This window comes from Enterobacter sp. 200527-13, from assembly GCF_027924865.1.
GTDB lineage: Bacteria > Pseudomonadota > Gammaproteobacteria > Enterobacterales > Enterobacteriaceae > Enterobacter > Enterobacter ludwigii.
Map to the genome: position 1 here is coordinate 57672 of NZ_BSCM01000006.1, position 57671 is coordinate 115342.

Genomic DNA, 57671 nt, shown 5'->3' on the forward strand with positions numbered 1-57671 from the left:
GCATCCGAATTCCCGGATCTTTCGCTACTGCACGGGCAAATACCAATGGTACGGCAGCGCCAGTCATTACACCGGTCAGGATGTCGCGGAAATTTCCGGTGTGCTGGCGGTTTATGCAGAACGCCGTCGTGACAACCACGGTCCGTATACACGCCTGATGTGCATAACCACCAACTGACATTTAATAAGGATTAGAAAAATGCAAAATTCATGGGGACTGAAGCGCGACATCTCGCCGTGCTTCGGTGCAAGGCTTGTGCAGGAAGGCTGTCGCCTGCATTTTCTGGCAGACCGTGCAGGTATTAGCGGTGCGTTTAACAAGGGGGAGGCGCTTCGTCTGGATCAGGTATTTCCGCTAGTGATGAAACAGCTTGAATTGATGCTGACAACCGGTGAACTGAATCCGCGCCATCAGCATTGCGTCACGTTGCATCATAACGGACTCACCTGCGAGGCCGATACTCTCGGCTCTCACGGCTATGTTTACATCGTTATTTATCCTCAGGCATCTGCAACCAGGTAACACCTTCTCTTCTTTTATCAGGACTCAATTCATGCACATTGCATCTGTACCGGCCACGGTGCCGGTTTCGTCACGCCTGTCGCCCGTACAGGTCTGGCAGAAACTGTTAACGTATCTGCTGGAGCACCATTACGGCCTGACACTTAGCGACACGCCATTTCATGACGAAGCAGCCATTGAGGAGCATATCGATGTAGGAATAACGCTTGCCGATGCTGTTAATTTCCTGGTCGAAAAGTACGAACTGGTTCGTATCGATCGGAAGGGATTTTCATGGCAAGAACAGACCCCCTTTATTACCGCAACGGATATTCTACGTGCCAAAAAGAGCATCGGGCTGTTGCCCAGATCTTAAATTATTCTAAGTACATGCTGCTCATGTGTTGCTATTTCCGCTACAGTAGCGGAAATAGCAACGGCATCGCATCTGACATTTGAAAAAATCGAATTAGTATTGATAATAATTCTCATTTCACCGCAAACTAAGATCGAATCTTTATGAGCCCCTAAGTGTTGCAAACCAATCTCTCATTTCTCACAAAAAGAAGACGGTAAAAATTTTAGGCACCTTCTTAGGCACCATCGGAAAATTGAATTAGAAGTTAATATAATAAATTCATTGAATTACAAACCCAATTCAGACTCCGCCAGCCCACCAAAATTCTCCATCGGTGATTACCAGAGTCATCCGATGAAGTCCTAAGAGCCCGCACGGCGCAAGCCCTGCGGGCTTTTTTGTGTCTGTCGTTGTCCGAGGGCAACCAGCTTAATCCAGAAAAATTGATGTAGCTCTCGCGTTTAGGAAAAGGGCTCGTCGTGCCCTCGATTGCAATTTCTGTTTACGAAATTTATACCGCTGAGAATAAGGTCTCAGAATCGGGGCGGCAAATAGCGATTAACGCCGCAGACTGCGTAATGGCGGGATTGATGTGTGGGCCAGATGCACCTGTTTGTGTACTTATTGGTGGTTTTGTCAGCGGTGCTCTTGCAGTATGGGAGATGGGTAGTGTGTGGAATTGATTATGCAACAGGTTAATTCAATATCTCTGGTAAAGGGTCAGGAAGCGACAGATTTATCCCAGGCGCAGCCTAACGTAGTGATCAATGGCAATAGCACAGACATTATTGTACCAGGGCAAATACTGGAAGCAGCTGTTCAGGTTAATGATCATCGCTATATCTTTTTTTAACGGATGACATTATTTTCGAGGAGTCACTGACAATTGCTCTTATCGATGTTAAGGATGGCGTTAAAGAAATCGTCCGTTTGGGTAATGAGTATTCGACGGGAAGTTTTGAGGTATTATCCGTTACAGTAGCTAGTATCAATTTCAGATTCATTGGTAATTTTCTCTGGACAGTGAACAACGTCGACTCCCCGCGCTTAAGGCTTCCTTTTGGTTCAGACCCCAAGGTGTAAAACGAGAGGCTGGCCTGAAAAAATACATGACGATTTCAGCCACTCCTGCGCCAGAGAAAGTTCGTTGATGCGACTTTCTGCAAAGCGCAACGTCAGTACGTTAACATTGTAAAGGCAACGACAAGACCTCTTTTTATGTAGCTCGTAAAGCTACATTCTCCTGGAGGTGCCAGTGTCTATTCACATGCTCAATTTATCCAGGCATAAGTCTGGAAAAACTCAGTAAATCAACACCCTTAACAGAATCTATAGTTCCGAAATTACGCCCCCCGCGTATACTGCATTCACGCCACCGAAAAACACCTGAACGCAAAAGGATTCGCCCCCATGACAGCGTCCTCAAACCGCATCGCAAGCCAGGCTATCGTGGCTCTCACGTTTTTGCTCAGCGGCTGCGTTTACCATGATTATCCCTCCCCTCGTATTGAGGGCACATTGAATAACGCAGGGAAACCGCTGCCCCGGGTAACCGTTTCGTTAGTAGAATTCGACCGACAAATAGCCACGACACAAACGGATAATAATGGGTATTTTTCTTTCGTACCGCAGGGTGACTGGCATGTTTTTATACCCGTCGGACCGCAAGATCGCCTGAGTAGCTGGACACTGACAACAATCGACCATCTGGGACAGAAACGCGATATTTACACCTCCCGACGCTTTGGCGGGCCTTTTTCAGGCTATTCCAGGAGCGACAGCGTGAAACTGTTCTGCGAACTCTCCCCAACAAGCGGCGAGAGTCAAAATATATTTTGCGAAGCTCAGTGAGTTAATTAACTTTACTCATGGCCAAAAGCCACCAGTAATAGGGATATACACGCCCCTGGTACACGGCATTCAACCTGAAAGTAATTAATTCCTCTGCGTAACTAAATACGCTTCACGGCATAACGCCAAAATAACATTACAGTTTTTTCCTAAAGCCACGCCGCTTCGTCTGTGCCATGCTGAATCACGCTCATAACCGATAACGTTAAATGAGGATATTATGAAAAAAACAATTATCGCATTATCTGCCGTTCTGCTGGCTTCCCCAGTATTTGCTGCGACCACACATGCAACTGACGATACCGTCGCTGCGGCGAAGGCAAACGCCAACGACGCGAAGCAAAAACTGCACGAAGAGCAGAATAAAGGCGAAGAGCTGAAGCTGAAACAGAAGCATGCTGCAGAGGGTAAAACTGAAAACTTAGGCAGCAAGGTCAGCGAAGATTCCCAGAAAGCCTGGCATAAAACCAAAGAAGGCACCGAGAAAGGGTGGGATGCCACCAAAGAAGGTGCTGAGAAAGGCTGGAATAAAACCAAAGAAGGTGCCAGCGAGCTGGAAAAGAAAGTCACTGAGTAATCCCTTCGAGAGGCCGCAGACGCGGCCTTTTTTATTCCCTCCTGCCCTGCTCCCTGCAGACTAAACTTGACTCAGGGGGACTCCATCATGAACAGCGAACACACCGCACCTGAAACCCAGGGCGTTACCGTTGAATTACTCTCCGTCGTCGATCTGGGTCCGGAAATAGCGGGCATGGCCGGGCGCCAGCTTCGCATGCGCAGGGTCACTCTCGCTCCCGGCGCGGTCTTTGGTCCGGTGCATAATCATATCGACAGACCCGGCACCGTATTTATCCTTGAAGGTACCATCACCGATCATCGTCACGGTATTGCGACTGATTACGGTCCCGGTGTCGGCTGGCCGGAAGATCACAACACGGTCCACTGGCTGGAAAACCGGGGTCCGGTAACCGCCGTCGAGATCTCGGTGGATATTATTAAGACGTCCTGACGCCTAAAAGCCGAATAGATCCCCGGGGTTGCGCGTTAACGCCTTGCCACCCCTAAAGAGATCCTGAGATGCTGCGACGCCTGGTTATTCTGTTCGTGTTGCTCTGTCCGCTGGCGCAGGCCGCCCCGCAGAGCTATACCATTGATACTGAAAACACCGCCATACGGTTATCCTGGCACGCCTTCGGGGGGATCCTCTCCTGGGCCAGATTCAGTGGCGTCACGGGTTCCGTAACGCTTAACCCGGATAAGGATATCGATGACCATATTCATGTCACCCTTCCCGTGGCCACCCTGGTTGCCTCAAACAGCCTGCTCACCTGGCAACTGAAAAGCGACATGTTTTTTGAATCTGAACGTTATCCTGTTATCGAATTTATCAGCTCACGCGTGGTCGCTCAGGGTTCAGGAACGTTCAGGGTGTTCGGAACATTGACCGTACGCGACATTGCCCGCCCGGTCATTCTGGACGCCGTCGTGAAAGATCCGCACGCGCCGGTCCTTACGCTGGATGCGACAACAACCATTTCGCGCGCGGCCTACGGCATGGATAAATTTGCGCTGGTCGTTGATGACAGGATTGCCATCACCATTGCGATTCAGGCTAACGGTATCCCGTCATCCTGAAATCAGGCTTTGCAGCTGCTCTGCACTGCCCCGCAACTGTGGGAGCGGGTTGCGGCCGATCAGCACAAACTGATATCCCGCTTTCTGCCACCACACCAGGTTCATGTCGTGCCGCTGTTCCTGTTGAGCGGCTGTCGTTGTCTGCTCTGCCGGGGAGATACACAGCGCCATTGGGCCGTAGTCGGCATTTATCCAGGCTATTTGCGCGATAGAGGTGGTTTCATAGCGCAGCATGCGGACCATTTTAAGCTCTGCTCCATGCAGGATAAGCTGTGACGCCTGAAGTTGCAGGCCGATATCCTGCGCTGCCCGTTCCAGCCCACGCTGCAGAACATGCGGCGCGCTGTCCATATCCAGCAATGTCTCGACGCTGTAAAGCGACATGTATTGCGCTTCGAGGTCACGAATATGGGCGTTTTCATCAGAAGGTGCGAAAGCGGGTCGCAACCCATATCCCACGCCGGAACCGACCACCAGGAAACTGACCGATGCGGCAATGAGTGCGCGCCGGCTTACGCCAGCCGGGGTAGCGGGCTTCGGATCGGGCAGTTCCGCCAGCCGGGCCTGCATCTTCTCCAGAGGAGCATCATCCAGCATAGCGGCAAACGCGCCGGGGTAATCCGCATTGCTTTTCATTAACTCGGCGGTCCGCCCGGAGAGGCGCTCGTCACGTCTCAACTCTTCTTCAAATTTTTGCGCGTCGGCATGACACATCTCGCCATCTATCCATGCCACGATAGCCTCATCGTTATAGGGCGCTGTAAAACGGTGCGCGTTCAAGAGCGTTTCTCCTTAACAGGGGGCATGGCATCGGCAGACGCTGCCAGCGTTGCCCGTGCCGTCGCCAGTCGGCTCATTACGGTACCGATCGGCACCGCCAGGGTGTTCGCGGCTTCCTGATAGGTAAAGCCTTCGACATACACCAAAAAAACCGTGTTGCGCTGGGCTTCCGGGAGCGCGTTGACGCGCTGCATCACCTTCAGGTAATGCAGGTGCGTCTCATCCTGTTCACGGGTATCCGGTGCCAGAAGCTCATCGCTGGCGACAAACCCCTGCCCCTGACGAACATGGCGTGCCCGAAGCTCAGAGATCCAGATGGAGTGCAATATCGCAAACAGCCACCTGTCGATACGTGTACCGGGCATGTACTGACTGCTTTTTTCAAGCGCGCGCACGCAGGTGGACTGAACCAGCTCTTCGGCGACATCCCTGTTTCGCGACAACACCAGCCCATAACGCCAGAGACGTGAGAGGTGTGCGGCTAACTGTTGGCGAACCTCACGGGTAGCGATGTGTTTTCCCTCCACGAGAAAATCAGGATTCCGGATGTCCGTTAATGGCAGCCTGCAGGTCACGGTACTCTTCACAGGACTGGCCGCAAATACCGGCAATCACTTTCAGTTGCTCTTTGGCCAGATCCGGACGTCCCTTGACCATCCACGCCTCGCCCAGATATTCACGGGCTTTGGCATAATCCGGGGCGATAGCCAGCGCACGCTGATAGTAACCGATACCTTCATCCGTACGACCCAGTTTGCGGGTGGCATACCCGCGATAGTTCCATGCTTCAGCCGTGTTGTTATTTTTTAGCGAATCAAGAAGGTTCAGCGCCGCCTGGTACTCGCCTTTTTTAGCAAGGTGATAGGCATAGTTGGTTTTGTCCTGATCGCTAAGGCTGCTGCTCTTATCGGGCACACATTTCTGAGTTGCACTGTCATACACCTGTCCGGACGGACAGTCGGGTGTTTTGCTCTCGGTACTATTATCGCCCATCGCCAGCGCGAGAGGAGACAACAGGGAAAAAATCAGCACCGGGATCAAACGCACAGAGGTGGTGTTCATAAAAGGCTCCAGGGTGAATGGGAATGACGTCAGTAAACGCGTGAGCGATGCATTTTATTCATTCCCGGGCCCCTCTTTTTTTCTCAGAATCATGTTGACGTCGTATCCCCATTAAATGTTGAGCGGGATATTTTATCTTTACTCCCTGTTAGTTATTATTTTTCTCTCAGTAGCAGAATCCCGGCACCGCACAAGAATATATTTTTAATTAATTACCAACATAATATATGTTATATCAAAAACGTTACCCTAACTTAAACGCACATTAAGCCGGCATAAACAATAGCGTTTAACGCCATCCTATAAAAAGTCCCCTGCTAAATATTTATTCATGGCAAATGATAAAACACCGCAATTTACAAACAAATAAAAATACAATAAATACAACAAGTTATATTTTGTAAATTATAATAGCCAGCTATGAATTAATGCCCCCTTCAACGCTTCACACAGTGTTTACAGATGCTTAATTTGCACATTCAGACTTTTCTGGCTATATCATTTTTATATCGTCAAAACCAATACCTATATTAATTACAGGGTTTTATACAACACAAAAATACAAATAAACGACATTCTCTCTCATGAGTAATTAGATTCGCTCTGATGTTGCCACTCTGGATTATGGCGGGCATCGTTCGCTCTAAAAAAATAACGGTGAGTGCTGCGTAAATAACAGCAACTCCGCCGGGGGCGTGCTTTACCTTCCGCAGAGATGGCGCATCTTGCACGCCGTTCACGACAACTCTGCTGGAGTAATACCTAAATGAGCCAAATCTCTGTTATATCGAAACTCACTGGCGTGGAAACTACCACGGAAGGCACACAGGTTACGCTGAGCCATTCCTCTATCGTTGAGCTTCATGTAGAGCGAGCCGATGTCTCCCACTTCGCCCGCAGTGGTAACGATCTGGTGGTCACGCTGCACTCTCGCGAGGTCATTACCCTGAAGAATTTCTACGTCACCGACGCGGAGGGAGTGAGTCAGCTGGTCCTGGAAGAGAGTGACGGTGCGCTGTGGTGGATTGAAGATCCTACCGGGGCTGCTACCTACGAATCTATCGCCTCCACGGACGTATTACTGGCGGCCTCAGGCGGTGATACCGGTGGCGCAGCCATCTGGCCATGGGTACTCGGTGGTCTTGCTGTCGCAGGCGGGATCGCTGTCGCGGCAAGCAGCGGCGGCGGAGGGGGTGGCGACGATGATGATGACAATACGAACCCCGGCACGCCGGGCAATCCTTCCGATCCGGATACCACACCGCCAAATGCGCCTTCCAACCTTCAATTCTCCTCAGATGGTAAAACTGTCACAGGTACTGCCGAACCCGGCAGTACGATTACGCTGAAAGACGCGGACGGCAACCTGGTCGGCACGGGTAAAACCGGTAGCGACGGCAAATTCACCATTGTTCTGGGCACGCCGCTGACGAATGGCGAGCAACTTACCGCCACAGCAACCGACTCATCAGGCAATACCAGCCAGGCCGGACATGTTACAGCACCGGATACCACCGCACCCGATGCGCCCGATATCGTAATAGTGAATGACGACGTTGGCGGAGAAACCGGACCGCTGACTAACGGTCAGCGTACCGATGATGCCCGCCCCACCTTCAGCGGCATCGGCGAAGCAGGCAGTACCATCACCCTGTACGATAATGGTCAGCCGATTGGCACGACCAAGGTTGATGCCAGCGGAAACTGGACCTTTACCCCGGGTACAAATCTCGCTAACGGAAGCCATTCCATTACCACCACCGCGACCGACGCGGCAGGTAACACCAGCCCAGCCTCCGGCGCCGTGACCTTTGTGGTGGATACCGTCGCCCCCACAGCGCCAGCCATCACGCTCGTGTCAGACGATACCAATCCGGTCACCGGCTCGGTCAGTAACGGTGGTAGCACCAACGATCAGCGACCACAGCTTACCGGCACCGCGGAAGCCGGATCTACGGTCACCATTTATGATGGCGGGATCGCGATTGGCACCGCTGTCGTTGCCAGCAACGGCACCTGGACGTTTACCCCTTCGATCAATCTCAGCGAAAGCCCGCATCAGCTCACCGTCCGGGCAACCGACGCTGCCGGTAACACCGGACCGGCTTCCCCGGTGTTCACCGTTACCATCGATCTCACCGCACCAACTGCGCCAACCGCCATCGTGCTGAACGATGAAACGGGTGCCATCAAAGGCGCAATTACCTCTGGCCTGTTCACTGATGCCGCTAAACCTGTTCTTGCAGGGAGAGGAGAGCCCGGTGGGACAATTACGATTTTTGATAACGGCGTGCCCATTGCGACCGTTAAAGTTCAGCCCAACGGCACCTGGAGCATCACACCGGACAAACCGCTTTCGGAGGGAGCTCACTCAATAACGGTGCAGGTCACCGACGCTGCCGGGAACCAGAGTGGGTTGTCGCAGCCAATCAACTTCATTGTCGATACCACGCCGCCGGAAACGCCCGACATCACGCTTAATCCGGCAGGCACGCAGATTACCGGCACTGCCGAGCCAAACAGCAGCATTGTCATCACCAGCAGCGACGGCACCATAATTGGGCGGACGACAACGGACGGCAACGGCAACTTCGTTGCCACGTTAACGCCGGCGCAAACTAACGGCCAGCAGATCTCCGTGGTGGCGTCTGATGCTGCTGGTAACCAGAGCACACCTGCGACCGTCACGGCTACGGACACAACCCCTCCTGTCGCCCCCGGCAACCTTCAGGTGGCAGAAAACGGCCAGAGCGTCAGCGGCACGGCGGAGCCAGGCAGCACCGTCACCATTAAAGATCCTAACGGCGCGGTCATCGGTGAAACCACCGCCAACAGCGATGGCACCTTTACGGCGGTTATTAGTCCTGCACAGACCAACGGTGAAGTGCTGACGGTCGTGGCAACCGACGGCAGCGGTAACGCCAGCCTGCCCGCTACAGCCGATGCACCAGATACCACGGCGCCACTGGCTCCGGATAACGTTGTTGTCTCAGATGACGGTACCAAAGTGACAGGTACCGCAGAGCCGGGCAGCACCGTGACCATCCGTGAAAATGGCGTCACGGTTGGCGAGGCGAAAGCCAATGACGACGGCAGCTTCACCGTCACGCTGACTCCACCAAAAGCCAACGGTGAAACCCTGACCGCAGATGCCACCGATCCCGCCGGCAATACCGGGCCAACAACCCCTGCCATTGCGCCGGATATTACCGCCGCGCAAACGCCGGTTATCGTTTCAGTGGACGACGATGCCTCTGCCACTACGGGCCCTGTCGCCCAGAACGGGCTCACTAATGACCGGACACCAACCATAAACGGAACGGGCGAACCTGGCACAACCATCACGCTCTCCAGCGGCGGCACGGTCATCGGCACGGTACTCGTTCCGGCATCTGGCGTATGGAGCATCACGCCATCCTCACCGCTTGCTGATGGCGGCCACGTGCTGACGGCAACGGCAGTTGACGCCGCCGGTAACCCAAGCGGGCCATCAAATGCCTGGAGTATCACTGTCGACGGTACTGCACCCGAAGTACCGGTAATTTCGCAAGTGGTGGACGATGTTCAGGGAAGCACAGGCGCGCTCACCGCAGGTGCCATTACGAACGATCCAACCCCGACACTCAACGGCACTGCCGAACCGGGCTCAACGGTCACCATTCGTCTGGACGGTGTTGATATCGGCACCGCGCTGGTCGGTAGCGGCGGCGCGTGGACATTTACGCCAGGCACACCGATTGGTAACGGTGAGCATACCCTGACCGCCGTCACCACCGACGCGGCAGGTAACATCAGCCTGCCGTCAGGCGGCTTCACCTTTACGGTCGATATCACCCCGCCACCGGCGGCGACCATCACAACCGTAACCGACGACGTCGGTGACGTTCAGGGCCCGCTCACCAGCGGCGACACCACGGATGACACGCAACCGTTGCTGCAGGGTAGCGCGCCGGCGGGTACGGTTATTACGCTTTATGATGGCAATACCCTGCTCGGTACCGCCACACTCGACGGTACCGGCGGCTGGAGCTTCACCCCTACCACCCCGCTCACCAACGGCTCGCACTCTCTGACGGTTCATGCGACCGATACCGCCGGGAATACGACCGTCTCCAGCCCGTTTGTGCTGGTGGTCGATACCGTGGCACCCGCCACGCCGGAGACGCCAGAGATCACCGTGAACCCTGACGGCGGCACAACAGAAACCCTGCTGAACCCGGGAGAGACCACCCGCGATACCACGCCGACGCTGAGCGGCACCGGCAATCCGGGCGATACCGTGACTATCTACAACGGCACCGACAAAATTGGTGACGCCGAGGTGGACAGCAACGGTAACTGGACATGGACACCGGATACCCCACTGGCCAACGGTACCTACGACATCACCCTGACCGTCACCAACAAGGACGGCGCGGGCAACGAAAGCGCCCCGTCCCAGCCGGTGACCATCACCATTGACACCGACCCGCCAGCTACGCCAGCAGCACCGGTGATTACGGACAGCGTCAGCCAGATAACCGGACCGGTTGCCGACGGGGAAACCACGAACGATCCGCGTCCGGTCCTGAGTGGCACCGGCACAGCGAACGATGTGGTTATTATTTATGACAGCATTAATGGTCAGCCTGCCACCGAAGTGGGTCGCGTCACCGTAGACAGCAACGGCAACTGGAGCTGGCGCCCTGACGCCAGCATTGATGAGGGAAGCCACGAATTTACCGCCACCGCCACCGACGAAGCCGGTAACGTTTCGGCGGCGTCACCGGGGATCACTATCACCGTTGATACCGTGGCACCTGATACGCCTGTCATTAGCGCCGTTGGTGGTAAGCCAGACGGTGGTGTTACCACGGATACTACCCCCGGTGTGGGCGGTACCGGCCCTGCGGGCGAAACGGTCATCGTTTATAACAATGGCGTTGAACTAGGACGCGTCGAAATCGGCAGCAATGGCGAGTGGTCTCTCGATCTTCCGACCCAGACTGATGGCCCACTCAACATCACCGTTGCGGCAGTCGATGCTGCGGGTAACGTCAGCGGCCTCAGCCCGGTCTTCACCGTCACCGTTGATACCACTGCGCCAGAAATCCCGCTGATTAACGCGGTGTCTGACAGCCAGCTCACAAGCAATGTGCTTTATACCCGTGACGGCACGCCGACCCTCACGGGCACCGGCGAACCGGGTACCACCGTTATCGTCTCTGTGGACGGTACAGCATCCACGGTGCCGGTAACGGTACAGCCGGACGGCAACTGGAGCTGGACCGCCGACAGCACGCTGGCGGAAGGCCCGCATACCTTCACCGTCTCCGCGGTCGATCCGGCCGGCAATACGTCCGGTAGCTCTGCACCGCTTAGTGTTAACGTCGATACTCTGGATCCGGCTGCTCCCGCAGTTACTGGCATAGCCGCTCAAGGTACTCCATTGACCGGCACCGCCGAAGCGGGGGCTACCATCACTGTAACCGATAACAATGGTAATGTTCTCGGTACAGGCGTAGCCACCGGTGGCACCTTCTCCATCGCGCTCAGCCCAGCCCAAACGGATGGCGCTGTGCTGACGGTGACCGCGACCGATGCCGCGGGCAACCCCAGTCCTGAGGCATCCTACACCGTCACCGGTACGCTGCCGAATCTTCCGGATGTGCCCATCATTACGGCGATTAACGATGATGAAACGCCTGTCACCGGCGACGTGAAAGACAAAACCACCAACGACATTACCCCGACACTCGTGGGTACGGCCGAAGCGGGCAGCATTATCACCATCTACCAGGACGGCATCGCGGTTCCGCTGATCAACGTGATTGCTGATGCGGACGGTAACTGGAGCTATACCCCACTGATTGCGCTGGGTGAAGGGCTGCACACCTTTGAAGTGACCGCGACGGTCGGGCTCTCGACCAGCGGCCGCTCGCCGGTTGTAACCGTCACCGTTGACCTCACTGCACCGGACACGCCGACCATTGGCTCAGTGATTGATGATGTCGGCCCTGGCACTGGTCAACTCACCAACGGGCAGACCACCAACGACAACCAGCCTACCCTTACCGGCTCCGGCACGGTGGGCGATATCATCTCCGTTTACAGCAACGGAAACCTGCTGGGTACCGCAGAGGTCGGCAATACGGGGACCTGGGTCTTCACACCGCCCGCGCTGGCGGAGGGCAATAACGTTCTGACCATCCGCGAGACCGATCCCGCGGGCAATGAAAGTGGTCTGTCGACAGGCTTCACCATAGTCGTTGATACGGTTTCCACCACGCCAGCGATCACCAACGTAACGGATAATGTGGGCAATGCTGCCACCACGATTGTGAGCGGCGATCCGACTAATGACGCGACGCCAACCCTTTCGGGGACGGCGGAAGCGAACAGCGTGGTGAAAATTTTCGACGGCGGTACCCAGATTGCCGTGGTCACGGCTGACGGCACCGGTGCCTGGACGTTCACCCCTGACACCGCGCTCAGCGAAGGACCTCACGCCTTCACCGTTACCGCCACCGACCCACAGGGCAACGTCAGCCAGGTGTCTAACGGCTGGAACGTCGTGGTTGACCTGACGGCGCCAACGGTTCCAACGCTGGATACGGTTAACGACAATGCCCCTGGCGGCGTGACCGGCAACCTCACCAGCGGGCAAGTCACCAACGACACCACCCCGACGATCGGCGGCACCGGACAACCGGGCAGTACAATCCATATCATGAATAACGGTACGCAAATTGGCCTTGCGACCGTCGACGGAAGTGGTAACTGGACCTTTACCCCGAGCACGCCGTTGGGTGACGGCAACTATCTCCTTCGCGCCTACGCCACCGATGCGACAGGCAATGCGTCAGCAAACTCGTCGGTCTTTGCCTTTACCGTGGATGCAGCAGGCCCTGCTGCGCCACTGGTCAGCAGTGTGATTGACGACGTCGGCCCGGTCACCGGTACGCTCACTACCGGCAACAGCACCAACGACGCGCGTCCGACCTTCAACGGTACGGGCGAAGTAGGTGCCACAGTGCATATCATTGTGGATGGCAACGAGATTGGCACCGCGGTGGTTAATGCCCAGGGGAACTGGACCTACACGCCTGACACCGCCCTGAGTGACGGGCCTCATGCCATCACCTTCAATGCCACCGATGCGGCGGGCAACACCGGCAGCACGACGGCACCGTTTAACCTGACAGTGGATACGGCACCACCGGCGGCACCGGCCATCACGACCGCGGGAGACAACGCAGGCAGCATACAGACGCCGCTGACTTCCGGGCAAAGTACCGACGACACCACGCCAACGTTGACGGGCACCGCGGCAGCCAACGCCACGGTGACCATCTATGAGAACGGACAGCCGGTCGGCACCGCGCTGGCGGATGGCACCGGAGCATGGAGCTTTACGCCGTCATCAGCGCTGAGCAATGGCAGCCATACCTGGACCGCGACCGCGACCGACACGGCGGGGAACGTCAGCCCGGCTTCGCCTGGCTTTACGCTGGTTGTTGATACCAGTGCACCTAATGCGCCGGTTATCAGCCAGGCCGTTGACGATGCGGGCAGCATCACCGGCCCGCTCAGTTCAGGACAGACGACCGACGACACCGTGCCACGGCTTGTCGGGACCAGTGAGCCGTTTGCGACTGTGAATATCTACGAAGGCACAACGCTTGTCGGAACGGGCACCGCGGATGCCAGTGGCAACTGGAGTATCTTGCTCACGACCACCTTAGCCACGGGCGCGCACAGCTTCACGGCGCAGGCCACGGATGCAGCGGGTAATACCAGCGTTTCGTCAGCGGCCTTTAGCCTGACTATCGACACGACGCCGCCAGCCCTGCCGGTGCTGAGCAGCATTGTGGATGATGTGGGCAATGCGGCTACGCCGATTGCCAATGGCGGATTGACTAACGACGCGCAGCCTACCCTCACGGGTACGGCGGAAGCGGGCGCCACGGTGAAAATTTTCGATAACGGCGTCCAGATTGGTAGCGCGGTCGCGACAGGCGGGGCATGGAGCTTTACCCCTTCTCCGGCGCTGAGCAACGGGTCGCACAGCCTGACCTTTACCGCCACCGATGCCGCGGGCAATACCAGCGCCCCGACCACCGCCTATGTGATCAACGTGGATGCCGCCGCGCCAGCTGCGCCGGTCATCAGTGCGGTTGTCGATGATGTCGGCAGCATCACCGGACCGGTAACCGGCAATAACCCGACCAATGACGCGCGTCCAGCGCTGAACGGGACCGCCGAAGCCAACGCGACGGTGCGCATCTATGACGGCACGACGCTTGTCGGCACGGTCACCGCCGATGCGAACGGCAACTGGACGCTACCGCAAACCACCACCACACTGACAGAAGGCACGCATAACTTCACCGCCACCGCCTCCGATGCCGCAGGCAACACCAGTACGCCATCGGCCACCACCACCATTACCGTGGATCTGACTGCACCGAACGTGCCGGCAAGCCTTGCCGTGATCACCAACGGTACGCACGTCACCGGGACCGCCGAAGCGGGTAGCACCGTTACCATCACCACCAGTACCGGAACAGTGCTCGGTACCGCGACGGCTGACGGCAGCGGAAACTTTAACGCGACAATCACGCCGGCCCAAACCAACGGTGAATCACTGCTGGTCTATGCCACCGATAAGGCGGGTAACGCCGGTGTCAGCACGTCGGTGATTGCCCCTGCGACGCCGGTGCCGAACGCACCGCTTATTACCACCATCAACGATAACGTCGGCACCGTCACCGGTAACCTGACCAACGGTAAAACCACTGACGACACCACGCCAACTCTGAGTGGTACGGCCCTGCCAGGCACCACCGTCACGCTGTATAACAACGGCGTGTCGATGGGAACGGCAGTGGCAGATAGTTCAGGCAACTGGACCTTCACCACCCCGGCGTTAAGCGAAGGCTCTCACGCCTTTACCGCCACGGCGACGAACAGTTCGGGCACCAGCCCGGTCTCTTCCGCCACCAGCGTGATTGTCGATCTGACGGCACCAACGGCCCCAACCGGAACCTTTAACGCTGACGGTAGCGTATTGACCGGTAACGCGGAGGCAGGCAGCACCGTCTCTATCCGTCTTGGCGATGGCAGCACGGTGACCACAATCGCGGGCAGCAACGGCACCTACAGCTATACCTTCCTCAATAAACAGACGGAAGGTCAGACGCTGCAGATCACCGCCACCGATGCCGCAGGTAATACGTCGCAGCCCGGCTCAGCCCTCGCACCGGTCGTCCCGCTCTCCGCCAGCAATAACGTCGAAGAGCTGGATATCAGCACCACGGCCACCGTCACCAACAGCCAGTACAGTGATTATGGCTTCCTGCTGGTGGGTGCCGTAGGCAACGTTCTCACGTTGCTGGGTAATGATACTGCCCAGGTGGACTTCACGGTGGGCAGCGGCGGCAATGCGGATATTGTGGTGAACGCCAATGCCACGGGTGCGGTGCTCTCCCTGCTCAATACCCTTGAGCTGGTGGTACAGCGCTGGGACAGCGTCAACGGTACCTGGACTACCGTCGTGGATACCGGACAACCCCAGTTTGCCGATTTGCTGACCCTCGGGGCCACCGGCGTATCGCTGAACCTGACCGGGCTGGCGAGCGGCGACTACCGGGTGCTGAGCTATAACACTAACCTGCTGGCGACCGGCTCCTACACCAGCCTCGATGTGGCGGTGAAAGAAACCAGCGCCGGTACCGTGACGGGCGACACCAGCCTGAACGGTAACGTAATTCTCGACGCCGACCCGACCGCGGGCAGCGACAACGCCCCGGCAGGCACTACTGTCTCTGCTGTCACCAACGCACTGGGTGTCACCACCAGCGTGAATGCCGACGGCACGGTTGTTCAGGGCCAGTACGGTACGCTGACCATTAACCGCGATGGCAGCTACACCTACAACCTGACCGACACCAGCGCCTCGGTCGTAGGCCGGACAGAGAGCTTCACCTACACCATCACCCATAACGGCGTCAGCGCGTCGGCGAACCTGGTACTGTCGCTGGGTGCCGGTACTACCGCTAACGGTATTGTGGCGGTGGATGACACGGCCTCGCTGACCTTTGACACCTCGGTCCATGAAATCAATAACGGCACCTCGTCGCAGGGCGGCTTTACCGTGGTGGGGATCAATCTCGGCAACACGCTGGGGCTGAACCTGCTGGACGATCTGAGCAATCCGATCATCTATAACGTGGAGGAAGGTACCACCCGCACCATGACCATTCAGGCTTCCGTGGGCGGTGTGGCGCTGGCGTCGGTATTCGACCTGTATGTCTACAAGTTCAATAACGCGACGCAGACCTTCGAGCAGATGCGCGTCGAACCGGGCTGGCTGCGTGCGCCGTTGCTGGGCGGTACCTCGTCTCAGCTGACGCTGAACCTGCCTGCCGGGGAGTACCTCTTCCTGCTGAATACGGCTGCAGGGATCACCGCCCTGACCGCCTACACGCTGAACGTGCTGGAAGATCATGTCTACAGCGTGTCGAGCGTGGGCGAGACCACCACCGGAGATGTGCTGGATAACGATGTCGCAACCGGCGCGGTGGTATCAGAAGTGAACGGCGTGGCGGTGAACAGCAGCGGCCTGACCGACATTCAGGGGGAATACGGCACGCTGAGCATCAATGCGTCCGGACAGTACACCTACACCCTGAAAGCCGGTGTGGGTGCTGACGCGATCAGTACGCCGGATACGTTCGTCTATACCATCACCGCACCAAATGGGGCGAAGGATACGGCATCGCTCAACATCACCCCAACCGCGCGGGCGATGGATGCGGTCAACGATGTCAGTACCGCGATGGACGTCACCTCAGTACATCACACGACGACCTACTCGGATACCACCGTCGGGACGGCCAGCTGGACAACCGCGCTGCTGTCATCAACCCAGGGCAGCGGGAGCGGAACCTTCGTGGTGGATCCGAACACCGCGCTGCATAACGTGTCGCTGCACTTTAACGTGGCATCGCTGCTGGCATTGGGCGGCCTGACGGTGAACTGGTCAATCAGTGACGGTTCGAATGTTGTTCGCAGCGGCTCCTTCAGCGGCGGTTCGCTGTTGGGCGGCAATATCGACATCGCGCTCTCCGGGCTGGACCTGAATGCCGGAACCTATACGCTGAGCTATACCGGTAGCGTACCGGGGCTCAGCGTGGGGAACATTACCATTACCCCAAGCGTGAACGGCACCACCTACTCGCTGACCCAGTTCGACTCTACCAGCGGCCACACCGTTGACGGCAACATCTTCGATGGCACCGACTCTGCCGGGGCTATGGATCAGTTGCACTCAGTGGATACCCGCCTCAGCGTGACCGGCTACAACGGCGTGACCACCACGCTGGACCCGTACACCGGCAGCGCAACGGTCAACGTCGTCGGCCATTACGGCACGCTGGCAATTGCTGCGGACGGCCACTACACCTACACCCTCAACACCGGGGTGTCGCTCTCAACCATCACCTCGAAGGAGACCTTCAACTACACCCTGACAGATGCCGACGGGAAAACAGACAGTGCCACGCTGACCATCAATATGGCGCCGCAGTTCATCAGCTCGGAACATAACGACGTCATTACCGGCACCGCCTACGGCGACACCCTGATTTACCAGGTGCTGAACGCCACCGCAGGCAACGCCACCGCGGGCAACGTCAGCAGCACTGCCGGCGATCACTGGACCAACTTCTCGCTCACGCAGGGGGACAAAATCGATATCGGCGATCTGCTGGTGGGCTGGAACGGGAGCAGCTCAACGCTCGGTAATTATCTGCATGTTACTAATAGTAATGGCAATACCGTGATCTCCATCGACCGTGATGGTTCAGGGAGCACCTACACTAATACGACGCTCGTGACGCTGGATAACGTCCAGACCACCTACGACGAGTTAGTGAACCAGCAACACATCGTTACCTGATAGCACCTGCACAAATGACCCGGGCGCACAGCGCCCGGGCATAAACAATAAAGCAGTACATTTTTATTAGGGATAAGACATGGGAATGAAGATGCCTTACTGGTGGCTCTCGTGCTGCCTGATATCTGTGCCCGCCCTCTCCGCGACGCCGGCGGCGATGATCAATACCGGACAACTCCGTGAAACGCAGGAACTCCCCTCTCTGAATGGCCGCGTGGCACCTGTCGTCGGCAAGGCTGCCCCCGGCACGCTGCAGCTTGGCGAAGCCGTCAACCGCGCCGTCACCTGGCACCCGGCCATCAGTGAAGCCGTGGGGAAACTCTACCAACAAAGCGAAGAGGTGGACGTCGCCAAATCGAAATACTATCCGCAAATTAATGCCGGCATGGATAACGGTTATACCCACGACGGCGACGATAATGGCTTTACTCCGTCGCTGGTGCTCTCCCTCTCACAAATGCTGTACGACTTTGGCAAGGTGGCAAGCCAGGTGCGTGCGGAAAATGCCGGCGTCGCCCAGCAGCAGGCCAACGTGCTGGTCAGCATCGACACCATCGCTCACGATACCGCCATCGCGATGGTGCAGGTGCAAACCTGGCAGCAAATGGTCGACACCGCCAAAGAGCAGCTTGAGGCGCTCTCTTCGATTGGTACCCTCACCCGCCAGCGTAATGACGAAGGAGCCACCTCACTCTCTGACGTGGTGCAGACCGATGCACGTATCGAAGGCGCGCGCGCCCAGCTGATGCAGTACCAGGCCAGCCTCGACAGCGCCCGTGCCACGTTGATGAGCTTCCTTGGCTGGAACACCCTCAACACGATCAGCAACGATTTTCCACAAAAGCTGGCCCGCAGCTGCGACATTGCCGAGCCGGACGATCGTCTGGTCCCGGCAGTATTAGCCGCCTGGGCGCAGGCTAACGTCGCCCAGGCCAATCTCGACTACGCCGACGCCCAGATGACACCGACCGTCTCGCTGGAGCCGGAGGTGCGCCACTACCTGAACGAACGCTATGCGGGTAACGAAACGCGGGATCGCACCCAATACTCTGCATGGGTGAAAGTGCAGATGCCGCTCTATCAGGGCGGCGGCCTCACCGCCCGGCGTAACGCCGCAGGCCACGCGGTAGAAGCCGCACAGTCCACCATTCAGCGTACCCGCCTCGAGGTACGCCAGAAACTGCTGGAGTCGCGCAGCCAGGTATTAAGCCTGCTGAGCACGCTGCAGATTCAGGGCCGTCAGGAGGCGCTCAGCGCCCGCACCCGTGAACTCTATCAGCAGCAATATCTCGATCTGGGTTCGCGCCCGCTGCTCGATGTGCTTAACGCCGAGCAGGAGGTCTATCAGGCGCGTTTTACCCAGCAGCAGACCCTCGGACAGTTGCACCAATTGCAGCTCAACTGCCTCTATAACACCGGGCAATTGCGTCACGCGTTCGATCTTGATAACCGCACCATCCAGACCGTGGAGATCCAGCCATGAAGCAACGCGATATCCCGCAAGGTGAGACCATGACGGATGAGGCCCTGGCGCAGTGGGCGCAGGCCTTTGGTTTTGTCGCCACGCGCTACCGCGTCGCCTGCTCCCCCGGTGCACTGCTCGCGGGCGCGCCGTGGCTAAAAGGCAAACCGATGGTGCCCGCACTGACTCAACTGGCCCGTGAAGCAGGGCTGTCGTTTCAGCTGCTGACGGCGGATCAGCAAGCGATCAACAGCTGGCGTCTGCCGGTCGTGGCGGCAATGAACGACGGCAGGATCGGCGTGATCGAACATTTCGATGGCGACGATACGCTGGAGGTCAGCTTTTTCGACGATCAGACCTACACCAACCGGCTTTCGATGACCGCCATGCTGCCCGCCATCCGCCACGTCATTGCCCTGCGTCCACTGGCCGCGCTGAAAGACAGCCGCGTGGATGCCTATATTTCGAAATACCGTCCGGACTGGCTTTACCGGCTGGTGATGCGCGACTTGCGCCCCTACAGCTGGGTGATGCTCGCCGCGCTGTTCATTAACGTCCTGTCCCTGTCGGGGATTGTCTTTTCCATGCAGGTGTATGACCGGGTGATCCCCGCGCAGTCCTACCCGACGCTGTATGTCCTGACCATCGGCGTGCTGATCGCCACCCTGTTTGGCTTTGTGCTGCGCGTGGCACGCGGGCACATTATGGATCTGCTGGGCAAACGCTCCGATCTGCGCGTATCGGATCGGGTCTTCGGTCACGCCCTGCGACTGCGCAACAGCGCTATCCCTCGCTCGACCGGCAGCTTTATCTCCCAGCTACGCGAGCTGGAGCAGATCCGCGAGATGGTCACCTCCTCCACCATCTCCACAATTGTCGATCTGCCCTTCTTTTTCCTGTTCGTGGTGGTGCTGGCAATCATCGCTCCCCAACTGGCGTGGATCGCACCGGTCGCCGCGGTGATCATGGTCCTGCCCGGTCTGCTGCTGCAGAAAAAGCTGGCAGAGCTCGCGAAGCAGTCGGCGCACGAATCCACCCTGCGCAACGCCGTGCTGGTGGAGAGCGTGCAGGGGCTGGAGGACATAAAGCTGATGCAGGCGGAAAACCGCTTTTTGCAGCAGTGGAACAGCTACATCCAGATCACCGCTGAATCTGGCCTGCGCACCCGTGAACTGACCCAGAACCTGATCAGCTGGGGAATGACGATTCAGAGCCTGGTCTATGCCGGGGTGATCGTGGTCGGTGCGCCGATGGTGATCGACGGCACGCTGACGACCGGTTCGGTGGTCGCCGCCTCGATGCTGGCCTCGCGCATGATCGCTCCGATGGCCACCCTGTGCGGCGTGCTGGCGCGCTGGCAGCAGGTCAAAGCGGCGAAAGAGGGACTGGACAGCATCATGCAGCTCCCCACAGAAAACCAGCGTGAGGAGACGCCGATCCGCCAGGACGTACTGCGCGGTCACTATCTTTTCGAGCAGGCGCAGTTCCGCTATCACCCGGAAGATCCGCGCATGGCCCTGCGCATTAACCGTCTGGAGATTAAGCCAGGTGAAAAAGTGGCGATCCTCGGGCGTAACGGCGCCGGAAAATCGACCCTGCTGCAGGCGATGGCGGGCGGAATGGATCTCGCCGGCGGTGAATTGCGGCTCGATAACTTCAGCCTCCCGCACCTCGATGTCGCCGATGTCCGGCGTAACGTCGGCTTTATGACCCAGAACGCCCGGCTCTTTTACGGCACCCTGCGCGAAAACATCACCCTCGGCATGCCGCGCGCCACCGATGAGGAGATTTTCGAGGTGCTGGAGTTAACCGGCGCTGCGGGCTTTGTGCAGAAACTGCCGAAGGGTCTGGACTACCCGATTATGGAGAATGGCGTGGGGTTATCCGGCGGCCAGCGGCAATCCATTCTGCTGACGCGCATGCTGCTTCGCGACCCCAATATTGTGCTGATGGATGAACCGACTGCGTCGCTCGATGAGCACACCGAGCGGGAATTTATCCAGCGTCTGACCGCCTGGCTTGGCAACCGCACCCTGATTGTCGCCACGCATCGCGTGCCGGTGCTGGAACTGGTGGAGCGCGTCGTGGTGCTCAAAGAGGGAATGCTGGTGATGGACGCGCCGAAAGCGCAGGCGCTGAACAACAGCCGCATGCAGCAACAGCAGCAGCAGGCAGCAACAGGACGGGAGTGGAAAAATGAAAATCAGTCAGCGTGACGTCGCCGCAATGGACGACCTGGACAATGCGCTCGACTCCGAAAGCGGCTACACCGGTGCGCGGCGGATTGTTATCTTCTCTTTACTGATGTTCGTGGTACTTGGCGTCTGGGCGTGGTTTGGCGTGCTGGATGAAGTCTCAACCGGCACGGGCAAAGTGATCCCCAGTTCGCGCGAGCAGGTTTTACAGTCGCTCGACGGGGGGATCCTTACCGAGCTGAACGTCCATGAGGGTGACCAGGTGCAGGCCGGACAAGTGCTGGCGCGGCTCGATCCCACGCGTTCAGAATCTAACGTTGGTGAAAGCGCGGCGCGCTACCGTGCCTCGCTGGCCTCCAGCGTGCGACTGTACGCCGAGGTAAACGATCTGCCACTGAAATTTCCCCCTTCGCTGGCGAAGTGGACCGATCTGACCGCCGCCGAAACCCGGCTCTATAATTCACGCCGTGCGCAGCTGGAAGATACCCAGCGGGAGCTGCGTGCGGCATTGGATCTTGCGAATAAGGAGCTGGCGATCACTCAGCGTCTGGTGAAAACCGGCGCCGCCAGCCACGTGGAGGTACTGCGCCTGCAGCGGCAGAAAAGCGATCTGGAGCTGAAACTCACCGACGTGCGATCCCAGTACTATGTTCAGGCCCGCGAGGCGTTATCCAAGGCCAACGCTGAAGTGGATATGGTCTCGGCGATCCTCAAAGGCCGCGAGGATTCAGTGACCCGCTTAACGGTGAAATCTCCGGTGCGCGGGATCGTGAAAAACATCAAAGTCACCACCATTGGTGGCGTCATCCCGCCTAACGGCGAGCTGATGGAGATTGTACCGGTGGACGATCACCTGCTGATCGAAACCCGCCTCTCCCCGCGCGATATCGCCTTTATCCACCCGAATCAGGAAGCGCTGGTAAAAATCACCGCCTACGATTACGCCATTTATGGCGGGCTGCACGGTGTGGTTGAAACCATTTCGCCGGACACCATTCAGGACGAAGCCAAGCCGGAGGTGTTCTATTACCGGGTATTTATCCGCACCAGCCAGGATTACCTGGTGAATAAAGCAGGCCGGCACTTCTCAATCGTGCCGGGGATGATTGCGACGGTGGACATTAAAACCGGTGAGAAAACGGTACTGGATTACATGATCAAGCCGTTCAACCGGGCGAAAGAGGCGCTGCGAGAGCGCTAATCACTGGCGGTTTGTTTCTCCGGCCCTCTGCCTGTGGAAGAGGGCCGGAGTCATGGCATCCATAGCCCGCAACAATACCGCTTAAGCCAGCGGCGAAAGTCTGACCTCGTTTACCTTTTCCCTTTCCGCCTCCTGTTAAAATAGCCCAAACTCATTTTTCAGGAAGAAACCATGCGTCAACGAACTATTGTCTGCCCCATCATTCAGAACGACGGGGCGTATCTGCTGTGCAAAATGGCCGATGACCGCGGCGTATTTCCCGGCCAGTGGGCATTATCGGGCGGCGGGATGGAGGCGGGAGAAACCATGGAGCAGGCGCTGCGTCGTGAAATTCGCGAAGAGCTGGGCGACGCGCTGGAGATCACGGAGGTCAAACCCTGGGCGTTTCGCGATGACATTCGGGTGAAAACCTATGCCGATGGCACCACGGAGGAGATTTATATGATTTACCTGATTTTCGACTGCATCAGCGCAAATCGGCAGGTAACGTTTAACGACGAGTTTCAGGAAGTTGCCTGGGTCCGTCCGGAAGCACTTAAAGCACTGGATCTGAACGAAGCCACGCGCATTACCTTCGCACAGAAGGGGCTTCTTTAAGCGCCCACTGCCCGGGCGTTTTGCCGGTAAAGGCCCTGAAAACCTCAATAAACGCGCTGATACTGTTGTAGCCGCAAGACAGCGCGATCCAGCCAACCGGTTTACCTGCTGCCAGCCACTCCATTGCCCGCATTACGCGGGCAAGTTGCCGCCAGTTAACAACGTTCATTCCCGTTTCCGCGCTAAACCGACGGTGGAATGTCCGCACGCTCATTCCCGCAAGGGAGGCATAGTGCTCAACCGTCTGGTTGTCGTCCACACGTTGCATCAGATGGCTGGCTACCTTCTTTAATCGGGGATCGGCTGGCATGGGCAGCAGATAGCGCACCTGACGGCCCCGCGCCAGTTCATCCAGCAGCAGGGTGAGCTTTCGCGGATCGTACCCGCGTCCTTCAGCGTTTAAGCGTGAAAACAGCGCGCTGGTGAGCTCGTCGGGTTCGAAAAGCGTCGTTTCACCGGGTAGTGCTTCACACCCTGCGGGATCCAGATAGATCGCATGACCGTCAATCGCACTCCCGGAAAAGGCAGCATGCTCCTGACCGGGCGGGATCCAGCCGATATGTTGCGCCGGTACAACCGAACGCCCAGACGCTGTTTCGACAACCAGCAGACCCGTCGTAATCCGCCAGAGCTGACCGGCCTGATGGCTGTGCCACGGCGTATGGTATCCACCTGGATGCAAAAGTGTCTCAAAGCTGACCACGTAATTTGGCCGAAAATCGGTATTCATTGGCTTATTACAGAAACTACGTCTCTGTCTGTCAAGGATAATGGCGGCTCAACGCAACGAGGAGTCATCATGAACATCATCACCCGCCTGATTACCCAGTCTGACAATGCTATTTTGCGTGAGGAAATGTCCCGTTTACTGACCGGCCTGTTTAAAGGCGAGATTGATCCGAAAGACGTTTTTTCGCCAGAGTATCAGCAGATCACGGACGGTCACTCTCTTGATTATTCTGGCTTTATTCAGCACCTGGAGCACGTGCGTTCGCAGATCCGCGATATCGCCTTCCGCGTGGAACAGATAGGGTGTCATGACACACTGCTGGCTGACCGGCATATCGTGACCGTCACGTATCCCGAAGGCCATCAGGCTGAAATAGAGGTTTATATGTTTGCCACGCTATGCACAGGAAAAATCTGCCGGATCCACGAAGTCACGCGAGTAGCTAACGGTGAAGCTTCTGCTCGCGCGCTGGCCCATGCAACGGGCTAACGTTACTCAGCCGGTTGCGGTGCGCCGCTGAGATACACACTCACATAGCGCGTAAACTTCCCGATAAAGACCCCGGCAAATACCCCGCCGGAGACTATCGCCAGCGCGCTCATGGCGGGCTGTTGCAACGTATGGGGAGAGAGGGCGTTCATCACCCCCAGCACGTATTTTACCCCAAATGCCAGCATCATAAACGGCAGTGCCGTGTAGTCCGGCTGGCGATAAAGGGTGCGCGGCGCGTCGGTGCGGGTGATGACCGTCTGCTTAATCAGCACATACCCCAGCGCCGCGCCCGCCACAATCCCCGCAACCCAAAGGGCCACCGTCGCGAGAGTAAGATCGCGATAGACCACCAGATCGTAGATATCCCAGATAAGAAAAATGGCAGGAATGATGGCCAGCCTTTCCAGCGTAACGGTGGCAGGCTTACGGGCGTTGAGGCCGCGGGAGATGAGAAAAATAAACAGAACCCACACCCAGACGGGGGTGTGCGTGAGGATACCGATCAGAAATTCAAACATGGGGTTCACCATGAACGCTTGCGGCGCTGGCCGCACTGCACAAGTAATGCGCATAACAGCACAGGTGCCATTATGCGCAGGTCTGTTACAGCGATTTTTTCAGGCGACGAACCGCCTCTTTCAGCTCTTCATCGGTTGGCGTGACAAACGACATGCGCAGCGTCGTATGGTCTGGCTCATTGCAATAGAAGAACTCACCCGGCACAAAAACCACGCCGTTGCTTAACGTTTTTTCCAGCCAGCGCGTGGTGTTGATGCCATTGTTCATTTTGGCCCACAGGAACATTCCACCCTTCGGCTTATGGAACGTCATGACATCACCCAGTTCCGCCTCCAGTTCATTTGCAAAGGTCTGGTATTTCTGGCGGTAGGCTTCACGGATCATTTTAATCTGATCGGCCAGACGACCGGTTTTCAGGTACTCATAGGTCATCAGCTGTGACAGCGTGCTGGTGTGCAGATCGGTGGTTTGCTTGAGATTAACCACCGCGCGTTTCAGCCACTCCGGTACCAGCACCCAGCCCACACGAGTGCCCGGGGCGAGGATTTTGGAGAAGGTCGAGGTATAGACAACGTTCTCTTCATTGCCGATATCTTTGGCATGGGCAATTAACGGGCGGAACACTTCATCGGTATAATTAATTTCGCTGTACGGATCGTCTTCGATAATAACGAAGTCATAGCGCTTCGATAATTCCACCAGCTGTTTACGACGCACCTCAGAAAGCGTTACCCCACCCGGATTACCAAATGTCGGAACAATATAAACCGCCTTGATGGTTTTATTCGCCACCAGTGCTTCAAGTTCATCCACTTTCATTCCGTCGCCATCGGTGCCCACGGATTCAAATTTGGCCTGTGCCAGACCAAATACCTGCAGTGCAGCGAGATACGTTGGACGTTCGACGACGACGGTATCGCCCGGGTTAATTAACGCCCGCGCCAGCACGTCGAGAGATTGTTGCGAACCGGACGTAATGACCACGTCATCGGCCTTGCAGGCGATCCCACGGCCTTCACAGATGAGCTTAATTTCTTCACGCAGCCCCGGGATGCCTTCGGTCAGACCGTACTGAAAAGCTTCACCAAAATGCTGTGATAATACGGCATCAGCGGCAATTTTCAGGCCTTCATGATCGAACAGTGCAGGGTTAGGAATACCGCCACCCAGCGAAATCACCCCGGCCATTTTGCTATGTTTTAATAATTCACGGATGGCAGATGATTGCAGGCCCTGTGCGCTGCTGGCGAGTTTATTCACAGACATTCTTTGCTTACCTTCTTTTTTTATAATGTGCCTAATCTTAGTAGCATAAGTCTGCGGCTTTGATAATTACTTTTCTTCAACGGCATGGCCGAAATATTCCGCGCCCTGCAGAATATGCGCGACAAATTGCGTGAGCTTGGGTAGCGGACGTAAATCCTGGCGCCACAGCAAATGTACCGGTCGTGGCGCAGGCGTGTAGTTCTCCAGCACCTGCACCAGCCTGCCGCTCGCCAGCTCTTCCGCCACCAGCACTTCGGGTTGCAGTAATAATCCCGCCCCCGCTCTCGCCGCCATCCGTAGCCCATAGCCATCGTTGCAGCGCAGAATGGCATCGCGTTTCCAGCGCATCTCGCCTTCAATCCCCGGTAGCCGCCATTCGTTACGCGCGGTCCACACCGTGTGTGACAGGCAGAGATGATCCGCCAGATCGGCAGGCGTTCGCGGCGTGCCGTAACGCGCCAGATACGCCGGGGCCGCGCAGATCACCATTCGGTACGGGCAGAGGTACTTCGCCACCAGATCGTCGTTATGAATGTCACCGATGCGAATGGCCAGATCGACCCCTTCATCCACCAGATCCACCATCCGGTTGGTCAGATCCAGCTCCACGCGCACGTCCGGGTAGCGCTGCAAAAAGGTCGCGGTGAGAGGGGCTATCACACACCCCCCAAACGAGGTGGGCGCCGTGACCCGCAAAGTCCCGGCTGGGGCGGCACGCAGTCGCTCAACCGCGCTTTCGGCGATAGAGACCTGCTCCAGCACCCGCTTTGCCTCGTCGAAATAGACCCGCCCGGCGTCCGTCAGACTTTGACGCCGCGTGTTTCGCTCCAGCAGCCGGGTGCCGAGCTGAGACTCCAGCAACGCAATGTACTTCCCCACCATCACCGCCGACATCTCCAGCCGGCCTGCCGCGCCGGTAAAACTGCCGCTCTCAACGACAGCAATGAAGGTCTCCATGCTGCGAAGCTTATCCATATTCCAAACCCTTGGTTAGCAATCCTCTAACTTTAGCCCAGTTTATCTGAGTTTTGATTTATTAAAGAATGAAGGCTCACAACCTAAGGAGTCAGCTATGAAAATCGTGATTATTGGTGCCAGCGGTACGGTCGGTCGTGCGGTAACAGAAGAGCTGAGCCGTCGCCACGACGTGATCCGCGTGGGTCGCACGCAGGGCGACTACCAGGTGGATATCACCTCTCAGGCCAGCGTGCAGGCATTGTTTGAAAACATCGGTGCGGTGGATGCGATTGTCTCTGCCAGTGGCGGCCTGCACTTCGGCCCGCTCGCGACCATGAAAGACAGCGATTTCAACCAGGGCTTGCAGGATAAGCTGCTGGGACAGGTTCGTCTGGCGTTGACCGGCCAGCATTATCTCAACGAAGGCGGCTCCATCACCCTGATAAGCGGGATCGTGGCGCATGAGCCTATCGCTCAGGGGGTGAATGCCACCACGGTGAACGCCGCCCTGGAAGGGTTTGTCCGCGCCGCGGCCTGTGAACTGCCGCGCGGGATCCGCATCAACCTGATTAGCCCGACGGTACTTACCGAATCAGCGGAAGCGTACGAAGGCTTCTTCCCGGGCTTTGAAAGTGTTCCCGCCGCAACGGTGGCGCAGGCCTATCGTCGCAGCGTGGAAGGAGTGCAGAATGGACGGGTGTATAAAGTGGGTTACTGAGCCTTAGCGGCAGAAATCAGGACCAGCATCGGACGTTCCGCCTCTTCGGCCAGCGCGGGCCAGGCATCAATTTGTGCCTGCGTTGGTCCCCATTCGTTCACTTCCGTTATTGTCAGCCCCGCCTTAATAAGCGCATTGAGCGTGGTACCGAGCGTACGGTGGTATTTGATCACCCCGTCTGCCAGCCAGTTGCTGACGCGCTCGCCCTCATCCTGATAGCGATTAACGCCCCAGAAACGCTCGCCGTTGTCGTCGGTCAGCCAGCCCTGACGTGTGGCGCAGGTATAAATCGGATGTTCCATTGAAAAGACGAAGCTGCCGCCGGGTTTAAGCGCCCGCCGGATTTTCTCAAACAGGGAATCCAGCGCCGGCAGGTAGTGCAGCGCCAGTGAACTGTAGATCAAATCAACGCTGTTCTCAGGTAACGCCAGAGATGCCAGATCGCTGCGCTGATAGTGAATTTTCGCGTCATCCGTCAGTTCAGCCGCCCGGGCGAGCATCTTTTCGGAGAGATCAACGCCGGTCACTTCTGCCGCCCCCAGCGCGCGTGCAGCGCGACAGAACCAGCCGTAACCGCAGCCAAGATCGATAACTGACTTGCCGGATAACGGTGGCAGCATGCTTTTCAGCGCAGGCCATTCCGGTGCGCCGTCCAGACCCTGCACCGAACGCGGTAGCCGGGCATAGCCTTCAAAAAACGCCGGGTTGTCGTAGATGTTTTGTGCCATGACGGACTCCTTTATCGCAACAGAGGCGAGGGTAAAACACCCCTCGCCCGTTGACAACATACCCGTCTGAAAATCAGAGTCTGCGCCGGATCTTCTCCACCATGGCGGCAGTCGAAATCCCGTAACGCGCGTGAAGGGTCGGTAGCGCACCCGCATCAAGGAAAGCATCCGGCAACGCAACGGTGTCAAAGTCGACGTTAACGCGATGGCGCATCAACAGCGACGCCACGGCTTCACAAAGCCCGCCAACGCTACTGTGGTTTTCAGCCACAATAACCAGACGTCCGGGTTTCGCGGCTTGTGCCAGAATGGTCGCTTCATCCAGGGGCTTAATCGTGGGTGAGTGAAGTACCGCCACGCTGACATTATCCTTGCGCAACTGCTTTGCCGCCTCCAGTGCGCGCATGGTCATCAGCCCTGAGGCGATAATCAGCACATCACTGCCCTCTTCCAGCAGCGCGGCTTTGCCTATTTCAAACCGGTAATTGTACTGATCCAGCACCACCGGAACCTTACCGCGTAACAAACGCATATAAACCGGCCCTTCGTGGCTGGCAATGGCAGGCACCGCCTGTTCAGTGTCAATCGCATCGCAAGGATCGATAATGGTCATGCCCGGAATGCCGCGCATGATCGCAATATCTTCCGTTGCCTGATGGCTTGGCCCGTAGCCGGTGGTCAACCCCGGTAGCGCGGCGCAAATCTTGACGTTGAGGTGTTCCTCAGCAATGACCTGATGAATAAAATCGTAGGCACGGCGGGTGGCGAACACGGCATAGGTGGTGGCAAAGGGAATAAAGCCCTCTTTGGCCATCCCACCTGCCGCCCCCATTAACAGCTGTTCCGCCATTCCCATCTGGAAGAAACGTTCAGGGTATGCCTGGGCAAAGATATGCAGGTCGGTATATTTCGACAAATCTGCCGTCATGCCGACAATGTTCTGACGCTGAGCCGCCAGTTTCACCAGCGCGTGGCCAAACGGCGCGGCCCGGGTTTCCTGCCCTTCCTCTGCAATCGAGGCAATCATGGCGGAGGTGGTTAAACGCGGTTTATTTTCGACAGGCTGGCTCATTACAGGACTCCTTCTGGTTTATTCGCATCGAGCACGGCGAGCGCCTTTTGCCACTCATCGGCATCCACGCGAATAAAATGGTTCTTGTCACGCTGCTCGAGGAAAGGTACGCCCTTGCCCATCAGCGTGTCGCACAAGATGACGCGCGGCTGTTGTTCGGGATAGCGTCTGGCATTATCAAACGCCGACACCAGCGCGGGGATATCGTTACCGTTAACGCGTTGTACATACCAGCCAAAGGAGGTCCACTTATCTTCCAGCGGCTCAAAACCGAGGATGTTATGTGAATTACCGTCCGCCTGTTGCCGGTTAATGTCCACCAGCACAATCAGATTCGAGAGCCCATGATGCGCGGCTGACATGGCGGCTTCCCAGGTTGAACCTTCGTCCAGCTCACCGTCAGACATGGAGTTAATTACCCACGCCGTGCTCTGTTTGTGTTTCAGCCCCAGCGCCATTCCCACACCAATGCTGAGTCCCTGCCCCAGAGAACCGCCGGAGATCTCCATGCCGGGTGTATACGTTGCCATGCCGGACATCGGCAGGCGGCTGTCATCCGAGCCGTAGGTTTCAAGTTCCTCTTCAGGAACGATCCCCGCCTCGATCAGCGCCGCATAATACGCAATGGCGTAATGTCCGTGGGAGAGCAAGAAGCGGTCGCGGCCTTCCCACTCCGGCTCCTGAGCCCTGAAGGTCATACCGTGCGCAAACGCAGTTGCCAGCACGTCGGCATAGCCCAGCGCCTGACCGATATAGCCCTGACCTTGTACTTCGCCCATTCGCAGCGCGTAGCGGCGAATGCGCCACGCGGCCGCGGCAACCTGTTGAACTGTCGTATTCGTCATTCTCGTCTCCCCTTAATGGATCAGCATGCCGCCGTTCACGTCGAGCGTGATACCGGTGGAATAAGAAGAGAGATCGCTGCCCAGGAACAGCGCGGCACGGGCAACATCCTGTGCATCACCAAGACGGTTGAGCGGAATACCCGCCAGAATGGCGGTTTTCATCTCATCGCTCAGCTTGCCAGCGGTGATGTCCGTCTGGATAAGCCCCGGGGTGATGCAGTTCACGCGCACGTTATCCGGCCCAAGCTCACGGGCCATGGCTTTGGCCAGCCCCAGCACGCCGGCTTTTGCAGCGCTGTAGTGCGGGCCGCCAAAAATACCGCCGCCGCGCTGTGCCGAAACTGAAGAGATACAGACAATGCTGCCGGACTTCTGTGCGCGCAGAGTGGGAATCACCGCCTGGGACATCAGCAGCGTACCGCGCAGGCTGACATCCAGTACGGCATCGTAATTGTCGCGCTTAATATCCATCAGTTTGAGCGGCTGGGTTATCCCGGCGTTATTCACCAGAATGTCGATGCGCCCATATTGACCCAGAACCTGCTCAATGGCTGCGTTCACCTGCAACTCGTTGCTGACGTTTGCCGCAAGCCCCAGATGCCCTTCACCCAGACATGCAGCCGCACGCTGGCTGGCCTCGGCATCTAAATCAATAATGACCACTTTCGCGCCCTGCTCGGCATATAATTTTGCCGTGGCGAAACCCAAACCGCGCACAGAAGCCGCGCCGGTAATCACGGCGACTTTATCTTTCAGAAGCATATATTTACTCCAGTATTGTAAGAGAGGTTTTATTTATTACTTCGGTTCTTCCAGCAAGATAATCATGACTAATCCAATTGCTGCGCAAATACCGAAATAAATAAAGACAGAATTAAAGCTTCCAGTTTTATCCAGCAGATAACCTGCCAGCATCGGCGAAACAAATCCGCCGAGATTACCGCCGCTATTAATAATTGATGCGGCGATGGGATACGTTTTGCTGTCCGCGACGGCCATTCCATAAGCGGTGAAGGCGGGCCAGCCTATATTCAGACAGAGACCAACAAAAAAGAGGCCGACACAAACCGCAACGGTGCTTTGCGGGATATTCAGCATGATGACCATCATCAGTACGGTGCTGATGGCTGTAAACATCATGGTCGGTTTACGCCTGCGCCCGAGCCATTTATCGGAGACATAGCCGCCAAAAATCGCGCCGATAAAACCGCCGATACACGGCATACTCGCGACGAGGCCCATGCTCATGAACGTAAAGCCTTTTTCTTTCACCAGATAAAGCGGTATCCAGGTCAACAGGCCATACAGCACGCTGACCATCATGAAGTAGGCCACACAGTCACCGAGAATATTTTTCGATGTGAACAGACCTTTTACCGTGCTGATGGGCGACAGATCCCGTACGCGAATCAGACGGTCAAGGCGGGAGAAGCCGGGGGAAATCACGATATTTTCCCGTCTGGCATCCGGTGTCGCCTGACCTGCGGTAATGGTCTCCAGTTCGGCCTTTGACACGAAAGGGCTCTCGGAAGGCCGGGTACGTACCAGTAAATACCACAGGACAGCAATGACCAGCCCCGGAATAGCAAAAGAGAAAAAGACCCAGCGCCAGCCCCAGGTCATGGCAATCCACACTGCCAGCGGCGGCACCAGGATGGGGGCAAACATGGTGGCAGCAATATAGACGCCGGTCGCTGTGGCCTTCTCTTTTGGTGGAAACCAGTTATTGATCGTTGATGCCAACCCCACCGGGCATGGCCCCTCGGTTAACCCCAGCCCCAGGCGGATAAACTTCAGGCCCAGCACTGAGGTCGCAGTCCCCATCAACCAGGTAAACGCCGAGAAGCCAAATATCGACAGCGCCACCATCCCGCGAATGCCCTTTTTGGCGATAAAAAAGCCCGCCGGTATTTGGCTCAGGGCGTATCCCAAAAAGAACATACTGGCGATCGCACCGGCTTCGAAATTATTGATATGAAACTCGTCGATGATAAAAGGAAGTACAGCACCAATATTTGTTCGGTCGGCATAGTTAATGGCATACACAATAAAAATTAATGCCAGCACAACGAACCGGTAATTGGTTTTCTTTGTCGCTATGTAGGGGGCAACTTGTTCTATACGAGACATGTTTTACCTCATTATTCGAACAACGTGAGTCGTTTTATTTATGCGTTCAACGTCAATATATCGGCTATCGAACGAAACACCATTCAATAAAACTCATTTATTGCTGAGATAAATTTGATACGCGATGCAGGTCATAAAAATAAAATGTAACCCTCATCAATATTCATCGATAAAACACTGTGAACAGGATCATGTTTAATCCATTCAGCCGGGTAAAAATTGCTGACGCGATGCCGCAATGTTATGTTTTTTAAAATTGTCTCGTTTAAAAGGAGTGGGCCATGCCCGCGCAGGATCGCCAGACCCTCCCCATACCCTCACTGCGAAATATTCAGTCCTTTATCGCCGTGGCCAACTCTCTCAGTATCCATCTGGCGGCCGAACAGCTTAACGTCACCGCGTCAGCCGTCAGTCATCAGATCGCCTCGCTGGAATCCTGGATGGGGAAGAAGTTATTTATCCGCAGCGGCAAAGGCGTGACCCTGACCCCGACGGGGGAAAAATATCTGCGCGACGTCTCCGCAGCGATGAGCGCCATCGGCCGTGCAACCGAACAGGTGATGAAAGAGGCCGATAATCCGGTATTGCGCGTTCACTCTTCACCAACGTTTGGCCTGACGTGGTTGTTGCGCCGGCTCGGCAAATTTCGCAGTGAATACCCGGATATTACGGTCAATCTTTCCTGCTCCTATGAGAACCTGCAGTTTGCACGCGATAACATCGATATTGATATTCGCCACGGCATCCCGGACTGGGACGCTTACAGGGTCATGACCATTAAAAACGATGCGCTGGTGGTGCTGGCCTCACCGGCATATCTGCGCGCACATCCCGTCAACACGCCGCAGGACCTGCTTTCACAGGCGCTTATCTCGTCGACCAGCACCCTCGTCAACTGGGAAAAATGGTTTGCCTGGCACAATATCGACCGCCCCTGGCTCAACTTCAGCCTGAGTTTTGATCGTTCCTACATGAGCTTTGAAGCCGCGCGCATGGGGCTGGGATTTATTCTGGAAAGCAAGATGATGGCCACCGATCACCTGAACGATGGCTCCCTGGTGCAGGTGCTACCAGATGAAACGGGGATCGCCATTAATGCGCATCATCTGGTGATGCCGCACATGAACGAGCGCACCTGGAAGATCCAGCAGTTTGTTGAGTGGATTGATCGCGAGCTGCGTCTGTCGGGGTATCACCTGTAGCAATACCCCGACGTGGCGTCAGGAGACGGTGCCCCACACAAGATGGCCCTTATGGAAGGTCGCGGTGCGCGGTGAAATCCGCGCCACGGCCTCGGCGGAACAGGAAGCGTCCACCAGCACAAAGCTGGCATCGTCCTGCGCTTTTGGCCACACGCGCTCGCCTTTGTCGTTCAACGGCAGCACATCACCGGTGGCGATACCCAGCGCGCGGGAGAGCGTCTGTTCATTCGGGCGAATATAGAGCTGGGCGTAAAGATTGGCTTTTTCCAGCATATCGCCCAGCCCATACGGCGACCAGTGGTCAATGACGCTGTCGGTGCCGGTCATGACGAACACCCCCTTGTCACGGAGTTGCTTCAGCGGCATATGCAGGGTGCCAATCGGCACCGTAGAGGCAATGGTCACCTGCTGCGCCGCCATGCGGGTGGCGATTTCATCGACCTGCTGCTCGTTGAGCGTGGCCAGCGCGAAGGCGTGGCTGATGGTCAGTTTGCCCTTCAGCGCGGGCGTTTTCTCCACGGTCTCTACCATGTAGTTCACCGCCGCGACGCCTGCCGGGCTGGTTTCATGCAGGTGGATGTCCACCCCTTTGTCATAATCCAGCGCAATCTGGAACATCGTGTCGAGGGATTTTTCCATCGCACCGTCCACGTTAGTCGGATCCAGACCGCCCACGTAGTGTGCGCCAGCCTGCATGGCCTCGCGCATCAGCGTTTCGGAGTGCGACAACAGCAAGCCGTGCTGCGGGAAGGCGACAATTTCACAGTCAAACCCCGGCTTGCGGCGCGCTAAGACGGCCTGGAGATTTTCCAGATTCTTCAGGCCGGATGTCGGCTCAATATTGCAGTGGCTGCGGGCGAGGGTGGAGCCTTTCGACTGGATCAGATCGATAAGCTTTTCCGCACGCTCCTGCGTGTAGGGCTGTAACTCTGGCAGCAATTTTTGTTCAAGACGGATCATGTCCTGAATGGTCGTGCCCGCCGGGCGGTTAAGGGAATGCCAGGGACCACCGTAAAAGGTTTTATCCAGGTGGATATGCATGTCGCGCATTGCCGGCAGCATCAGCTTACTGCCTGCATCATAGTGTGGCAGCGTGGCATCGGCATGGCTTTTGTTATCACGCAGGGCGACAATTTTGCCGTCATTAATTTCGAGTGTTTTCAGTTCGGTGCGGGTGCTTGTCGCCACGCCGCCGTCAACGTTGAACCCGGCCTCCAGCAGCACGTTATCCAGGTAGTAGTGTCTGGCGGTAATGTTCATCGGTTTGCCTGTCTCACAACGTGGTTTCGCGGTCTCTGCAGCATACGCGACGGATCCGGTGGTGCCAAACAGGGCGCAGGCGGTAACCATTTTGCCGCTCTGGCTAATAAACTCGCGTCGGCTTTTATTCTCACTCATCTTCTCTTCCTTTTACTTACGCATTCACAATGTGGGTACCGGTCTCACCGCGCAGCGCCGCAGGCAGGCAGTCCGGCGAGGTGATGATCACGCGCTTGCCGCCGTCGTTCAGAAACGCCAGCGAGGCGACGATTTTCGGCAGCATGCTGCCCGCCGGGAAGTGCCCCTCCGCCACGTAGCGTTTCATCTGCGCCACATTCACCGTATCCAGCGCCTGCTGGTCTGGCTTACCAAAGTTGATGCACACTTTCTCCACCCCGGTGGTGATCACCAGCACGTCGGCATGGATCTCGCGGGCCAGCAGCGCGGTCGAGAGATCCTTATCAATCACCGCATCGACGCTCTGGTAATCCCCCTGCGCTGTGCGCACCACCGGAATACCACCACCGCCCGCCCCGATCACCACAAAGCCTTTTTGCGTCAGGGTCTTGATAGCCTCCCCTTCAACGATACGCAGCGGCTGCGGTGAGGCCACCACCCGGCGATAACCGCGCCCGGCGTCTTCAACAAAATGCCAGTCAGGATGGGCATGCTGGAGCGCATCACGCTGCGTCTCACTGAAAAACGCGCCGATAGGTTTGGTGGGATGGGCGAAACCCGGATCGTGTTTATCCACTTCCACCTGCGTGACGACCGTGACCGCTTTTTGCTCGCCGTGGGCGGCCATGCGGTTATTGAGCGCCTGCTGGATCAGGTAGCCGATACCGCCCTGGGTATCCGCCACGCAGTTTGCCAGCGGCGTGAGGGGTAGCCCTTCCCGCTCGTGAGCAATTTCAGCGCGGCGCAGATCCAGCCCCACCTGGGGGCCATTACCGTGAGTGAGCACGATGTCATAGTCAGACGCCAGCATCTCCAGCACTGACTCTGCAACCAATTTCACGGCCTGTGACTGGTGTTCAATGGACTGACTGGCGTTATCTTTGATAATGCTGTTGCCGCCAATGGCGACGACCATGAGCTCTTTCATAGTGTTTCCTTTGAAATGGTGCGGGGTGAGGACATCAGCCATTATCAGGACTCCGAAACCGGCGCTGCCGCGCTCACCGCGTCGCGGCTATCAAGAAAATGCTTCACCACAAACATGCCCCCCATCATCAGGTAGGCCGTGACAAACATCAGCGAACTGCCTTCGGCAAAGCCAACCACTGGCGCGTGGATCACGCCGAACAGCGCCAGCAACGCCCCAACGGCGGCGGCCACGGCTCCGCGCAGCGGTTTGTTGATGATGGCGAAGATAGCGATGCAGCCCCACAGCATGCTGGCGAGCGGTGCGCCGTTACCCAGATGCACCAGTCCCTGGTAGTAGATCCCTTTGCTGTGCAGCACGTCGGTGCCAATTTTCGCCGCACTGGTCCCCGCCGCGCCCATCACGCTGTTCATCATGGTCAGCGCCCAGTTGGCGATCCACGGGAACAGGCAGATGAAGATCACGGGAACCTCCACTTTGGGCGTTTCCCTTACTACCTGGTTGGCGGTCACCACCCCGATAAACACCAGAATCGGCACGATGGCGGTCATCGGTATGATGGCGAGCATAAACGCCCCCAGCCCGAACAGCGGCACGATAAACATGGTCACACCGGAGGCCAGCGTGTAGCCAATGCTGGCCCCCATCGCTTTCCAGCCCGCGTGACCGACGTAAACCGTCACCGGGAACGGGTTACCCATCAGACACCCGAGCATGGAGGCCAGCCCGTTTGCCAGCATCACCTTGCGGGTCGGGTACTCATCCCCCGCCGCGTGGGCGCTTTCGATATTTTCCAGGTCAAAAATGTAGTTCGCCAGACCCAGCGGGACGGCAGAGGCCAGGTACGGTAATGCGTGTGGCAGTCCCTGCATAAAGCTGTCGACATGCACTTCCGGCGGGTTAAAGCCAAACGACGACATCGAGGCTTTGATGGCCTCCGGGCTCTGCAGACCGGAGATCCACGCCAGCGCGGTACCGGCAATCAGCAAGAGCAGGCCGGTCGGGATTTTGGCGAAGATCGGCTTTTTACCAAACCAGTTAATAAAGATCAGCAGCAGCACGATGAACGACACGGTAGGTGCCTCAAACGCCTGCAGCATCGGGTTCATCGCCAGCAGCAGCAGGCCCAGCCCGGACAGGCAAGACAGCAGGACAGTACGCGGGATCATCTTGCGGATGGTTTCCCCCAGGAACGAACCGCCCGCCAGAATCATCGCCTCCACGAAGCACCACACCAGACCAATCTGGATAGCGAAATCCGCATCACCGGTTTGCTGGTAGACCGGCATCAGCACCAGAAAGGTCACGGTGAAAATTGACGGCGCGCTTGGGCCAGACGGCAGCGCGGTGACATCCGTACGCCCGGTCTGGCGCGCCATCTGCAGGCCAAACCACGCGTAGCAGACGCTCGCGACCAGCACCGCCAGCCCGAAGGCTGGCGCAATGCGTCCATAAACAATCTCCTTCGGGATGCCGACGACAAAAATGAGCAGCCCCATCATGGTCAGCAAATTGGTCAGGTTGTTGGTCATCAACCCGAAATACGCCGCCCAGTCACCTCTTTTCCACTCCAGTTTCATGTTTTTCATGGATGCATGCCTTATAAAAAGTAGCGATCGCGGAAGGTCAACAGCGCCTTTTCAAAACAGCTAAACGGCGGGTGAACGATGCCCGCCCCAATCATGCCAATGCCTGCATCTTTGTGAGCAATGGCGGTATTAATGACCGGCAGAATGCCGCTGCCCGCGACTTTTGTGATGTCGATGGCGGTTGGAATGCCCATAAACGAGAGCAGCGGAATGGTGACGTTCGGGTTTTCACCGAGGGTGATCTCGCGCATCTGACGGGAGAAATCGATGGCTTCATCCACCGTGCCACCCACCAGTGCCACAATCGCCGGGGCTGTGGCCATCGCAAAACCACCGATACCGTAGGTTTCGGTAATGGCGCTGTCGCCAATATCCAGCCCGGAGTCTTCCGGCCTGTAGCCCGCGAACATGGGCCCTATCACCTGCTGCGCCGGGCCGGTGAACCACTGCCCCGGCAGCCCGGAGATGCGCAGGCCGAACTCGTAGCCGTTACGCGCCATGGTGGTGACCACGGTGCTGTACTCAATACCGTGTGCGGCATCCATGGCGGCTTTACACATCGCCATCCACGTCGGGCCGGAGAAGTAATCGCTGCTGGCGACGAACTCAAACACCTCACGCTGCTGTGCCACCGGATACCCGGCCTGAATCAGCCCGGGCGTCAACGCCTGGATCAGCAGCGTGGTGCCGGCGTTGTTGCGGTTATGACACTCGTCGCCCATGTGCAGCGCCTGGGCCAGCATCAGGCGCAGGTCGATTTCACCAATGATTTTCATGGCATCGCGCAGCATCGGGCCGAGCACGTCACGCATCCAGTTCAGGCGGTCAATAACGCTCTGGTCGTTGGCGCCCATGCGCAGGATCTTCGCCATCTGCTCGCTAAGGTTAGTGAACGCCCGGTTGCCGTAGGTTTTGTTCTCAACGATGTGCATAAACATCGATGCCGAAGTGACGCCCGCCATTGAGCCTACGCAGTCGTGCTCGTGACAGGGCGAGAAGGTGATTGCCCCTGACGCCGCCACGCGCTCCGCGTCGTCGATATCGCGTGCCAGCCCTTCAAACACCAGCGCCCCGGTCACGGCCCCTTTCATTGCGCCACACATGTTTTCCCAGCTGACGGGCGGACCGGCGTGCAGAATGGTGGTGCGGGTCATGCCCGGCACAACGTTGATCGCCTGGTCGTAGCCCACCAGCACCGGATGGGACTGGATAATGCGCTCAAGGGCAATCTTATTGGCGGCGGCGATTTTGTCAGCCAGTGGCGCAAGGGCCAGCTGATCCAGCGCCTCTACTACCTGCAAGTTCCCCTGCCCCGGCGGCGTCCAGTCGAGCTGGGTCACGGGGATATGCTGCTTTTTGAGATCCGCACTGAACAGCGCGATACCGACGTTAATCACGTTCAACGGCTGGTTAAATAAGGTCGTCATCAGGCAGTCTCCCCTTTAAAGACAAATTCACGTGCCAGTAATCCGGTGTTGGTGCTGCTGCTCGCCCAGATCACCCCTGCCTCGGTCAGAAGCTGACACTGCTGTGCCAGGGACGGTGAGTCCTGGTCGGTTCCGAGCACATAGCCGAGAATTGCCAGCGGGCGGTTATCGGCTTTCGCCGTCGCCTGCGCCTCTTTTATGGCCTCAAGCATCACGCCGACCGGATCCTCGTGCGCGCCAAAGCCCAGGACAAAGTCCATCACGATCACGCCCACCTCGGGGTCACGCGCCTCCTGCAACAGGCGGCTGATGCGGTTGGTCGGGTCGATCATCGGGTGCGGTTTGCCGTGGGTGAAATCGTCATCGCCAAAATCAAGGAAGGTGTGGGCTTTACTGACGTTGATATCGTCCAGCCGTTTCGCCGGATCGGGTTGAATGTTGCTGTAGACGTCGTCGAACTTTTCCAGCGCGGCGAACATGGCCTCATCGCACAGGGTGCCGCCGCAGAACAGGCCGCGGATGTATTTCTGCTGGGGTGTCAGCCGGGCACGCACCTCTTCGATCAGTGGCCAGTTCAGCGGATGCAGGTCGAGAGACTCTTTTTTCACCCCCGTTAACAGCACGGCCTTCAGCGCCGCCTCTTTGGTGCCACGGGCGAACTGCAGGTTGCCCTCATCAGCCGGCGGCTGATGACGACCGAGGAAACAGACCACCACCGGTTTGCGGCAGGTGCGGGCGCGGGCCAGCACTTTTTCTGCCACCGACGGCGCAGGCGGTTTAGAGATGAGGGTAATCACCTGGGTGGCGTCGTCAGCGTCCAGCATCGCGATGGCATCCAGCATCATCAGGCCACCTATCTTTTCGCTCAGATCGCGCCCGCCGGTGCCAATCAGCTGCGACACGCCTCCGCCGAATTCATGGATCCGCACGCTCAGCTCCTGGCTGCCGGTCCCGGACGCCCCGATAATACCGATCGGTCCGCGGCGCACCGCATTGGCGAAGCACAGCCCGGTACCGTTGATAATGGCCGTGCCGCAGTCCGGCCCCATCATCAGCAGCCCTTTCTGGTGTGCCAGCTGCTTCAGCGCCAGCTCGTCATCAAGGCTGACGTTGTCGGAGAAGAGCATGACGTTGAGATCGTTTTCCAGCGCCTGACGTGCTTCGCGGGCGGCAAACGTGCCGTTTACCGAAATCACCGCCAGGTTGCTCTCAGGACGATGGGTTTTCGCACTGGCAAGGGTGGCATAACGCGCTTCATGGCTCCCGCCGCTCTCCTTGCGGGTGAAAAGCGCTTCGATGGCTGCCAGCGTTTCGTCATTCGCCGCCTCGCCTTTAATCACGATCATTAAGTCGCCGTTTTTGGCATCCGCTAATTCCGGCGTTAATAGCCCGAGATTTTTTAATACGCCTTTGTTCATTTCTGTCGCCATAGCCACAAAAGCCTGCTCAACGCCCGGCAATTTATTGGCCTTTGTGGAAACCGACATCAATGACACCGAGTCAAAATAAGTATTCTTTTTTATGACGATTTTGGTGGGCATTATTTTCTCCTGAATGAGGATAAAAGGGGGCCGCCGTCGTGCAATAGGCACGTCGGTAAAATACTGTCTGAATGAGCGACCAGCCGGAAAAGGCTGGCCGAAGGAATTACGCGCCTGCGGCCAGCAGCAGGTCTGCTATCTGGTGATAGCCTTTTTCCCGCGCCAGTTCGAGCGGGGTTTTGCCGTATTTATCGGTCATGTGCGGATTTGCGCCGTTATCCAGTAACAGCTTTACAATTTCCTGCTGTTTCGCGCCGCCATCGTTGAGGACAATCGCTTCCAGTAGCGGCGTCCAGCCCACGAAGTTGGTGTGGTTGACGTTAATATCGGTTTTCTCCAGCAGCTCGCGCACAATCTCAACGTGCCCTTTCTCGCTGGCAGGCGTAATGCCGACGCCACCGAAGCGGGTCAGGCGATCAAGATCCGGGTTGGCGGGTAAGACTATTCGCAGCAGGGTTAAATCATTTGTCAGGCAGCTAATCAGGAAGGGGTTAAAACAGGTCTGATCCTGTTGATCAATATCTGCTCCGGCAGCAATTAAAAATGCCACGCAGTCATAATGTTTTTTCAGGCTGGCAATAATAACGGCCGTTCTTTTCTGGCGTTGAGTGGCATTAATATCGACACCTTTTTCAAGGCAGGCTTTTAGCCCGTCAATATTGCCCTGCTCTGCCGCCAGCAAAAATTCAGTAACGAGTTCGTTCGCAGACATATTCAGACTCCCCATGATGTATTGCTCATGACCTGAGAATAGCAACAGCCTGGTGAGAAAAGAATCCGCTTAAAAATCATTCATCGACAGTCAATTCATTATTGAGTTAAATTCAACAATTTAGCCAAAATGTGCGGCCGTGCAATCTTTTACTTATGTTTTAGCGCTTTTATTCGCCTCAGACAGCATTCTGCTTATGCCTGATGAAGCCTGACATGACGCGGCTCGACGCGAATAATCAGAACTGTGACCGTCGTCATATGCGTTGTAACAGCGCTGTTAAAATATGTTCAAAACTGATGGCTAACAGGAGCCGTAATATGAATTCCATCTTTACTGAAGAGAACCTGCTGGCCTTCACCACGGCGGCACGCTTTGGCAGCTTCAGCAAAGCCGCCACCGAGCTTGGCGTAACCACCTCTGCCATCAGTTACACCATCAAGCGAATGGAGACCGGGCTGGATGTGGTGCTGTTTGTACGCAATACGCGCAGCATTGAGCTGACCGAGTCGGGGTTTTACTTTTACCGTAAAGCGACCGACCTGCTGAATGATTTTCATGCCATCAAGCGCGGGATAGACACCATTTCGCAGGGCATTGAGGCGCGGGTCCGCATATGCATCAACCAGCTTTTGTACACCCCACGCCATACGGCGCGGCTGCTGCAGGTGCTGAAAAAACAGTTTCCTACCTGCCAGATCACCGTCACGACCGAGGTCTACAACGGCGTCTGGGACTCCATTATCAACAACCAGGCCAATATCGCGATTGGCGCACCGGATACCCTGCTCGACGGCGGCGGCATTGATTACACCGAGATCGGTGCCATCCGTTGGGTATTCGCCATCGCGCCGGAACACCCGCTGGCCTTCGTGCCGGAGCCGATAGCCGAAAGCCAGCTGCGTCTGTACCCCAACATCATGGTGGAAGACACGGCGCACACTATAAACAAGAAGGTCGGCTGGCTGCTGCACGGCCAGGAGGCGATTCTGGTGCCCGACTTCAACACCAAATGCCAGTGTCAGATCCTTGGGGACGGGATTGGTTTTTTACCGGAATATATGGCCCGCGAGGCGGTGGAGGACGGGCTGCTGGTCACGCGGCGAATCAATAATCCGCGTCAGGATTCACGCATGCTGCTTGCCACGCAGCATGCGGCGACCGGCCAGGTCACGCGCTGGATCAAACAGCAGTTTGGTCCACAGGGCGTGCTGACCGGGATATACAGCGACCTATTGTGGCGCGCTTAGTTTTTGCTTTGCACCCAAAACGCGTGAATAAGACCAGGGATGTAGCCCAGTAAGGTCAGAACGATGTTAATGATAAACGCCCAGCCAAACCCTTTGCCGAGCAGCACGCCCAGCGGTGGCAGGATAATAGTAAAGACAATACGCCAAAAACCCATAACGACTCCGTGCAAGCTAACCAATTGAAAATAAAAAAGAGAACATTCTCTAAGCGTAGCCAGTTTAACGGCCTGCGCCATCTCTTTATCGCCCTTTTACCCTCTTTTACGCTTTTGACACTGGCTTAATCCTCCCCATTAGTTTAGAGTTTCCTTAATTAAGTAAAGACTAAACTAATATGACTGAACTCGAACAACTTCAGGCCAGCGCCGGACAGGCCGCAGCCCTGTTAAAAGCGATGAGCAATCCGCGTCGGTTGCTGATCCTCTGCATGCTGTGCGGTACACCGGGTACCAGCGCGGGCGATCTGGCGCGGGCGACGGGGCTTAGCCCATCCGCCACGTCACAACATCTGGCGCGTATGCGTGAAGAGGGGCTTATCGACAGCACCCGTGAAGCGCAGCGCATTCTGTATTTCATTAAAAACGATGCGGTGCATCAGCTGATCAGCACCCTGAAAAGCCTCTATTGCCCGTAAGGAGCCACCATGTCACTACCGCTCATTTCACCCCAGCAGGCCAATGCGCTCGTTGCTGAAGGTGCAAAACTGATCGATATTCGCGATCCCGACGAATATGCCCGCGAGCATATTCCCGCCGCCCGGTCCGTGCCGCTGGACACCTTACCCGGCGGGCTTGAGACGCACGCGGGCGAAACGGTGATTTTTCACTGCCAGTCTGGCGCCCGGACATCCTCGAACGCAGCCCGCCTTGCTCAGGCTGCCGCGCCTGCTCAGGCGTTTATCGTTGAAGGCGGAATTCAGGGGTGGAAGCAGGCCGGGTTGATCACGCAGGAAGACACATCACAGCCGCTGCCGTTGATGCGCCAGGTACAAATTGCCGCCGGGCTGCTCACCCTGTGCGGGGTCGTGCTGGGCTTTACGCTCTCCAGCGGCTTTTTCCTGCTGAGCGGCTTTGTGGGTGCCGGGCTGCTGTTTGCCGGGCTGACCGGGTTTTGCGGAATGGCGAGACTGCTGAAAGTGATGCCCTGGAACCGGCGTACCTCGTAAGCAGTAATCGGTGAAATACGCTGTACCCGGTATCAGACGTGGGCTAAGGTGAAGATCATTGAAACGATGAGGAGGTAGTATGTTTTCTGTCGGTGATTATGTGCAACCGCGTAAAGGCGGCCCAAAACTGAAAGTACTCGAAGTGAACGGCGATAGCGTTGTGGCGGTTCAGGCCAGCAATGAGCAAGGCGAGAAATTTACCCTGAAGGCCGCAGACCTGGCCCTGTATACCGAAGAGGGTGATTTCGGCGTCTGCTAAACAGGCAACCGGGCGGAGTCCTCCGCCCGGCTCATGGATTAAATCAGAAAATCATCCAGTGATTTACCGTTTGCCAGTGCATTGGCAATAGGCTTTGGCGTACGCCCCTGACCGGTCCATGTTTTCTCTTCACCGTTGAGATCAATAAAGCGATATTTCGCTTCACGCGGTTTACGTTTTTTCGCTGGCTTACCGGCCTGCGCCATATCTGAACCGAGGAGATCGGACGGTGAAATACCATCAGCTTTCATCAGTTCCAGCAGGGCATTAATTTTTTCCTGCTGCTCAGCGCGTTGTTGCTCTAATTCCGCCAGCTCACTCCGTTTCTCTTCAGCAACGACCCTGACTTTTTCCAGCATTTCTTCAAGAACGTCCAGGGATAATTCACGCGCCATCGCACGCAGAGTTCGGATATTATTAAGATTCTGTAACGTCAAAGACATATATTTGAAAACCTTTTCTTTAGGGTAAATCGAAAAATCGACAAGAGAATAATTCATTTCGCCTGGAATATCTACCCGCGGGCACGTCTTGCTAAAAATGTAAATGTTTTAAAATATCGCGTTTAATAATATCGGCGGATAACTGTCGATACCGCCGGATTCAATCTTTATCTCAGTATAAACGGTTAGATTTAATCCAAATCAAAGCATGCCGCACTGTCGTCGTTCGGGCAGAACGTTCGCTTCGGCACGCTTAAGATCAACAGATTGATTTACATACAAAAACTGACGGCAGGGACAGATTATAACGAACCGAACAAAAAACACGCAATTTTAGAGAATTTTGTGGACAAAACGCGACTAAATAAAAATTAATAACTAGTTGTTAGTTCAAAGGCAGAGATATACGCTATACACGACTGACAAACCAACCTAAAGCACTAACCGCTGAGGGAAAAATCGTTTCTATTGTGTTCTTCTCAAGGAGTTCAGACATGTTCTCACCGCAATCTCGCCTGCGCCATGCGGTAGCGGATACCTTCGCGATGGTTGTTTACTGTTCCGTCGTGAACATGCTGATCGAAATTTTCCTCTCCGGAATGTCCTTTGAGCAGTCACTTTCTTCTCGTCTGGTGGCAATTCCGGTCAACATTATTATTGCGTGGCCTTACGGATTATACCGCGATGCGGTCATGCGCTTTGCGCGTCGTATTAGCCCGTCAGGGTGGGTGAAAAACCTCGCCGACGTTCTGGCATACGTGACGTTCCAGTCGCCGGTTTACGTGGCTATTCTGCTGACAGTGGGCGCAGACTGGCATCAAATCGTCGCAGCGGTCAGTTCAAATATCGTGATTTCAATGCTGATGGGTGCCGTGTATGGCTATTTTCTCGACTACTGTCGCCGCCTGTTTAAGGTCAGCCAGTATAGCCAGGCCAAAGCATGATGTGAGGCGACTGGCGAATGCCAGTCGCAGATTTACTGTACGTCGCCAAACAGTCCCTTCAAAAACCGCTCCAGCGCCATACGCGAACTGAAGCCATGCGGAATACCATAATGTTCATGCGTTTCACCACCTAAATACAGTGGGAATTGCTGATAATGATCGCAGGTTTTAATATCCGAGGCAGGCTCAGCAAATGACAAACTTCTGTCTTTCAGCGTCGGGTGAATAATGAGAGCGGTACGTCCCATTCTTGCTTCACGATTAACGTAAACATAATTCTCGCCACGGCGATATCCATACGCTTTTGATGTCACCTCATCCATGGTGAATCCCTCTTTTTCAAGAACGCGCGCCACCTCATCAGGTCGTAAATACATATCTTTTCCTCGTTATCTTTTCCTGCCCGGCAACCTTACAGTATTCAGCATTAGCAGGGCTTTCAGAATATTCCATAAACTGCCAGATAACGCGTGACGCGCTTCAGATATTAAATTTCTGGACTAAACTAAACGGGAACGCAAAATTACGGAGGATCGTATGTTTAACAGACCGAACCGAAACGATATTAACGACGACACACAGGACATTCGTAACGATGTCAGCCAATTAGCGGACTCGCTGGAAGAAGTGCTGAAATCCTGGGGTTCCGGTGCGAAGGACGAAGCGGATGCCGCAAAACGTAAGGCTCAGTCTTTGCTACGTGAAACCCGCGCCCGCATGAATGGGCGTTCGCGCACCACGCAGGCTGCCTGCGATGCCATCAGTTGCGCCAATACCTTCGTTCGCGAAAAACCCCTCTGTACGCTTGGTACGGTAGCCGCGGTGGGTATCTTCGTGGGGGCGCTGCTTAGCCTGCGCAAATAGTCGTCTCAGCCTGTCCGTATACGCCCCGGTCGCGTCAGCCCCCGGGGCTTTTCTTTGCCTGCGCGCCTGAAAACGCCGTACAGCCCGCCCTGCCCCGCTGTGCTCATCATTGGGGCCATATCAATCTGAAATTCCCATATCTTGTATGGTTGAAACTTACGACAACTACATCTAGTATTCCCTTTAGCAAGATACACACAACCTGACGCGATGATTCGCGCCGCTCTCTCATTTTAAATGGAAATACGAATCATGAGCATTATTATTTACACTCGTAACGATTGTGTTCAGTGCCACGCGACAAAACGTGCAATGGAAAGCCGTGGAGTGGCCTTTGAGATGGTGAATATTGACCTGCAGCCCGAAGCTGCCGATACCCTGCGGGCGCAAGGTTTTCGCCAGCTGCCGGTCGTCGTCGCCGGGGAGACCAGCTGGTCCGGCTTTCGCCCCGACATGATTAACCGCCTCGCCGCCCAGGCCGCCAGGGCATGAGTGGGCTGGTCTACTTCTCCAGCAGCTCGGAAAACACGCTCCGCTTTATTGAGCGCGTCGGGCTGCCTGCGATACGTATCCCGCTTAATGAGCGGGAACGAATCCGGGTAGACGACCCCTACATTCTGGTGGTCCCGAGCTATGGTGGAGGTGGCACCGCGGGGGCCGTGCCTCGCCAGGTGATCCGCTTTCTCAACGATCCCCACAACCGACAGCTTATTCGCGGCGTTATCGCTGCGGGCAATCGCAATTTCGGCGATGCCTTTGGCCGTGCCGGGGATGTCATTTCTCAAAAATGCGGCGTGCCGTATCTCTATCGGTTTGAACTGATAGGGACACAGCAGGACGTAGAGAACGTGCGTAAAGGAGTGAACGAATTTTGGCAACGACAACCGCAGAACGTGTAATTCAGGCGACACCGGATTACCACGCATTAAACGCAATGCTGAACCTCTATGACCGTGAGGGGCACATTCAGTTTGGCAAAGATCATGAAGCGGTGGAGGCGTTTATCGCCACCCACGTCCGCCCCAACAGCATGACCTTTGCAAGCCAGAATGAACGTCTCGATTATCTGGTCAAGGAAGGCTATTACGAAGAGCGCGTGCTGGCCCGGTACGATCGTGCCTTCGTGGAGACGCTGTTCGGGCAGGCCCATAGCCGCGGTTTTCGTTTCCAGACGTTTCTTGGCGCATGGAAGTTTTACACCAGCTATACCCTGAAAACGTTCGACGGCAAACGCTATCTTGAAAGCTTCGAGGACCGCGTGGTGATGGTTGCCCTGACGCTCGCGCAGGGCGATGAAACGCTGGCAGAACGCCTGATGGATGAGATGCTCTCCGGCCGTTTCCAGCCCGCCACACCGACCTTTCTCAATTGCGGAAAAGCCCAGCGCGGCGAGCTGGTCTCCTGCTTCCTGCTGCGCATCGAAGACAATATGGAGTCGATTGGTCGCGCGGTGAATTCGGCGCTGCAGCTCTCTAAACGCGGCGGCGGTGTGGCGTTTCTGCTGTCGAACCTGCGTGAAGCCGGTGCGCCAATTAAGCGCATCGAAAACCAGTCCTCCGGCGTGATTCCGGTCATGAAAATGCTGGAAGATGCTTTCTCGTATGCCAATCAGCTGGGGGCACGTCAGGGCGCGGGGGCGGTCTATCTGCACGCGCACCATCCGGATATTTTGCGCTTCCTGGATACCAAACGTGAAAACGCCGATGAAAAAATCCGCATTAAGACCCTGTCGCTTGGGGTGGTGATTCCGGATATCACCTTTGCGCTCGCCAAAGAAAATGCCGAGATGGCGCTCTTCTCGCCCTACGACATTGAGCGTATTTACGGGAAAGCGTTTGGTGATGTGGCGATAAGCGCCCTGTATCACGATCTGGTGGCCGACGATCGCATTCGTAAGAAGTACATTAACGCCCGCGATTTCTTCCAGACGCTGGCCGAAATTCAGTTTGAGTCCGGCTATCCGTACATCATGTATGAAGATACGGTCAACCGTGCGAACCCGATTGCCGGGCGAATCAATATGAGCAACCTCTGCTCCGAGATATTGCAGGTGAACAGCGCATCCACGTATGACGAAAACCTGGACTACGCCGACATCGGCAAAGACATCTCCTGTAACCTCGGGTCGCTGAATATTGCCCACACCATGGATTCCCCCGATTTTGGCCGCACGGTGGAGACCGCCATTCGCGGGCTGACCGCGGTGTCAGACATGAGCCACATCCGCAGCGTGCCGTCCATTGAAGCTGGTAATGCTGCCTCGCACGCCATCGGCCTTGGGCAGATGAACCTGCACGGCTATCTGGCGCGGGAAGGTATCGCCTACGGTAGCCCGGAAGGACTGGATTTCACCAACCTCTATTTTTACACCATTACCTGGCATGCGCTGCATACCTCTATGATGCTGGCGCGCGAGCGTAACCAGCGCTTTGCGGGCTTTGAACAGTCGCGTTACGCCAGCGGTGAGTACTTCAGGCCATATCTGGAAGGAGACTGGCAGCCGAAAACCGACAAAGTGCGCCAGCTGTTTGCTGATGCCGGGGTTCTCCTGCCCACCCGCGAGATGTGGCAGCAGCTGCGGGACGATGTGATGCGTTACGGCATCTATAACCAGAATCTGCAGGCCGTACCGCCAACCGGGTCAATCTCTTACATTAACCACGCCACGTCGAGTATCCACCCGATTGTGTCGAAGATTGAGATCCGCAAGGAAGGTAAGACCGGGCGCGTTTACTACCCTGCCCCGTTTATGACCAACGACAATCTGGCCCTGTATCAGGACGCGTATGAGATTGGCCCTGAGAAAATTATTGATACCTACGCCGAGGCGACAAAACACGTGGATCAGGGGCTGTCGCTGACGCTCTTCTTCCCGGACACCGCCACCACGCGTGACATTAACCGGGCGCAGATTTACGCCTGGAAGAGAGGGATCAAAACCCTCTACTACATTCGCCTGCGCCAGCGTGCGCTGGAAGGCACCGAAATTGAAGGCTGCGTGTCCTGCGCGCTGTAAGGAGAAAGGATGAAACTGTCACGCGTGAGTGCCGTTAACTGGAATAAAATTCAGGATGATAAAGACCTGGAGGTGTGGAACCGCCTGACCAGCAACTTCTGGCTGCCGGAAAAAGTCCCGCTTTCAAACGATATTCCGGCCTGGCAAACCCTCAGCCACGCCGAACAGCAGCTGACGATCCGTGTGTTCACCGGTCTGACGCTGCTGGACACCATTCAAAATACCGTCGGTGCCCCTGCGCTGATGGCCGACGCGCTGACGCCTCACGAAGAGGCGGTGATGTCGAACATCAGCTTTATGGAGGCGGTCCATGCCCGCTCCTACAGCTCGATTTTTTCGACGCTGTGCCAGACCAAAGATGTGGACGCGGCGTACACCTGGAGCGAAGAAAGCGAGTCATTGCAGCGAAAGGCCAGCCTGGTGCTGGAGTATTATCAGGCCGACGAACCGCTGAAGAAGAAAATTGCCAGCGTGTTTCTGGAATCCTTCCTGTTCTATTCTGGCTTCTGGTTACCGATGTACTGGTCGAGCCGCGGCAAGCTGACCAACACCGCCGATTTAATTCGCCTCATCATTCGTGATGAAGCCGTACACGGGTACTACATCGGCTATAAATATCAGAAAGGGCTGGAGAACGTCAGCGAAGAAAAGCGCGAAGCGTTAAAAGGTTTTGCCCTCGATTTGCTGATGGATTTGTACGAGAACGAACTGAGTTATACCGAAGAATTGTACGCCGGTACCGGTTGGGAGGAGGAGGTAAAAGCGTTTCTTTGCTACAACGCCAATAAAGCGCTGATGAATCTCGGCTACGAAGCGCTTTTCCCACCGGAAATGGCCGACGTGAACCCGGCGATCCTGGCGGCACTGTCACCCAATGCCGATGAAAACCACGATTTCTTCTCCGGGTCTGGTTCGTCGTATGTGATGGGCAAAGCGGTGGAGACCGAAGATGAGGACTGGGATTTTTAATGAGCGGATTAACGTTCATTAATTTAATATAAATCTAACAATTTCCTCCCTAATATTTCACGGGCAACTACACTGTAATTCCCCGTTCATATTCGCCTGAATCACTCCGATTCAGGCGAAATGCCGCTGTGCAAAAGCAAAAAATTCAGAAAAATTCAAACCACGCTCAGCCCTTTACTCATGGGAAATTCAGCCGTTTCGCTTACGGCAAAATTCCTGCCATAAGCAAACCCAGGGTTGTCTCAGATTCTCAGTATGTTAGGGTAATGCCAGTTAACTATTTACCATGGTAATGATATCGACATAAACAAATAACAGGACACTCTCTATTGCATGGCAATTAAATTAGAAGTGAAAAATCTTTATAAAGTATTTGGCGAGCATCCTCAGCGCGCATTCAAATATATTGAGAAAGGCCTTTCAAAAGAGCAAATTCTGGAAAAAACCGGGCTGTCGCTTGGCGTTAAAGACGCCAGTCTGGCCATTGAAGAAGGCGAGATTTTTGTCATCATGGGGTTATCCGGTTCGGGTAAATCCACTATGGTTCGCCTTCTCAATCGCCTGATTGAACCCACCCGTGGACAGGTACTGATTGATGGCATTGATATCGCCAGAATATCAGAGGCTGAACTTCGCGAGGTGCGCAGAAAGAAGATTGCAATGGTGTTCCAGTCATTTGCGCTGATGCCGCATATGACGGTGCTGGATAATGCCGCCTTTGGCATGGAATTAGCGGGCGTTACCGCTAATGAACGTCAGGAAAAAGCGCTGGATGCATTACGTCAGGTGGGCCTCGAGAATTATGCGCATGCCTACCCGGATGAGCTTTCCGGCGGGATGCGCCAGCGTGTCGGATTAGCCCGCGCATTAGCCATTAACCCAGACATTTTATTAATGGATGAAGCCTTCTCGGCACTCGATCCATTAATTCGCACCGAGATGCAGGATGAGCTGGTAAAATTACAGGCTAAACATCAGCGTACCATTGTTTTTATTTCCCACGATCTTGATGAAGCCATGCGTATTGGTGACCGTATTGCCATTATGCAAAATGGTGAAGTGGTGCAGGTCGGCACGCCGGATGAAATTCTGAATAATCCGGCCAATGATTATGTGCGCACCTTCTTCCGCGGCGTGGATATTAGCCAGGTCTTTAGTGCGAAAGATATCGCCCGTCGTTCACCGAACGGTCTTATCCGCAAAACACCGGGCTTTGGTCCGCGCTCTGCACTGAAACTGTTGCAGGATGAAGATCGGGAATACGGTTATCTGATCGAACGCGGTAATAAATTTGTTGGCATTGTTTCCATCGACTCCCTGAAAACCGCACTCAGCGAAAATCAGGGCATTGATGCGGCGGTTATCGACTCCCCGCTTGCCGTGGACGCCGAAACGCCGCTCAGCGAGCTGCTCTCTCACGTTGGTCAGGCCCCATGTGCCGTACCGGTAGTCAGTGAGGAACAACAGTACGTCGGCATCATCTCAAAACGCATGTTGCTGCAGGCTTTAGATCGCGAGGGGACAAACAATGGCTGATCAATCTAACCCGTGGGGAACCACCGAGGCGGCGGACAGCGCTGCTCAATCTGCCGATGCGTGGGGGTCTTCCACGCCTGCGCCAACCGATGGCGGCGCGGCGGACTGGCTCAACAGTGCACCGGCCCCTGCGCCAGAGCACTTCAATATTATGGATCCGTTTCATAAGACGCTGATCCCGCTGGATAGCTGGGTCACGGAGGGGATCGACTGGGTAGTGACTCACTTTCGTCCAGTCTTCCAGGGGATCCGCGTACCGGTGGATTACATCCTGAACGGTTTCCAGCAGCTGATGCTCGGCATGCCCGCGCCGGTCGCTATTGTGCTCTTCTCCCTGATTGCCTGGCAGTTTGGCAGCGCCGGCATGGGTGTCGCCACGCTGATCTCACTGATTGCCATCGGCGCGATTGGCGCCTGGTCGCAGGCAATGATTACCTTAGCGCTGGTGCTCACCGCCCTGCTCTTCTGCGTCGCTATCGGCCTGCCGATGGGGATCTGGCTGGCGCGCAGTCCGCGGGCGGCGAAGATTATTCGTCCGCTGCTGGATGCGATGCAGACCACCCCCGCGTTTGTCTACCTGGTGCCGATCGTGATGCTGTTTGGTATCGGCAACGTGCCGGGCGTCGTGGTGACCATTATCTTCGCCCTGCCGCCGGTCATTCGTCTGACGATACTTGGGATTAACCAGGTACCGGCCGATCTTATCGAGGCGTCGCGTTCATTTGGTGCCAGCCCGCGCCAGATGCTGTTTAAAGTTCAGCTTCCGCTGGCGATGCCAACCATCATGGCGGGTGTCAACCAGACGCTGATGCTGGCCCTCTCCATGGTAGTAATTGCCTCAATGATCGCCGTCGGCGGACTGGGTCAGATGGTGCTGCGCGGCATTGGTCGTCTTGATATGGGACTGGCCACCGTGGGCGGCGTCGGCATTGTGATCCTCGCCATTATCCTTGACCGCCTGACGCAGGCTGTCGGTCGTGATTCACGCAGTCGCGGCAACCGTCGCTGGTATAGCACCGGCCCTGTCGGGTTAATCACCCGCCCATTCAGAAAATAAGGAACAACGATGCGACATCGCGTACTTTTTGCCACAGCGTTTGCCACCCTTGTCTCCACCAGCACGTTTGCTGCAGACCTGCCGGGCAAAGGCATTACCGTGCAACCGGTTCAGAGCACCATTTCAGAAGAGACCTTCCAGACGCTGTTAGTCAGCCGCGCGCTGGAAAAACTGGGCTATACGGTCAACACCCCAAGTGAAGTGGATTACAACGTGGGCTACACCTCGATTGCCTCCGGTGACGCCACCTTTACCGCCGTCAACTGGCAGCCGCTGCACGACGACATGTATGCCGCCGCCGGCGGGGATAAGAAATTCTACCGCGAAGGCACCTTCGTGACCGGTGCGGCGCAGGGGTACCTGATCGACAAGAAAACAGCTGACCAGTACCACATCACCAATATCGAGCAGCTGAAGGATCCGAAGATTGCCAAACTGTTCGACACCAACGGTGACGGCAAAGCTGACATGATGGGCTGCTCGCCGGGCTGGGGCTGTGAGGCGGTGATTAATCACCAGAACAAAGCCTTTGACCTGGCGAAAACGGTCGACGTCAGCCACGGTAACTACTCGGCGATGATGGCCGACACCATTGCCCGCTTCAAAGAGGGTAAACCGGTCATCTATTACACCTGGACACCGTACTGGGTGAGCGACGTGCTGAAGCCGGGGAAAGACGTGGTGTGGCTGCAGGTCCCCTTCTCTTCCCTGCCGGGCGAGCAGAAAGATATCGACACCAAACTGCCAAACGGCATGAACTATGGCTTCCCGGTCAACACGATGCATATCGTTGCTAACAAAGCCTGGGCTGAGAAAAACCCAGCGGCAGCGAAGCTGTTCTCGGTGATGAAACTGCCTCTGGCGGACATCAACGCCCAGAACGCGATGATGCACGCGGGGAAATCGTCCGAAGCTGACATCAAAGGCCACGTGGATGGCTGGATCAAAGCCCACCAGCAACAGTTTGATGGCTGGGTAAAAGAAGCGATGGACGCGCAGAAGTCATAAGAGCCCTTCAGACCTGCCCTCTCCCCACGGGAGAGGGTTAACTCCCCTAAACCGCACAATCCAGCACGTAACAATCCCACCACATTCACAATCATTCGCTATTATGGTTCACGGAAAAATAATCACTTAACTCACGATTCCTGAACCTGATGACTAAAACAACTCAAGGGCTTAGCCCGGCACTCATCCTTTTAATGTCCGTGGCAACGGGTCTGGCCGTCGCCAGTAACTACTACGCGCAGCCACTGCTCGATACCATCGCCCGCGCATTTAACCTTTCTGCCAGCTCAGCTGGCTTTATTGTCACCGCCGCGCAGCTTGGCTATGCCGCCGGGCTGCTTTTCCTCGTGCCGCTGGGCGATATGTTTGAGCGTCGGATGCTGATTGTCTCCATGACCCTGCTGGCCGCAGGCGGGATGCTGATCACCGCCAGCAGCCACTCGTTAACGATGATGATTATCGGCACCGCGTTAACGGGTCTGTTTTCAGTCGTGGCGCAGATTCTGGTTCCGCTCGCCGCCACTCTCGCCTCACCGGAAAAGCGCGGCAAGGTGGTGGGAACAATCATGAGCGGCCTGCTGCTGGGGATTTTGCTGGCGCGGACCGTCGCCGGGCTGCTGGCGAGTCTTGGTGGCTGGCGTACCGTGTATTGGGTGGCGAGCGTACTGATGGCCGTGATGGCGCTTGCCCTGTGGCGCGGGCTGCCAAAGGTGAAGCAGGAAAATCACCTTAATTATCCGCAGCTTCTCGCCTCCGTTTTCAGCCTCTTCACACACGATAAACTGCTGCGTACGCGTGCGTTGCTGGGCTGTTTGACCTTCGCCAACTTCAGCATCTTATGGACCTCAATGGCGTTTCTGCTGGCCGCGCCGCCGTTCAATTATTCCGAAGCGGTGATTGGTCTGTTTGGTCTGGCGGGCGCTGCGGGAGCCCTGGGCGCGCGTCCGGCGGGCGGACTGGCGGATAAAGGCAAATCCCATCTGACGACCTCTGCCGGGCTGGTTCTGCTCCTGCTCTCCTGGGCAGCCATCTGGTATGGACATACCTCTGTACTGGCGCTGAGCGTCGGTATTCTGGTACTCGACCTCACCGTGCAGGGCGTGCATATCACTAACCAGACCGTCATCTACCGCGTGAAGCCAGAGGCGCGTAACCGCCTCACGGCCGGATACATGACCAGCTATTTTATTGGCGGCGCAGCGGGTTCGTTAATTTCAGCCTCGGCGTGGCAGCATGCCGGTTGGTCAGGCGTGTGCGGGATAGGCGCAATCGTCGCCGCGCTGAATCTGCTAGTATGGTGGCGTGGGTACCATCGCCAGGACGTAATTAACTAAGTTTTACATTGCTTTGGGCCTCTTAGGGTGTAAAGGGGCCCTGCAGTCTGTTAATGTAAACGTAATCATTTATCCCAGAAATTTTAATGTGGGTGACATATTTTCTACCGGCATGAATAGTTCAGACCCCCGTCCTCACATCCTCTCTTCCGCGGGTTCACTCCCAACGCTCTCTGTGCTCACCGGGTCACGGACTTACCCGGCGCTTTCTGATGGTGACATAAGTTTGGCGGATATAACCGCACAAATAATTCATTTACATTATTTGTCACTATCGTTACTATATCGGCTGTAATTAATGAGGTTATGCCCAAATGGATAGTTCGTTTACGCCCATTGAACAAATGCTTAAATTCCGCGCCAGTCGTCATGAGGACTTCCCGTATCAGGAGATCCTGCTGACCCGCCTGTGCATGCACATGCAGGGTAAGCTACTGGAAAATCGTAATAAAATGCTGAAAGCTCAAGGGATTAACGAGACGTTGTTTATGGCGTTAATTACGCTGGAGTCTCAGGAAAATCACAGCATTCAGCCGTCAGAGCTGAGCTGCGCGCTGGGTTCATCCCGTACTAATGCCACCCGTATTGCCGATGAACTGGAAAAACGCGGCTGGATTGAACGCCGTGAAAGCGATAACGATCGCCGCTGCCTGCATCTGCAGCTGACCGACAAAGGTCACCAATTCCTGCGTGAGGTGCTGCCACCTCAGCATAATTGCCTGCATCAACTGTGGTCTGCCCTCAGCACCACCGAGCGCGACCAGCTTGAGCACATTACTCGCAAGCTGCTGACCCGTCTGGACCAGATGGATGAAGACGGCGCTGTTCTAGAGGCGCTGCGCTAACGCGACAACACGCTCAACAATCCCAGACTCATAAGAAAACCGACAGGCCAGCACGTCACACTGCTGGCCTTTCTGACAACAGCTCGGCTCAGCCGATGTGAAAATAAGAAGATCGTGGAGAACAACAATGAGCGCAAATGCGGAGAGCACTACCCCGCAGCAACCGGTCAATAAAAAGGGCAAACGCAAAAGCGCCCTTATTGTACTGACATTGCTCTTTATTATTATTGCCGTGGCATATGGGATCTATTGGTTTTTAGTATTGCGTCATGCTGAAGAGACAGACGATGCATACGTGGCAGGGAACCAGGTACAAATTATGGCGCAGGTATCGGGCAGCGTGACGAAAGTCTGGGCTGATAACACCGATTTTGTGCAAAAAGGGGATGTATTGGTCACGCTCGATCCGACCGACGCCCAACAGGCTTTTGAAAAAGCCCAGACCGCGCTGGCCTCCAGCGTCCGTCAGACCCGCCAGCTGATGATCAACAGCAAGCAGCTGCAGGCCAACATCGACGTGCAGAAAACCGCACTGGCGCAGGCGCAGAGCGACCTGAACCGTCGCGTTCCCCTCGGCACTGCCAACCTGATTGGCCGTGAAGAGCTGCAGCACGCGCGTGATGCCGTTGCCAGCGCACAGGCGCAGCTGGACGTGGCGATTCAACAGTACAATGCCAACCAGGCGATGGTGCTGGGCACCAGCCTGGAAAACCAGCCTGCCGTGCAACAGGCTGCCACCGACGTGCGCAACGCGTGGCTTGCCCTGCAGCGTACTAAAATTGTCAGCCCGATGACCGGCTACGTCTCTCGTCGTTCCGTCCAGCCTGGCGCCCAAATTAGCCCAACCACGCCGCTGATGGCGGTCGTTCCGGCAGACAACCTGTGGGTTGATGCGAACTTTAAAGAGACGCAGCTTGCCCATATGCGTATCGGCCAGACCGCGACGGTGATCAGCGATATTTACGGTGATGACGTGAAGTACACCGGGAAAGTGGTCGGCCTGGATATGGGGACCGGCAGTGCCTTCTCCCTGTTGCCAGCGCAAAACGCCACCGGGAACTGGATCAAAGTGGTTCAGCGCTTGCCTGTACGTATCGAACTGGA

Annotated in this window: 53 protein-coding genes (2 of these 53 cut by a window edge); 32 read left to right on the plus strand and 21 right to left on the minus strand. The window is 56.2% G+C overall.

Translation table 11 applies throughout. The features are described 5' to 3' along the window. The 8 genes from QMG44_RS18015 to QMG44_RS18050 form a co-directional block, all read left to right on the plus strand. Positions 1-178 carry the 3' portion of a DUF987 family protein gene (locus QMG44_RS18015; RefSeq protein ID WP_007665151.1) on the plus strand. It extends 44 nt beyond the left edge of the window, so only the last 178 of its 222 coding nucleotides appear in the window; its start codon lies beyond the left edge, outside the window; the stop codon is at positions 176-178. A gap of 21 nt (positions 179-199) precedes the next feature. After that, positions 200-523, plus strand: coding sequence for a type IV toxin-antitoxin system YeeU family antitoxin (locus QMG44_RS18020; RefSeq protein WP_265002789.1), 324 nt, complete (start codon positions 200-202; stop codon positions 521-523). Positions 524-554: 31 nt separating this feature from the next. Next, complete coding sequence (locus QMG44_RS18025; protein ID WP_265002788.1) at positions 555-878, plus strand: toxin; 324 nt, start codon at positions 555-557, stop codon at positions 876-878. Positions 879-1545: 667 nt separating this feature from the next. Further along, the gene (locus QMG44_RS18030; protein ID WP_226777971.1) at positions 1546-1713 is read left to right on the plus strand and encodes a hypothetical protein; all 168 of its coding nucleotides are present in this window, start codon (positions 1546-1548) and stop codon (positions 1711-1713) included. 557 nt (positions 1714-2270) lie between these two features. Next, a complete protein-coding gene (locus tag QMG44_RS18035) occupies positions 2271-2711 on the plus strand; it encodes a carboxypeptidase-like regulatory domain-containing protein (RefSeq protein ID WP_232937729.1) in 441 nt (146 codons plus the stop codon). Positions 2712-2931: 220 nt separating this feature from the next. Next, positions 2932-3288, plus strand: coding sequence for a hypothetical protein (locus QMG44_RS18040; RefSeq protein WP_014171277.1), 357 nt, complete (start codon positions 2932-2934; stop codon positions 3286-3288). A gap of 87 nt (positions 3289-3375) precedes the next feature. Continuing rightward, the gene (locus QMG44_RS18045) at positions 3376-3720 is read left to right on the plus strand and encodes a cupin domain-containing protein (RefSeq protein ID WP_032680443.1); all 345 of its coding nucleotides are present in this window, start codon (positions 3376-3378) and stop codon (positions 3718-3720) included. A gap of 68 nt (positions 3721-3788) precedes the next feature. Further along, positions 3789-4346, plus strand: coding sequence for a YceI family protein (locus tag QMG44_RS18050; protein ID WP_025203421.1), 558 nt, complete (start codon positions 3789-3791; stop codon positions 4344-4346). On the opposite strand, the gene QMG44_RS18055 is transcribed toward QMG44_RS18050, so the two are convergent. From QMG44_RS18055 to QMG44_RS18065, 3 genes are read right to left on the minus strand one after another with little or no spacing between them, the layout of a single operon-like run. Then, a complete protein-coding gene (locus QMG44_RS18055; RefSeq protein ID WP_047356646.1) occupies positions 4338-5126 on the minus strand; it encodes an anti-sigma factor in 789 nt (262 codons plus the stop codon). The genes QMG44_RS18050 and QMG44_RS18055 overlap by 9 nt on opposite strands. After that, the gene (locus QMG44_RS18060) at positions 5123-5653 is read right to left on the minus strand and encodes a sigma-70 family RNA polymerase sigma factor (protein ID WP_086532192.1); all 531 of its coding nucleotides are present in this window, start codon (positions 5651-5653) and stop codon (positions 5123-5125) included. The genes QMG44_RS18055 and QMG44_RS18060 overlap by 4 nt, the downstream gene beginning before the upstream one ends. 7 nt (positions 5654-5660) lie before the next feature. Further along, entirely contained in the window at positions 5661-6188 is a 528-nt protein-coding gene (locus QMG44_RS18065; RefSeq protein WP_032678808.1) for a tetratricopeptide repeat protein, read from the minus strand. A gap of 766 nt (positions 6189-6954) precedes the next feature. On the opposite strand from QMG44_RS18065, the gene QMG44_RS18070 reads away from it, so the two are divergent. From QMG44_RS18070 to nudI, 5 genes are all read left to right on the plus strand, one after another. Next, the gene (locus QMG44_RS18070) at positions 6955-18129 is read left to right on the plus strand and encodes a BapA/Bap/LapF family large adhesin (RefSeq protein WP_281853221.1); all 11175 of its coding nucleotides are present in this window, start codon (positions 6955-6957) and stop codon (positions 18127-18129) included. A 79-nt stretch (positions 18130-18208) separates the two neighbouring features. Further along, positions 18209-19612, plus strand: coding sequence for a TolC family outer membrane protein (locus tag QMG44_RS18075; RefSeq protein WP_032678810.1), 1404 nt, complete (start codon positions 18209-18211; stop codon positions 19610-19612). After that, positions 19609-21807 (plus strand): type I secretion system permease/ATPase, encoded by a 2199-nt coding sequence (locus QMG44_RS18080; RefSeq protein ID WP_086532190.1) that lies wholly within the window; start codon positions 19609-19611, stop codon positions 21805-21807. Before QMG44_RS18075 ends, QMG44_RS18080 begins: the two co-directional genes overlap by 4 nt. A 10-nt stretch (positions 21808-21817) precedes the next feature. After that, entirely contained in the window at positions 21818-22987 is a 1170-nt protein-coding gene (locus tag QMG44_RS18085) for an HlyD family efflux transporter periplasmic adaptor subunit (RefSeq protein WP_086462978.1), read from the plus strand. Between the two features lie 171 nt (positions 22988-23158). Further along, positions 23159-23584, plus strand: a complete 426-nt coding sequence (nudI, locus tag QMG44_RS18090; protein WP_032678812.1) for a nucleoside triphosphatase NudI — start codon at positions 23159-23161, stop codon at positions 23582-23584. On the opposite strand, the gene QMG44_RS18095 is transcribed toward nudI, so the two are convergent. Continuing rightward, positions 23556-24314 carry a helix-turn-helix domain-containing protein gene (locus QMG44_RS18095; RefSeq protein ID WP_232937732.1) on the minus strand — a complete coding sequence of 253 codons (759 nt, stop codon included), beginning with the start codon at positions 24312-24314 and terminating at the stop codon, positions 23556-23558. The two genes, nudI and QMG44_RS18095, sit on opposite strands and share 29 nt — an antisense overlap. Positions 24315-24383: 69 nt before the next feature. Here QMG44_RS18095 and QMG44_RS18100 point away from each other — a divergent pair, with 69 nt between their 5' ends. Beyond that, on the plus strand, positions 24384-24803 hold the full coding sequence (locus tag QMG44_RS18100) for a hypothetical protein (RefSeq protein WP_086532189.1): 420 nt from the start codon (positions 24384-24386) through the stop codon (positions 24801-24803). A 2-nt stretch (positions 24804-24805) separates the two neighbouring features. Here QMG44_RS18100 and QMG44_RS18105 read toward each other — a convergent pair whose 3' ends face one another. The 3 genes from QMG44_RS18105 to QMG44_RS18115 all read right to left on the minus strand — a co-directional run bounded on the left by QMG44_RS18105 (position 24806) and on the right by QMG44_RS18115 (position 27566). Then, positions 24806-25324: a DUF6622 family protein gene (locus tag QMG44_RS18105; protein ID WP_165764047.1), complete on the minus strand. Its 519-nt coding sequence runs from the start codon at positions 25322-25324 to the stop codon at positions 24806-24808. Between the two features lie 85 nt (positions 25325-25409). After that, positions 25410-26591 carry a PLP-dependent aminotransferase family protein gene (locus QMG44_RS18110; protein ID WP_014171291.1) on the minus strand — a complete coding sequence of 394 codons (1182 nt, stop codon included), beginning with the start codon at positions 26589-26591 and terminating at the stop codon, positions 25410-25412. A gap of 66 nt (positions 26592-26657) precedes the next feature. Then, entirely contained in the window at positions 26658-27566 is a 909-nt protein-coding gene (locus QMG44_RS18115) for a LysR family transcriptional regulator (RefSeq protein WP_086532187.1), read from the minus strand. 97 nt (positions 27567-27663) lie between these two features. Between QMG44_RS18115 and QMG44_RS18120 the strand changes: the two genes are divergently transcribed. Further along, positions 27664-28266, plus strand: a complete 603-nt coding sequence (locus tag QMG44_RS18120; RefSeq protein WP_025203409.1) for a short chain dehydrogenase — start codon at positions 27664-27666, stop codon at positions 28264-28266. Here the strand turns inward: QMG44_RS18120 and QMG44_RS18125 are convergent. The 5 genes from QMG44_RS18125 to QMG44_RS18145 form a co-directional block, all read right to left on the minus strand. Further along, positions 28260-28994: a class I SAM-dependent methyltransferase gene (locus tag QMG44_RS18125; protein WP_047742228.1), complete on the minus strand. Its 735-nt coding sequence runs from the start codon at positions 28992-28994 to the stop codon at positions 28260-28262. The two genes, QMG44_RS18120 and QMG44_RS18125, sit on opposite strands and share 7 nt — an antisense overlap. Positions 28995-29067: 73 nt before the next feature. Further along, positions 29068-30066 (minus strand): transketolase family protein, encoded by a 999-nt coding sequence (locus QMG44_RS18130; RefSeq protein ID WP_020883880.1) that lies wholly within the window; start codon positions 30064-30066, stop codon positions 29068-29070. Then, the gene (locus QMG44_RS18135; RefSeq protein ID WP_047742226.1) at positions 30066-30911 is read right to left on the minus strand and encodes a transketolase; all 846 of its coding nucleotides are present in this window, start codon (positions 30909-30911) and stop codon (positions 30066-30068) included. The genes QMG44_RS18130 and QMG44_RS18135 overlap by 1 nt, the downstream gene beginning before the upstream one ends. Before the next feature lie 12 nt (positions 30912-30923). Beyond that, complete coding sequence (locus QMG44_RS18140) at positions 30924-31673, minus strand: SDR family NAD(P)-dependent oxidoreductase (RefSeq protein ID WP_047742224.1); 750 nt, start codon at positions 31671-31673, stop codon at positions 30924-30926. 36 nt (positions 31674-31709) lie between these two features. Next, positions 31710-33041, minus strand: a complete 1332-nt coding sequence (locus tag QMG44_RS18145; RefSeq protein WP_032678819.1) for an MFS transporter — start codon at positions 33039-33041, stop codon at positions 31710-31712. Positions 33042-33322: 281 nt separating this feature from the next. Here QMG44_RS18145 and QMG44_RS18150 point away from each other — a divergent pair, with 281 nt between their 5' ends. Next, positions 33323-34243 (plus strand): LysR substrate-binding domain-containing protein, encoded by a 921-nt coding sequence (locus QMG44_RS18150; protein ID WP_020883878.1) that lies wholly within the window; start codon positions 33323-33325, stop codon positions 34241-34243. A gap of 18 nt (positions 34244-34261) precedes the next feature. Here the strand turns inward: QMG44_RS18150 and QMG44_RS18155 are convergent, their stop codons facing one another. From QMG44_RS18155 to QMG44_RS18180, 6 genes are all read right to left on the minus strand, one after another. After that, positions 34262-35641, minus strand: coding sequence for an amidohydrolase family protein (locus tag QMG44_RS18155; protein ID WP_044858461.1), 1380 nt, complete (start codon positions 35639-35641; stop codon positions 34262-34264). Positions 35642-35657: 16 nt separating this feature from the next. Beyond that, the gene (locus tag QMG44_RS18160) at positions 35658-36608 is read right to left on the minus strand and encodes a carbamate kinase family protein (RefSeq protein WP_086532186.1); all 951 of its coding nucleotides are present in this window, start codon (positions 36606-36608) and stop codon (positions 35658-35660) included. Between the two features lie 44 nt (positions 36609-36652). Next, positions 36653-38197 (minus strand): hypothetical protein, encoded by a 1545-nt coding sequence (locus QMG44_RS18165; RefSeq protein WP_014171302.1) that lies wholly within the window; start codon positions 38195-38197, stop codon positions 36653-36655. Between the two features lie 11 nt (positions 38198-38208). Next, entirely contained in the window at positions 38209-39624 is a 1416-nt protein-coding gene (locus tag QMG44_RS18170; protein WP_032680426.1) for a DUF1116 domain-containing protein, read from the minus strand. After that, positions 39624-41165 (minus strand): acyl-CoA synthetase FdrA, encoded by a 1542-nt coding sequence (gene fdrA / locus QMG44_RS18175; RefSeq protein WP_032680425.1) that lies wholly within the window; start codon positions 41163-41165, stop codon positions 39624-39626. Before fdrA ends, QMG44_RS18170 begins: the two co-directional genes overlap by 1 nt. Before the next feature lie 106 nt (positions 41166-41271). Further along, complete coding sequence (locus QMG44_RS18180) at positions 41272-41877, minus strand: ankyrin repeat domain-containing protein (protein ID WP_020883872.1); 606 nt, start codon at positions 41875-41877, stop codon at positions 41272-41274. Positions 41878-42197: 320 nt separating this feature from the next. Here QMG44_RS18180 and QMG44_RS18185 point away from each other — a divergent pair, with 320 nt between their 5' ends. Next, positions 42198-43127 (plus strand): LysR substrate-binding domain-containing protein, encoded by a 930-nt coding sequence (locus QMG44_RS18185; protein WP_020883871.1) that lies wholly within the window; start codon positions 42198-42200, stop codon positions 43125-43127. Here the strand turns inward: QMG44_RS18185 and QMG44_RS18190 are convergent. Further along, positions 43124-43282, minus strand: a complete 159-nt coding sequence (locus QMG44_RS18190) for a YqaE/Pmp3 family membrane protein (RefSeq protein ID WP_032678825.1) — start codon at positions 43280-43282, stop codon at positions 43124-43126. The genes QMG44_RS18185 and QMG44_RS18190 overlap by 4 nt on opposite strands. 179 nt (positions 43283-43461) lie before the next feature. Here QMG44_RS18190 and QMG44_RS18195 point away from each other — a divergent pair, with 179 nt between their 5' ends. From QMG44_RS18195 to QMG44_RS18205, 3 genes are all read left to right on the plus strand, one after another. Then, on the plus strand, positions 43462-43761 hold the full coding sequence (locus QMG44_RS18195) for a helix-turn-helix transcriptional regulator (protein ID WP_020883869.1): 300 nt from the start codon (positions 43462-43464) through the stop codon (positions 43759-43761). Between the two features lie 9 nt (positions 43762-43770). After that, on the plus strand, positions 43771-44292 hold the full coding sequence (locus QMG44_RS18200; RefSeq protein ID WP_014171309.1) for a rhodanese family protein: 522 nt from the start codon (positions 43771-43773) through the stop codon (positions 44290-44292). A 79-nt stretch (positions 44293-44371) separates the two neighbouring features. Beyond that, the gene (locus tag QMG44_RS18205; RefSeq protein WP_014171310.1) at positions 44372-44551 is read left to right on the plus strand and encodes a hypothetical protein; all 180 of its coding nucleotides are present in this window, start codon (positions 44372-44374) and stop codon (positions 44549-44551) included. 38 nt (positions 44552-44589) lie between these two features. Here the strand turns inward: QMG44_RS18205 and stpA are convergent, their stop codons facing one another. Continuing rightward, on the minus strand, positions 44590-44994 hold the full coding sequence (gene stpA, locus QMG44_RS18210; RefSeq protein WP_020883867.1) for a DNA-binding protein StpA: 405 nt from the start codon (positions 44992-44994) through the stop codon (positions 44590-44592). Between the two features lie 494 nt (positions 44995-45488). On the opposite strand from stpA, the gene alaE reads away from it, so the two are divergent. Beyond that, a complete protein-coding gene (alaE, locus tag QMG44_RS18215; RefSeq protein WP_020883866.1) occupies positions 45489-45938 on the plus strand; it encodes an L-alanine exporter AlaE in 450 nt (149 codons plus the stop codon). Between the two features lie 32 nt (positions 45939-45970). Here alaE and QMG44_RS18220 read toward each other — a convergent pair whose 3' ends face one another. Beyond that, positions 45971-46315 (minus strand): DUF2002 family protein, encoded by a 345-nt coding sequence (locus QMG44_RS18220; RefSeq protein WP_006811693.1) that lies wholly within the window; start codon positions 46313-46315, stop codon positions 45971-45973. 160 nt (positions 46316-46475) lie between these two features. On the opposite strand from QMG44_RS18220, the gene QMG44_RS18225 reads away from it, so the two are divergent. The 11 genes from QMG44_RS18225 to emrA form a co-directional block, all read left to right on the plus strand. Then, positions 46476-46802, plus strand: a complete 327-nt coding sequence (locus QMG44_RS18225; RefSeq protein WP_014171314.1) for a DUF883 domain-containing protein — start codon at positions 46476-46478, stop codon at positions 46800-46802. 252 nt (positions 46803-47054) lie between these two features. Further along, on the plus strand, positions 47055-47294 hold the full coding sequence (gene nrdH / locus QMG44_RS18230) for a glutaredoxin-like protein NrdH (protein ID WP_020883865.1): 240 nt from the start codon (positions 47055-47057) through the stop codon (positions 47292-47294). After that, the gene (gene nrdI / locus QMG44_RS18235; RefSeq protein ID WP_086532184.1) at positions 47291-47701 is read left to right on the plus strand and encodes a class Ib ribonucleoside-diphosphate reductase assembly flavoprotein NrdI; all 411 of its coding nucleotides are present in this window, start codon (positions 47291-47293) and stop codon (positions 47699-47701) included. The genes nrdH and nrdI overlap by 4 nt, the downstream gene beginning before the upstream one ends. Continuing rightward, positions 47674-49818 (plus strand): class 1b ribonucleoside-diphosphate reductase subunit alpha, encoded by a 2145-nt coding sequence (gene nrdE / locus QMG44_RS18240; RefSeq protein ID WP_086532183.1) that lies wholly within the window; start codon positions 47674-47676, stop codon positions 49816-49818. The genes nrdI and nrdE overlap by 28 nt, the downstream gene beginning before the upstream one ends. 9 nt (positions 49819-49827) lie before the next feature. Then, positions 49828-50787, plus strand: coding sequence for a class 1b ribonucleoside-diphosphate reductase subunit beta (gene nrdF / locus QMG44_RS18245; protein ID WP_020883863.1), 960 nt, complete (start codon positions 49828-49830; stop codon positions 50785-50787). Between the two features lie 333 nt (positions 50788-51120). Further along, positions 51121-52323, plus strand: coding sequence for a glycine betaine/L-proline ABC transporter ATP-binding protein ProV (gene proV / locus QMG44_RS18250; protein ID WP_014171319.1), 1203 nt, complete (start codon positions 51121-51123; stop codon positions 52321-52323). Further along, positions 52316-53380 (plus strand): glycine betaine/L-proline ABC transporter permease ProW, encoded by a 1065-nt coding sequence (gene proW, locus QMG44_RS18255; protein ID WP_014171320.1) that lies wholly within the window; start codon positions 52316-52318, stop codon positions 53378-53380. The genes proV and proW overlap by 8 nt, the downstream gene beginning before the upstream one ends. A gap of 9 nt (positions 53381-53389) precedes the next feature. After that, positions 53390-54388, plus strand: a complete 999-nt coding sequence (gene proX, locus QMG44_RS18260; protein ID WP_014171321.1) for a glycine betaine/L-proline ABC transporter substrate-binding protein ProX — start codon at positions 53390-53392, stop codon at positions 54386-54388. A gap of 149 nt (positions 54389-54537) precedes the next feature. After that, a complete protein-coding gene (locus QMG44_RS18265) occupies positions 54538-55722 on the plus strand; it encodes an MFS transporter (RefSeq protein ID WP_086532182.1) in 1185 nt (394 codons plus the stop codon). 314 nt (positions 55723-56036) lie between these two features. Beyond that, positions 56037-56567: a multidrug efflux transporter EmrAB transcriptional repressor EmrR gene (gene emrR / locus QMG44_RS18270; protein WP_014171323.1), complete on the plus strand. Its 531-nt coding sequence runs from the start codon at positions 56037-56039 to the stop codon at positions 56565-56567. 127 nt (positions 56568-56694) lie between these two features. Then, positions 56695-57671 carry the 5' portion of a multidrug efflux MFS transporter periplasmic adaptor subunit EmrA gene (gene emrA, locus QMG44_RS18275; RefSeq protein ID WP_020883861.1) on the plus strand. The gene runs 196 nt beyond the window's last position, so only the first 977 of its 1173 coding nucleotides appear in the window; it begins with the start codon at positions 56695-56697; its stop codon lies off the right edge, out of view.

Coding starts and splice junctions, on each gene's coding strand:
- QMG44_RS18070 (WP_281853221.1), top strand. CDS start 6,955: ATGAGCCAAATCTCTGTTATATCGAAACTCACTGGCGTGGAAACTACC.
- QMG44_RS18150 (WP_020883878.1), top strand. CDS start 33,323: ATGCCCGCGCAGGATCGCCAGACCCTCCCCATACCCTCACTGCGAAAT.
- QMG44_RS18225 (WP_014171314.1), top strand. CDS start 46,476: ATGTTTAACAGACCGAACCGAAACGATATTAACGACGACACACAGGAC.
- QMG44_RS18195 (WP_020883869.1), top strand. CDS start 43,462: ATGACTGAACTCGAACAACTTCAGGCCAGCGCCGGACAGGCCGCAGCC.
- QMG44_RS18080 (WP_086532190.1), top strand. CDS start 19,609: ATGAAGCAACGCGATATCCCGCAAGGTGAGACCATGACGGATGAGGCC.
- QMG44_RS18115 (WP_086532187.1), bottom strand. CDS start 27,566: ATGGATAAGCTTCGCAGCATGGAGACCTTCATTGCTGTCGTTGAGAGC.
- QMG44_RS18160 (WP_086532186.1), bottom strand. CDS start 36,608: ATGAAAGAGCTCATGGTCGTCGCCATTGGCGGCAACAGCATTATCAAA.
- QMG44_RS18025 (WP_265002788.1), top strand. CDS start 555: ATGCACATTGCATCTGTACCGGCCACGGTGCCGGTTTCGTCACGCCTG.
- QMG44_RS18040 (WP_014171277.1), top strand. CDS start 2,932: ATGAAAAAAACAATTATCGCATTATCTGCCGTTCTGCTGGCTTCCCCA.
- QMG44_RS18155 (WP_044858461.1), bottom strand. CDS start 35,641: ATGAGTGAGAATAAAAGCCGACGCGAGTTTATTAGCCAGAGCGGCAAA.
- QMG44_RS18205 (WP_014171310.1), top strand. CDS start 44,372: ATGTTTTCTGTCGGTGATTATGTGCAACCGCGTAAAGGCGGCCCAAAA.
- fdrA (WP_032680425.1), bottom strand. CDS start 41,165: ATGCCCACCAAAATCGTCATAAAAAAGAATACTTATTTTGACTCGGTG.
- QMG44_RS18130 (WP_020883880.1), bottom strand. CDS start 30,066: ATGAGCCAGCCTGTCGAAAATAAACCGCGTTTAACCACCTCCGCCATG.
- QMG44_RS18110 (WP_014171291.1), bottom strand. CDS start 26,591: ATGTCTGTGAATAAACTCGCCAGCAGCGCACAGGGCCTGCAATCATCT.
- QMG44_RS18095 (WP_232937732.1), bottom strand. CDS start 24,314: ATGAATACCGATTTTCGGCCAAATTACGTGGTCAGCTTTGAGACACTT.
- QMG44_RS18190 (WP_032678825.1), bottom strand. CDS start 43,282: ATGGGTTTTTGGCGTATTGTCTTTACTATTATCCTGCCACCGCTGGGC.
- QMG44_RS18105 (WP_165764047.1), bottom strand. CDS start 25,324: ATGTTTGAATTTCTGATCGGTATCCTCACGCACACCCCCGTCTGGGTG.
- QMG44_RS18180 (WP_020883872.1), bottom strand. CDS start 41,877: ATGTCTGCGAACGAACTCGTTACTGAATTTTTGCTGGCGGCAGAGCAG.
- QMG44_RS18065 (WP_032678808.1), bottom strand. CDS start 6,188: ATGAACACCACCTCTGTGCGTTTGATCCCGGTGCTGATTTTTTCCCTG.
- QMG44_RS18140 (WP_047742224.1), bottom strand. CDS start 31,673: ATGCTTCTGAAAGATAAAGTCGCCGTGATTACCGGCGCGGCTTCTGTG.
- QMG44_RS18120 (WP_025203409.1), top strand. CDS start 27,664: ATGAAAATCGTGATTATTGGTGCCAGCGGTACGGTCGGTCGTGCGGTA.
- nrdH (WP_020883865.1), top strand. CDS start 47,055: ATGAGCATTATTATTTACACTCGTAACGATTGTGTTCAGTGCCACGCG.
- QMG44_RS18100 (WP_086532189.1), top strand. CDS start 24,384: ATGAACATCATCACCCGCCTGATTACCCAGTCTGACAATGCTATTTTG.
- nudI (WP_032678812.1), top strand. CDS start 23,159: ATGCGTCAACGAACTATTGTCTGCCCCATCATTCAGAACGACGGGGCG.
- QMG44_RS18220 (WP_006811693.1), bottom strand. CDS start 46,315: ATGTATTTACGACCTGATGAGGTGGCGCGCGTTCTTGAAAAAGAGGGA.
- nrdF (WP_020883863.1), top strand. CDS start 49,828: ATGAAACTGTCACGCGTGAGTGCCGTTAACTGGAATAAAATTCAGGAT.
- QMG44_RS18165 (WP_014171302.1), bottom strand. CDS start 38,197: ATGAAAAACATGAAACTGGAGTGGAAAAGAGGTGACTGGGCGGCGTAT.
- QMG44_RS18035 (WP_232937729.1), top strand. CDS start 2,271: ATGACAGCGTCCTCAAACCGCATCGCAAGCCAGGCTATCGTGGCTCTC.
- QMG44_RS18125 (WP_047742228.1), bottom strand. CDS start 28,994: ATGGCACAAAACATCTACGACAACCCGGCGTTTTTTGAAGGCTATGCC.
- QMG44_RS18265 (WP_086532182.1), top strand. CDS start 54,538: ATGACTAAAACAACTCAAGGGCTTAGCCCGGCACTCATCCTTTTAATG.
- proX (WP_014171321.1), top strand. CDS start 53,390: ATGCGACATCGCGTACTTTTTGCCACAGCGTTTGCCACCCTTGTCTCC.
- QMG44_RS18020 (WP_265002789.1), top strand. CDS start 200: ATGCAAAATTCATGGGGACTGAAGCGCGACATCTCGCCGTGCTTCGGT.
- alaE (WP_020883866.1), top strand. CDS start 45,489: ATGTTCTCACCGCAATCTCGCCTGCGCCATGCGGTAGCGGATACCTTC.
- QMG44_RS18170 (WP_032680426.1), bottom strand. CDS start 39,624: ATGACGACCTTATTTAACCAGCCGTTGAACGTGATTAACGTCGGTATC.
- proW (WP_014171320.1), top strand. CDS start 52,316: ATGGCTGATCAATCTAACCCGTGGGGAACCACCGAGGCGGCGGACAGC.
- stpA (WP_020883867.1), bottom strand. CDS start 44,994: ATGTCTTTGACGTTACAGAATCTTAATAATATCCGAACTCTGCGTGCG.
- nrdI (WP_086532184.1), top strand. CDS start 47,291: ATGAGTGGGCTGGTCTACTTCTCCAGCAGCTCGGAAAACACGCTCCGC.
- QMG44_RS18085 (WP_086462978.1), top strand. CDS start 21,818: ATGGACGACCTGGACAATGCGCTCGACTCCGAAAGCGGCTACACCGGT.
- QMG44_RS18075 (WP_032678810.1), top strand. CDS start 18,209: ATGGGAATGAAGATGCCTTACTGGTGGCTCTCGTGCTGCCTGATATCT.
- QMG44_RS18045 (WP_032680443.1), top strand. CDS start 3,376: ATGAACAGCGAACACACCGCACCTGAAACCCAGGGCGTTACCGTTGAA.
- QMG44_RS18135 (WP_047742226.1), bottom strand. CDS start 30,911: ATGACGAATACGACAGTTCAACAGGTTGCCGCGGCCGCGTGGCGCATT.
- QMG44_RS18050 (WP_025203421.1), top strand. CDS start 3,789: ATGCTGCGACGCCTGGTTATTCTGTTCGTGTTGCTCTGTCCGCTGGCG.
- QMG44_RS18185 (WP_020883871.1), top strand. CDS start 42,198: ATGAATTCCATCTTTACTGAAGAGAACCTGCTGGCCTTCACCACGGCG.
- QMG44_RS18200 (WP_014171309.1), top strand. CDS start 43,771: ATGTCACTACCGCTCATTTCACCCCAGCAGGCCAATGCGCTCGTTGCT.
- emrR (WP_014171323.1), top strand. CDS start 56,037: ATGGATAGTTCGTTTACGCCCATTGAACAAATGCTTAAATTCCGCGCC.
- proV (WP_014171319.1), top strand. CDS start 51,121: ATGGCAATTAAATTAGAAGTGAAAAATCTTTATAAAGTATTTGGCGAG.
- QMG44_RS18030 (WP_226777971.1), top strand. CDS start 1,546: ATGCAACAGGTTAATTCAATATCTCTGGTAAAGGGTCAGGAAGCGACA.
- QMG44_RS18145 (WP_032678819.1), bottom strand. CDS start 33,041: ATGTCTCGTATAGAACAAGTTGCCCCCTACATAGCGACAAAGAAAACC.